The following is a 56,246-nucleotide window of genomic DNA, read 5'->3' as shown; positions in this document are numbered from 1 at the left end:
GGCCAGCCAGATGTCCAGGCGTGACTTGTACGAGCCCGGCTGCGGCGGACGCGTCAGATGCCAGGTTTGCAATGTGCCGAGCTTGGTATCGATCTCTTCCTGCCCCACCACCGTGAAGCGGTAGATCGCCGCGTCGCGGTCTTCGCCGACAAAAATATCGATGGCGCCAGTCAGCTGCTTCGCATCGCCGCGCGCGATCGCCGTCAGTTGCAGCGGGATGCTGGCCTTGTCCTGGGCGCCAGGTGGCAGCCCGTACATCGCTTCAGATGCCGAAAACGTGATCAGGCCCTTGCCCCAGTTGAAATGAGTAGCCGTCATGGCGCGGCCGCGCCGCTTTTCGGTCATCGTGATTGGCGCGAAGCCCGTCTCTGCCACCGCGCCCTTGCTCTCGAGGGCCACCAGATTGACGCGCGCGAACACGACGCGGATGCCGGCTTCGACCTGGATGCGGTAGCTGTCCGCGTTCAGTTGCCAGGCCAGCAGCGCCTCGCCCGACCATGTGGTGCCATCGGCGTCGGTGCGCGCGACATCGAGCATGATCTTCGCGGGCGGCGGCATGTCGACGACATAGCGGCGCGCTTCCGGTACTGCCGGCGGCGGCGGTGCAGCCGCTGCCGCCGGGGACGCTGGCGACACCTGCGGAGCCGGCGCGACGGGTGTGGGCTCGGCCACCGGCGCGGCCGGTGCAGCCGGTGCGGCGCCGGTACCATCCGCGGCAGGCGCCGCATCGGTGACCGGCGTGATGTCGCCGGGAAGGTCACGCACCGCGATCTCCACCGGCACCGGCGGCATGCGGGGCAATGGTGGCGGGCTGGCCTCGGGCACCGGCAGCGGTTCGGGCGCCGGCACCGGTGCGGTGGCCACGGGCAGCAGTTGCGCCACCAGCGTCATTGGCGCGCCAGCGGACGTGACCGCCCGCGGCAGGACCGGGCTGACATGCTGCAGCTCGGTCAGAACGATCCAGTGCAGCAGCACGACCAGCGCCACTGTCAGCAGCCGGCGGCGACGGGGAAGGAAAATCGGTGCGGATGACATGACGCTAGTGTAGCGTGGGCGCCGGCATGGACCGGCACGCGTGCCCAAGCCGATGCCAATGGGGCATGCGTCCGGATCAAGGCAACAGGATCGACAGCTCTTGCGCGCTCACGCGCAGGACCGGCAGGAATTCTTCTTCCATCTTGCGCCGCTACACCCGCGCCGCATGCGCCCCGATGTTCAGCGCGGCCAGCACATTGCCCGAGGCGCCGCGCACCGGCACCGCGATCGAGCGCAGGCCGACCTCCAGCTCTTCTTCGACCAGCACGTAACCGGCGTCGCGCACGTCCGCCAGGATGGTCCTGAGCCGCTCGGGATTGACCACCGTGCGCCCGGTCATGGCCTTGAGCGGCACGCGCGCCAGGTAGTCGTCCAGCTCTGGCGCCGGCAGGTGCGCCAGCAGCATGCGTCCCAGCGCCGTGCAGTACGCTGGCAGGCGGCTGCCGGTCGTGAGCGACACCGACATGATGCGCGAGGCCGCCGAGCGTCCCACATACAGTACTTCGTCGTCCTGCAGCACAGCGAGCGAGCAAGATTCGTTCAGGCTGCGGCTGACCTGGTTCAGGTAAGGATGGGCCGAGACCGTGAGCGGCGTCGACGACAGGTACGAGTAACCCAGCGACAGCACCTTCGGCTTGAGCGAGAACTGGTTGCCGTCCACACTGGCATAGCCCAGCGCGATCAGCGTGTGCAGGCAGCGCCGCACCGAGGCGCGCGGGATCGCCGTGCGGTGGCTGATCTGGGCAATCGTCAGGCTGCGGCGCTGGTCGCTGAAGGCCTGCAGCACCGCCAGGCCACGCGCCAGCGACAGCATGAAATTGGGGTCGCTGGCGGCAGTGTCGGGTGCGGCTGGCTCGGCTGGCTCGTGTGGCGTGTTCATGGTGCTCCTTGGCAATGAGGTAATAAACCGTTCGGCAATCGAACACATTCCATCGAGGCGGCTTGCGCCATGGGCCGGCACGCTCCTACACTCGATTCACCTGTTCAGTGATCAGACATTAGTGCGATTATCGAACAGCGTCAATGCGCGTCTTGCGCTGGAAAGGATCTGCACCATGATCGACAAGATTTCATCCTCGCTGGATGCGGCGGTGGCCGATATCCCGGATGGCGCGACCATCCTGATCGGGGGTTTCGGCACCGCCGGCATGCCGGGGGCCCTGATCGACGCGCTGATCGCACAAGGGGCACGCGACCTCGTCATCGTCAACAACAATGCCGGCAACGGCGACACCGGCCTGGCGGCACTGCTCAAGGCGCGCCGCGTGCGCAAGATCATCTGCTCGTTCCCGCGCCAGGCCGACTCGCACGTGTTCGACGCGCTGTACCGGGCCGGCGAGATCGAGCTCGAACTGACACCACAGGGTAATCTGGCCGAGCGCATCCGCGCCGCCGGCGCCGGCATCGGCGGTTTCTTTTCGCCCACCGGCTACGGCACCGATCTCGCAGCCGGCAAGGAAACGCGCCTCATCGACGGGCGCCATTATGTGTTCGAGTCACCGATCCACGCCGACTTTGCGCTGATCAAGGCCTTCCACGGCGACCGCTGGGGCAACCTGGTGTACCGCAAGACCTCGCGCAACTTCGGTCCGATCATGGCGATGGCTGCGCGCTGCACGATTGCCCAGGTCACCCGCGTGGTCGAACTGGGCGAACTCGATCCGGAAGCCATCGTCACGCCCGGCATCTTCGTCCAGCGTGTCGTACTGGGAGAACCCGCATGCAACGTTTGAGCCGTGACCAGATCGCCGCGCGCGTCGCGCGTGACATTCCCGAAGGTGCTTACGTGAACCTGGGGATCGGCCTGCCGACGCTGGTGGGTGCGCACCTGCCCCCGGGCCGCGAGATCTTCCTGCACAGCGAGAACGGCCTGCTCGGCATGGGCCCGCCACCCGCCCCCGGCGACGAAGACGAAGACCTGATCAATGCCGGCAAGCAGCCGGTGACACTGCTGGCCGGCGGCAGTTACTTTCACCACGCCGATTCGTTCGCGATGATGCGCGGCGGGCACCTCGACATCTGCGTACTCGGCGCATTCCAGGTGTCCGTCCGCGGCGACCTGGCCAACTGGCATACCGGGGCGCCGGACGCGATTCCGGCCGTCGGCGGCGCGATGGACCTGGCCATCGGCGCCAAGCGCGTGTTCGTGATGATGGAACACCAGACGCGTGACGGTGCCAGCAAGATCGTCGAGCGCTGCACCTATCCGCTCACCAGCCTGGCGTGCGTGAGCCGCATCTACACCGACCTGGCCGTGCTCGATGTAACGCCCGACGGCCTGGCAGTGCGTGACATCGTCGATGGCCTGTCGTTCGCCGAACTCGAACGCCTGACCGGGCTGACCTTGACGGATGCGACACAGGCGCGCGCCGACGGCCTCCCGCCAATCACCCAACGCGTCTGACCACAAAGGAGAAGCCCGCCCTACCCTGGTTCGTCAAGCAGCCGGCCCCGACGCCAGGCGCTTTCCTATAAAAATACAAGGAGACAATATGCATCGACAAGACGTGACCCTGGTCACCGGCGGCAGCGCCGGCATTGGCCGGGCCATCTGCGAAACGCTGATCGCAGAAGGCCGCACGGTCGTCAATCTCGACTACCGCCAACCCGACTGGCGGCATGACCAGCTCGTGTCGTTCCAGGCCGACCTGACGCAGCCGGTTGAAACCCGCGCCATCGCGCAGCAGATCGCCGCTGCCTACAGCGTAACGGCGCTGGTCAACAATGCGGGCGCCACCCGCCCCGGCACCATCGACACGGCCACGATGGACGATCTCGACCATGTCGTGAACCTGCATCTGAAGGCCACCATCCTGCTTGTGCAGGCCTTCCTGCCCGCGCTGCGCGCATCGGGACACGGCCGCATCGTCAACATCGCCTCGCGCGCTGCGCTGGGCAAGGCCGAGCGCATCGTGTACGCCGCCACCAAGGCCGGCCTGATTGGCCTGACGCGCACGCTGGCGCTCGAACTGGGCGGCGACGGCATCACCGTCAATGCCGTGGCGCCGGGGCCGATCGCGACCGAGCTTTTCCACAACAGCAATCCCGAAGGCGCGCCAGAGACCCGGCGCATCATCGACAGCATCGTGGTGGGCCGCCTGGGAACGCCGGCCGACGTGGCGCGCGCCGCCGCCTTTTTCCTGTCGCCCGACAACGGGTTCGTCACCGGCCAGGTGCTGTACGTGTGTGGCGGCACCACGCTGGGCGTGGCTCCGGTCTGATTCGATCTGCAACAAGGCCAGGCTGCCGTCCACGCGCGTGCCCGGTCCATTTCGCCGCATCCGTTGTCCTTATTGGAGACACATCATGTCACGTACCTTCCTGTCGACCCGCCGTACCTTCACCCTCGCCGCCGCGTCGGCCCTCGGCCTGCTGGCCCTGACGCCGCTGGCGGCGCAGGCGCAAGCCTTCCCCACCAAGGCCATCACGATCATCGTCCCGTTCTCGGCCGGCGGCACGACCGACATCCTGGCGCGTGTTCTGGGGCAATTCATGAGCAAGGACCTTGGCCAGCCGGTCATCATCGACAACCGCGCTGGCGCGGGCGGCAATATCGGCACCCAGCTCGTGGCGCGCGCCGCGCCCGACGGCCACACCATCCTCATGGGCACGGTCGGCACCCACGCCATCAACCAGAGCCTGTATCCAAAACTGGCGTTCGACCCGATCAAGGACTTCGCCCCGCTCACGCGCGTGGCGCTGGTGCCGAACCTGCTGGTAGCCAATCCGGCGCAGCCGTTCAAGACTGTCAAGGAACTGATCGCCTATGCCAAGGCCAATCCCGGCAAGGTCACGTTCGGCTCGTCGGGCAGCGGCACGTCGATTCACCTGTCCGGCGAATTGTTCAATCAGATGGCCGGGGTCGACATCCAGCACGTGGCCTACAAGGGCAGCGCGCCTGCCGTCAATGATTTGCTGGGCAACCATATCGCGATCATGTTCGACAATATGCCGTCGGCCATCAGCCACGTGAAGGCCGGCAAGCTGCGTCCGCTGGCAGTCACCACGCCGCAACGTTCGCCGGCGCTGCCCGACGTGCCGACGATCGCCGAAGCCGGCGTGCCTGGCTACGAAGCGACATCGTGGTTCGGCCTGCTGGCGCCGGCCGGCACGCCCGCGCCGGTCGTGGCAAAGCTGAATACCGCGATCCTCAAGGCGCTGGCTGATCCGGACGTCAAGAAAAAACTGCTGGAGCAAGGCGCCGAGCCAGCCGGCGAGACGCCGGCGCAGTTCGCCGCCTTCATCGCCAGCGAGACGGTCAAGTGGGGCAAGATCGTCAAGCAGTCCGGCGCGACAGCGCAGTAAGATGCCGCGGTGCGCGGGGCGTGGTCTGCCCCGCCGTTATCTGCTACGCTAGCCCCACCAACTCAGGAGACGCCACATGCTCAAGCCGCCCATGCCAGGAATGACCGACACCCTCGAATTCGTCAAGAACCTGTGGGGCGGCATGCATATCCCCGGCACCATGCCGGGCACCATGCCGGGCATGCCGCCGCTGCCCGGCGCGGGCATGTCGGTGGAAGACCTCGACAAGAAGATCGCCGACCTGAAGGCGGTCGAGGCCTGGCTCACGCTCAATCAGAACATGCTGCACGGTACGATCCAGGCCCTTGAAATCCAGCGCGGCACGCTGGCCACGCTCAAGGCGATGGGCGACAGCATGGCCCAGGCCATGGGCCAGACGAAGGTCGGCGAATCGTCGGTCGCGCCGTTCGCGCAGTTCTTCGCACAGATGGCGCAAACGGCCACGCCGCCTGCTGCGGCCCACACGCCGGCCACGCCGTCGCCACCGCCACCGCCCCCACCACCGCCCGCAGCGCCCGACAGCGCGCAGGCCGCACCTGATGCCGCGAGCGCCGCCATGCCGGCCGCCGTGGCGTGGTGGAACCTGTTGCAGGACCAGTTCCGCCACGCCGTGGCCAGCACCATGCCGGCCGAGGGCGCGGCCGCCGCCGATGCCGCCGACCCGGCCGCCACCGCGCCCGAGACGCCATCGGACGAACCCGCCGCGCGTACCCGACGCAACAGCCGCAGCAAGACCGACAAGACCTGACCCCAGCCGCTGCGGTGCTGCCAGGGTGGCCCGACGCCTCCCATTGACGGTGCTGGTAGCGCACGTGCATAAACCGTGCTGAACTGATCTGGCGGCCGCCCTTCGCGGCCCCGCCTGTCGTCCAGCCGGAGCGCGCCATGCTACCCAGTGACCTGTCCCACCTGAGCCCATCGCAGGTCGACGACCTGCGCCGCAAGCTGGCCGCCGCCGGCTGCCATCCGCCCCCCAATGCCGGCACCATCAGCGAACTGCACGATGCGTTCGCGCTGCTGCGCCGCCGTCATGGACTGGTCCCGGCCGGCACCATCGATGCCGACACCCTGCGCTGCCTGGACATCGACGCCGGCCTGCTGTTTGGCGAAGTGCTGCGCGACGAACTCGATCTGCTGCGTCCCGCCAGCAGCGAGGCACTCGACGCTGGCGGGACGCCCGACCGTACACGCCTGTGCGCGCGCGCTCACGACGGCATGCTCGCCGGCCTGGCCCTGTCCGGCGGCGGCGTGCGCAGCGCCACGTTCGGCCTGGGCGCCCTGCAGGCGCTGGCGCGCCACCGCTTGCTGGGCCAGCTCGATTACCTGTCCACCGTGTCCGGCGGCGGCTTCGTCGGCGGCTGGCTGGCGCGCTGCCTGCACGCGCATGGCAACGACATCCACGAGGTCGAAGCCCTGCTGGCGCCGCCGGCCGGCAGGGGCGAAGCGCCCGAGCTGCGTTTCCTGCGCCAGTACAGCAACTACCTCTCGCCGCAGGGCGGCATGTTCAGCGCCGACACCTGGACCCTGCTCGGCATCTACGTGCGCAACACGGGCCTGAACCTGACCATGCTGGTGACCTGGCTGTGCGCCCTGCTGCTGTTGCCGCGCTTTGCCGTCTGGGGCGTGCACAGGGTCGTGGCGCCGGGCGGGCCATGGGCGCGCCTGGGTGACGCCGCCTGGATCGCGGGCGTGCTGCTGTTCCTGTGCGCCGTCTTCTGCATTGCGCTGTCGATTTCCAGCGAGCCAGCGAGCTCGCGCGGCCGGCGCCGCTTTCCACTGTCGCAGGGCGCCGTCCTGTGGTGCATCAACCTGCCGCTGCTGCTGGCGGGCTTTCTCGGCAGTCTCGCGCTGTGGCGCCACGGCGGTGCGACGCCGGCGACGCTGCTGCCGCCGCAACTGGCCGGGCGGCCGTACTGGCTGCTCGCGCCGGGCGTGGTCTACTTCATCGTCTGGGCCTGCGGCTGGTACCTGGCGCACGACCGGGCCAGCCCCTACCGGCGCGCCGGCTATACCGTCTGCGGCGCCGGCGCCCTGGCGGTGCTGCTGGTCATGCTCGACGCCGCGCGCACGTTTGCACCGGCGATGCTGGCGTGGCTGCCGGACGGCGGCGCGCAGCTGTCATGGTGGTTGTGCGGCGGCGTGGCGCTGCTGCTGCTCGGTGCGTTCTGGCTGAGCATGTACACGCGCCTGCGGGCCCACCCGCCGCTGCGCGAGCTGACGCGCGCGGTGCTGGGCGAAGGCCTGTCGCACTTCGCCTGCGCGATGGGCGCGCTCACGCTGGGTACCGTGCTGCTGCTGTGCGCGCTGGCGCTGCTACCGGCGCCAGGCGCGCATCCGCTGGTCAACAACGCGATCGCGCTGGCCACCTTCGGCATGCCGTCGATGATGGCGCTGTTTGCCATCACGATGAACCTGATGATCGGCCTGATCGGCCGCCAGTACAGCGATGCGAGCCGAGAATGGTGGAGCCGCCAGGGCGCCTGGAGCGCCATCTTCGCGCTCGGCTGGCTGGCCGCCTATGGCGTGTGTTTCTTCCTTGCGCCGCTGCTGCAGTGGGCCTGGCTCACCTATGCGCCGTGGTCCAACCTGGCCACGCTCTTTGGCTGGCTGGCGATGACCGCCTTCGGCCTGAAGGCCGGGAGCGGCGGCGCCACGGGCGCCCGGGCCGCGCGCGACCCCAAGCTCGAACTGGTGGCGCGGGTGGCGCCGTATGTGTTTACCGTCGGGATCTTCGCGCTGCTCGGCAGCCTGGTGCAGCTGACGGTGGCGCGCCCGCACCTGGACTGCCCGGGCGCGACGCTCGCGTGCGTGTTCCAGGCGCACGCGAGCGCCACGCTGGCGACCCAAGGCAGCACGCTGCTGGTGGCCTTTGCCGGCTTTCTCGGGGCCGCGCTGGTGCTCGGCTGGCGCGTCGACATCAACAAGTTTTCGCTGTACATGCTGTACCGGAACCGCGTCGTGCGCGCCTGGTTCGGCGCCGCCCACCGCGCGCGCCGGCCGCACCCGTTTACCGGGTTCGATCCCAACGACGACATGCTGCTCGCCGAGCTGAAAAACGCACGCCCGTACCCGATCATCAACACGGCGCTGAACCTGGTGGATGGCGAAGAACTGGCATGGCAGACGCGCCGTACCGCGGCCTTTGCGTTCACGCCGCGCTGGTGCGGCTATGAGCAAGCGGGCCCCGGCGGCGCCGGTTGCTATCGCCCCACTGCCGCCTACGCCGCGCATGCCGGCGTCGGCCTGGACGACGACGCCGGCGTGCGCCTCGGGATGGCGGTGGCGCTGTCGGGCGCTGCGGCCAGTCCGCACATCGGCGCGCATTGGTCGGCGCCGCTGAATTTTTTGATGACGATGTTCAATGTGCGCCTGGGGCGCTGGTGCCCGAACCCGGCGCGCCCGAGCTGGACCAGTTCATCGCCGCCCATTGGCCTGTTCAGCCTGTTGGCCGAGCTGTTTGGCCAGCTCGATGCCGATGCCGGCTACGTGCACCTGAGCGATGGCGGCCACTTCGACAACCTGGGCATCTACGAACTGGTGCGGCGCCGCTGCCGCCTGGTGATCGCGGTGGACGTGGGCAGCGACCGCGAACACGCCTTCGAAGACCTGGGCAACGCGATCCGGCGCTGCGCCACCGACCTGCACGTGCGGATCGACCTGGATGTGTCGCGCCTTGCCATCGCGCCGGAGACCGGTTTGTGCAGCGCCAGCTGCGCCGCCGGCAGCATCCGCTACAGCCAGACCGACCGCGCTGCCGACGATGGCGTCATCCTGTATTTCAAGCCGGCCATCGTCGGCACCGAAAACGCCGACCTGCTCAACTACCGCAAGCAGCATCCCGACTATCCGCACGAGAGCCTGGCCGACGGCTGGTTCGACGAGGCGCGCTTCGAGAGCTACCGCGCGCTGGGCGAACACGTGCTCGGGGGCGCGCTGGCCGATGCGGTGCAGGCAACAGCGCAGGCCGATGGCCGTTGCGATCTTGAAAAGCTGTGCGCGGCGCTGCTGCGCAAGCACGGGCCGGCGCGTCCCGGCGTGTGAGCGCGCTACGAGAAGCGGTTGCTGTGCGTCGGCCTGGGTACCGGCGCGGATTCGGGTGGCGCTGCTTCGGCTGGCGTGTCGGCCGCTTCTTCCTTCTGCTCGGTCGCATCCACTGGCGAAGGCATCGCCGCCGGATCGGCTTTCGGCTGCAAGCCGCGCAACTGCTCCATCAACTGCGCGAAGCGCTGCTGCCCCGGCTGCAGCTTGTCGACATGTTCGAGCACCATGCGTGCCTCGACGTCGAGTTCCTCGTCATAGCCTTCCTGCTGCATGTGCGAGATCGAAATCTGCACGGCGTTGAACAGTACCCGCACATTGTCCGGCACCCGTTCGCGCGCCATGCGCATCCACTTGACGGCGTCGGGCAGCTTGCCGCTCTTCCACAGCACGACACCCTGGTTCATCAGGTCCACCGCTTCCTTGCGCGCGGCGCGGATGATGGCTGCGCCCTCTTCGCTCAGGCGCGCCTTGTCGAAGATGGCCTGAATCTCGTCCTGCAGCAGACTGTTGTCATGGTTGTTGCGCACCACGTGGGCCAGCACTTCGCCCGGCGTTTCCTTCACGCCCACTGCAAACAGCAGGGTCGCCATCTCGATGCAGATCGCCGTACCGGGGCGCTTGGGGTCAAGCTCCAGCATCGCCTCGAGCTCATCGCCGGCGCGGCGCGCGTTGCGGTAGTCGCCGCTTTCGTGATGGATCAGGCCTTCGGTGATCTTGGCGCGCAGCGCCATGTCGTCGTAGTCGCCGCCGAAGTCGCGCTGGGCCAGTTGCAGCAGTTGCAGCGCATCCTTGGTATTGTTTTTCAGGCCGCACACGCGCGCCAGGCCAAGGTAGGCGTCGGGCGTCTTGCGGATCGAGTATTCGCCGATCACCAGGCACTTGCGAAACGCCTTTTCGGCCAGCGCGACGTTGCCCAGCTTGAGCGCGGCCTGGCCCAGGTTGCGCTGGCGCGGCACCGAGTTGGGCGAGAGCTTGGCCCCGCGTTCCAGGATCGCAGCAGCTTCGTCGTGCTGCCCCAGGCCCTGGTAGGCCTGCGCCAGCTGGTCGTAGGCGTCGATGTAGTGGCGGTTCTCGGCGATCACGGTCTGGAACATCTGGCGCGCCTGCTCGAAATCGCCATCCGCCAGGCGAATCTTGCCCAGGCCCGCACGGGCCCAGTGGTATTCGCGCTGGCCCAGCACCTGTTCGTAGACGGCGCGCGCCAGCGCCGGCTGGCCGCTGCGCTCGAGCATGCGCGCCTTCATGCGCAGCAGCTCGATCACGTGCGTGCGGTTGGCGGCGATCTGCTCGTCACACAGGGTCGCGGCGCGCAGGTAATCCTTTTCCATGAAAGCCTGGTCAATCAGCCGGAAAATCTGCTTGCGACGCCATACGCGGTTCAGGCGCGAGAGCAGCACGCCTTCGGTGATCGGCTTGACCAGGTAGGCGTCGGGCTGGTGCTCGGCGGCACCCATCACCGATTCGACGCTCTTTTCGGCCGACACCATCACGAACACGCTCGATGGCAGCAGCAACTGGCGGATGCGCGCTTCTTCCAGCACCTGCTGGCCGTTCTTGCCTTCGCCCAGGTTGTAATCGCACAGCACGACGTCGTAGCGCGTCTTGGTCAACAGGCTCATGGCTTCGCCGCCGCTCGAGGCCTGGTCGATATTGCGCGCGCCCAGGCTGCGCAGGCTTTCGCGCAGCAATTGGCGGATCCCGGCGAAGTCGTCGACGATCAGGTAATGCTTGCCGGCCCAGTCGATCTGTTCGAGGACCTTGGGCAGCGCGGGCGCCGCCGACGTGGGCGTGGGCGTAGGTACGATGGACGCGGTGGCAGCGGTGGGCACGATCATGGCAGCGTCAGGATGAAGCAGCCGCCGCCCAGCTGGCCGCCATTTTCGAGCCGCACGGCGCCATGGCGCCCGCGATGGTGGTGCATGCGCGCCACCTCGCTCGAAAAGTACAGGCCCAGGCCCGCGCTGTTGGTGGCGAAATTGACACCGATGTCGCCGCTCTCGGGCGTGCCTGCTGCCAGCAAGGCCGGCGGAAAACCCGCGCCATTGTCTTCGACGCGGATCTCGAATTGACCATCGACCTCGCGCGCGGCCAGCAGGATGCGGTCGCGCGTGTAGTGCAGTGCGTTGTTGACCGCATGCGAGACGACGCCGACGATCAGGTCTTCGTCGACGTGGGCAATCAGGTCGGGATCGACATCCAGTTCGAGCCGGATGCCGCGCGATTCGAGCAGCACGCGCGAGAGCGCCACCACCTGCTCGACGACTTGCCCGGCTTCGAGCGGCTGCGCATCGAACGGGTAGCCGGGCTTGCCGACCTGCTTGTAGAGCGCGAGGAGTTGCATCAGGTTGTCGTTCAGGCGGCGCGTCTGGTACAGCATCTGCCCCATCTGGCCATACGCTTTCTCGGTCTCGGGCGTGGCGCCGTCGAGCAGCCGCTCGAGCGTGCCGGACAGCACGCTGATCGAGTTCTTCATGTCGTGCGCGGTCACTGCGAGAAACAGGAACAGCTCGGGCGAATGTGGTGCATCTTCCATCGCGGACAAGCCTCCTTCGGCGGTTGATAATTGCTAGCGGTAAATTATACCGGCTCGACCCGCACAGTCTGGACGCGATTGCCCGGGATGAGCGCACATTTGCGGTAACGCAACAACTACAGCTCGCTCCCGCTGCTGGCCGGCTGCCGGGCGCCGCGCCGCGCGCGCAATACGAAGCGGGCCGGATCGAGCGCATCGACGAGCGTCATTTCCAGCGGCAACGGCTCGCCTTCCAGCTGGGCCGCCAACAACTCGGCCGCCAACGGTGCCCAGATCAGGCCACGCGACGCATAACCCAAGAGGCCGTACAGCGCCGCATGACGCGGCACGTCGCGCAGACGCTCGGTACTGCCGGCGGCGGCGACGTCGGGCAGGCGGCCCACGAGCGGCAGGCGGTCCGGCGCCACGCAGCGAAAGCCCACGCGCCCCGCCAGTGGCGCATCGGCGGCCGCAAGCGGATCGGACACCAGCGCGCGCAGGCGCGTCACGTTTTCCAGCTGGCTGCTGGCGCGCAGCGCGGGATCGGCATCCAGGTCATAGGTCGCGCCGGCGCACAGCACGCCCTGCGCGGACGGCGTCAGGTAGGCTTCACGGCACAGCACCAGCGGCACCTGCGGGGCCGCGCCCGGCGGCAGGTGCGTGACCTGACCACGCAAGGCCTGCAGCGGCAGATCCGCGGTGAGCGCCATGCGGCGTGCGCCGGCGCCGCTGGCCAGGACCGCCGTCGGCGCCGTGGCCAGCACCGCGCCATCGGGCGAGCGCGCCAGCCAGGTGTCTCCTTCCCGCTCCAGCGTCACGTCACCCGCGCCGAAACACCGCGTCAGGCGCGCACCGCACGACGCCAGCAGCGCCTCGCACACGCTGCCCGGGCGCGCCCAGCCGCCTTGCGGGAACAACCAGCCGCCATCCGGGGCCGGCAAGCCAAGCAATGCCTCGGCATCAAGCGACTCGAGCCAGCGCGCGAAGTCCGGCGGCACGGCGCCGTCGCGCGCGATGGCGCGCGAGACCGCTGCGTGATCGGCATCCCGCGCCAGTTGCAGCACGCCGCAGGCGGCGCCGTCAAAGGCCTGGCCGACGCCGCCCAGCTGATCCCACAAGCGCAATGCGTACAGGTAGGCGGCGCGCGTGAGGCGGGTGGGCACGTTATCGTCGCGCGAAAGCAGCGGCATGAAGATCCCGGCCAGGTTGCCCGACGCTTCCAGCGCCACATCGAGGTGCCGCTCGATCAGCGTGACCTGCCAGCCGCGCGCGCAAAGGCGCGCTGCCAGCGCGCAACCGGCCAGACCCGCCCCCAACACCAGCGCGTGCCGGGCGGGTTCCGGCGTGACGGGCAGGCGCGGTTTGCGGCTGGCGAAGACCGCATCGTGATCGCTCTCGAACACGAAGCCTTGCGCCGCCAGGGCTGTTCTCTGCTCGTCATCCAGGCCGCGTGCGTTCAGGCGCGCGCCAAGGGCCGTCAAGCGCGCCAGTGGCCGGGCAAAGGCGCTGCCGACGGCGTCGTGCAGCCGAATACAATCCAGGTGGGCATTGAGTTCAGCCAGCGCGCTTTCGAGCGGCGCCGCCAGCAAATCCAGGGTGACGCCAACCTCGGGCTGCGGGATGCGGTGAAAGCCCGGCTGCAGATCCGGCGCCAGCGCCACGATGTGCAAGTGCTGCGGACGCTGCGGATCGGCGCGCCAGGCTGCGATCAGCGCGGCAACGCGCGCGCCATCGCCATGGTCGCTGTCGAAGACGGTGTAGCGCGTGCGGCCGCGCCAGTGGTCCTCTACCGGCATGTCAGCGCCGCGTGCGACAGATGCAGTCGCGGTCATGGTCGTCCACCATGCCGATGCCCTGCATATAGGCATAGACGATGGTCGAGCCGACGAACTTGAAACCGCGCTTGCCCAGGTCTTTCGACAGCCGGTCGGACAGGTCGGTGCGCGCCGGGCGGGCGCCGGACGGCCAGTCGTTGACGATCGGCGCGCCGTCGACAAAACCCCACAGGTAGGCGTCGAGCGTCAGGCCCTGCTCACGCATGGCCAGGTAGGCGCGCGCATTGGTGATCGCTGCCGCCACCTTGAGGCGGTTGCGCACGATGCCGGGATTGGCCAGCAGCTCGGCCTTCTTGGCATCGTCGTAGGCTGCAATCTTGTGCGCATCCCAGCCATCGAAGGCGGCGCGGTACGTGTCGCGCTTGTTCAGGATGGTCTCCCACGACAGGCCGGCCTGCGCGCCTTCGAGATTGAGCATCTCGAACAGCGTGGTTTCATCGTGGCACGGCACGCCCCACTCGTTGTCGTGGTAGGCGATATAGCGCGGGTTGGCCATATTGGCCCACGAGCAGCGGGTGATGGTCATCGTTTGGCGCCGCGCGGCGGCGTCTCGCGCAGGCAGGCCAGCACCTCATCGACGCGGCCGGCGGCGACCAGCTGCGCAGGCGTGCTGTCGCCAAGCCCGGGCTGGGGCGTGGTCATCCAGCTGTCGGCGGCGTCAACGCTGCCGAGCACCTGGCGTACCTCGTGCATGACTGCATAATGCGTCTGCGCCTTGCGCGAATGGTCCTGGAAGCGGGCCTGCAAGGCGGTGATGCTGTCGGGAGAAAGACGTTCGGGATCGGTCATGGTGGTGGTCTCGGTGGCGTTGGGCGCATCATACCTTGCCACGGCGCGCGCCTGCCGGCCAGTGCGCCTCGATCACCTTGGCCAGCGCCGCCACGCCGCGCCGGATATCAGCCGGCGGCACTGCCGAAAAACCCAGCAGCAGTCCCGGCGCCACCGCGCAGTCCGGCGTGGCGGCGGGGTTCGCGTAATACCCGAGCGGGCGCAGTTCGATGCCGGCATCAAGGGCCGCCTGCGCCACCCGGGCCTCGAGCGGCATGCGGCCACGCTCGTCAGGCCGGAAGTGCGTGCACAAGTCCAGCCCGGCATCGGCCGGACCACAGTGCAAGCGTTCGCCAAGCAGGTCGGCCAGCGCCGCCATCAGCGCCGCGCGTCGCTCGGCATACGCGTCGCGCGTGCGCCGGATGTGGCGCATGAAGTGCCCTTCGCCGATGAAGTCGGCCAGCACCGCCTGCGGCAGGATCGCGCCCTGGCGGTCGATCAGCGCTTTCGCGCGCGCCAGCGGTTCGGCCAGCGCCGGCGGCGCAACCACGTAGCCGAGCCGCAGCGCCGGGAACAGCACCTTCGAGAACGTACCCACGTAAATGACGCAGCCGGCGCGGTCGAGGCTTTGCAGCGATGCCAGCGGCGGGCCGGTGTAGCGGTACTCGCTGTCGTAATCGTCTTCGATGACCCAGGCGCGGTTGGCCGTGGCCCAGCGCAGCAGTTCGAGCCGGCGCGCGAGGCTCATCGTCACGCCCAGCGGCAGCTGGTGCGACGGGGTGGCAAACACCATGCGCGCGTCCGGATAATGCAGCGCGCCATAGGCCACATCCATCCCTTCGTCGGTCACCGGCACCGTGCACAGGCGCGCCCCGGCCACCTGCATCGGCGCGCTGGCGCCTTGGTAGCCGGGTGACTCGAGCCAGACACCATCGCCCGGCGCCAGCAGCAGTTGCGACAGCAGGTACAAGGCCTGCTGCGAACCGGACGTGATCACGATCTGCGCCGGCTCGCACACCACGCCGCGCGAGGCGCGCAGGTAAGCGCAAAGCAGTTCGCGCAGTGGTGCGTAGCCGTTGGCCATGCCATAGCCAAGGTAAGGATCGGCACGATGCGCGCGCCGTAACTGGCGCGCTTCGAGCTTGCGCCACAGGTCGAACGGAAACAGGTCCAGACCCGGCATGCTGGGACGGAAAGCGCGCGGCGCACCATCATCCAGCGGCGTTCGGCCCATGGCAGTGGCCATGGCCACGCCGCGCGGCGGCAGTGCCCGCAGCAGGCCCGCCGTCTGGCGCGGACGGCGCGCCAGCGGCAGGGCGGCGTCGACAAACGTGCCCTGCCCCACGCCGCCACGTAAGTAACCCTCTGCAGTCAATTGGTCATAGGCCGCCAGCACCGTCTGGCGCGACACGCCCAGCACGGCGCACAGCGTGCGCGTGGCCGGCAGGCGTGCGCCGGGCACCAGCGCACCTTGCAGAATGGCGTGCTTGAGCCGTGCGTACAACTGGCGAAACAGCGGGATCTCGCTACGCCGTTCGAGCGGCGTGGCGGCGATCAGGTCATGAACATGCATGCTGGGCAATCTCAAATTGGTACGCCCATCTTTACCGTAATTGGCTATTTTGGAAAGCCAATTTATAGCTCACGATGCAGGCTCACTCTGGAGACATATTGCATGTATTGCCCTGCCAGCTTTGCCCAGCCTGACAGCACCAGCCTGCACGACCTGATCGCCGCCTACCCATTGGGCCTGCTGGTGACGCACAGCGACGGCGTGCCGGATGCCGATCACCTGCCATTCGATGCGTACGCCAGCGAGGGGGTGTTGCGCACACATGTCGCGCGTCGCAATCCCCTCTGGCGGCGCGACGGGCAGCAGGTGCTGGTCGTGTTTCGGGGTCCATCGGCGTATGTCACGCCGGATCGCGTGGAAAAAGACGAGACGGGTGGCCGCGTGGTGCCCACCTGGACCTACAACGTGGTGCATGTGCACGGCCGGCTGCGCACGATCGACGAGCCGGCCTGGCTGCTGGCGCAGGTAACGCGCCTGACCGACCGCATGGAAGGCACGCACCCCGCGCCATGGGCGGTGAGCGATGCACCACCGGCGTACATCGAGGCGATGCTGAACGCCATCGTCGGCCTCGAGATCGTGATCGAGCGGATCGAAGGAAAGTGGAAAACCGAGCCGCCGCCACGGGTGCGATCCACCCCTGGAGCCAGCCCGGTCAATGCCGGCTCTTAGTGGCTCGCGCCGGTAGCACCTGAGGCGCCGGCGCTGCCCATCTTGCCGCCAGCAAGCTGCCCGGCGTGCTGCAAGTGCGCCTGCACGAGCGGGATCGTCTTGTCGACCTGACCCTTGGCGTCGGCATCCCTGGCGGCTTGCGAGGCTTTTTGCAGCTTGGCCAGCCTCGACGGCTGGCGCCTGTCAACGAAATTGCAGCGTCGCCGTCAGATCGCCCGGCGGACGGGCGCCGCGCCCTTTGAACGCGGCGTTGCGCACGGCCAGGCCTTCCAGCAGCGGCAAACCGTGCAGGCGCGTGATGAAGCGCAGCACCGAGGTCGTGTCATAGAAATTGTGGTCGACCGCGCCGCGCTTGGCGTGCGGCGACACCACGATCGCCGGGATGCGCGAGCCCGGGCCCCAGCGGTCGCCCTTGGGCGGGGCCACGTGGTCCCACCAGCCGCCGTTCTCGTCGAAGGTAATTACCACCACCATGTCTTTCCACTGAGGTGACTTTTTCAGGTGCTCGATGACGTTGGCGACATGAGCGTCACCCGACTCGATGTCGGAGTACCCGGCATGCAGGTTCAGGTTGCCTTGCGGCTTGTAGAACGCGACCGCCGGCAGCTTGCCGGCAATCACGTCGGCAATGAAACGGTTCGAGATCGGGCTGTCGCCCAGGCCGCCGTCGCGCAGGTGGTCGGCGCGCGCCTTGGTTCCCGGGGCGAACTGCCTGAAGTAATTGAGTGGCTGATGATGGTATTGGAAGTTCGGCTTCTGGCCGGCGCCGCGGCCATCGAGCGCCACTTGCTGGCCGCCGCCATACCAGGCCCAGCCTACGCCCCGCCGTGACAGCAGGTCACCGATCGTGTCGTGGGTTTGCGGCGGCAGCACGCTGGCGTCGTGCGGATCGGCGTGCAGCGGGTCGCCATCGATGGCCGGGCGCACCCAGCTCGGCTGGTATGGCGGCGCCATCGTGTTGACGGCGTAACCGTCCGGCGTCATCGCGCCATTGCGCACGACCTTTGGCGGGCCATCGAGCGCCGAGGCCGGCGAATCGGGTTCCAGGGCCAGGCGCACGCCTAGCGGGCCATCGGCCAGCACCGCGATCTTCGTCCTGGCCGCCGTGTGCGCAGCATCGAAGTATTCCGGCACCCGGCCGCTGATCAGGAACTGGTGGTTCAGGTACGAGCCGCCAAGTGCGGCCATGAAGAAGTTGTCGCACAACGTGAATTCGCGCGCGATCTGCCACAGGCCGAGGTTCTTCGACGTCTCGCCGTAATAGCCCATCACCATGCCACCGGCATCGGACCAGGCGGCAAAGCCGTCGTTGCGCCCGCCATTGATCTGCATCTGGTTGTGATAGAACTGGTGCACCAGGTCGCGCGTGACGATCGCTTCCGGCAGTGGCTTGCCGTCGCCGTCGGTCAGCTTGAACGGCGCGTTCGGTAGCAGGGCCAATTGCTTTTCATCGATCAGGTAATCCTTGCCGCCGATATTCTGGCGGCCCGGCACCATGCCGCCCCAAATTTTGGGCAAGGTCGGCAGGACCGAACCGTCGCGGTCGCGCTGCTGCAGGCGCGCTGCAGGCACGGCCGCCAGAGGCTCGGCCAGGCCGGGAAAATCGGCAAACAGGTTGTTGAAGCTGCGGTTTTCCAGGTAGATCACGACCACGTTCTTGACGTGGGCGCGTAGCTTGGCGTCGAGCGAACTGCTGGCCGGCGCCCTGGCGGCGGCGGGCGCTGCGCTTGCCACACCGGGTAGCGTGCCGGCGCCGGCCACCACGCCAGCAGCAGCAGCGGCCTGGAAGATGCGCCTGCGCGCCGGATTGCCTGGCTGGGTGGACGCGTCCGGTCCGGGATCTTGCTCGTGCACGTGCTGCTCCTGTCGCTGGCGGTCATGGCGAACGCAAAGCAGGCATTATCCGTGCACTTTACGAAGGGGAACAAGCAGATGGGGATGAAAAGTTCCGACCGTCAAACGGTTGTCACATTTAAGCAGCACAATGCAAGTGCTCCTTGGGAAGGGAACGCGGCAGCGCAAGCTGCCCTACCGGCGCCGGCGGTCGGGAAATATACCGGCACCAATTTACTGAGATGTAAGCCAAGACACGGCCCCGACGCGGGCCGTGTCGTTTTTTATAGCAGCTCAACCGTAGAGCGGCACCAGGATGTCGTAGGCATTGTCGGGCCGCGCGCCATCGTCGACGGTCGGCGTGTAGCGGCGGTCATACCGCTCCAGGCGGATCCCCTCTTCATCGGCTTGCATGCCCAGTTGCTCCATCGCGGCCGTGCCGGTCGCGTGCGAGGCTTGCGCATGCAGCATCGGGCCGCGGTGCGTCATCAGGGCGTAGCGGCGCGCCGGCACGCGGATCCCGATCATGCCGGGCGGGAGCTGGTCCAGGTCAGCGACCTCGACGGCTACGCATTCGACCTGCTCACCATCGTCCCGGCGCAGCGTCACGCCATAGCGGACACCGTTGTGCTCGCCCAGCTCGCCTTCACGGGCGAGGAATGCTTTCCAGATCTCGGGCGACTCCGTTTCCGGCGCTGAAATTGGCGCAACTGCTGGTAGCCCGGCGAGCTTCATTTCAGGTAGTGTGATGGTCGAGATGTGCATGATGTGGACTTCAAAAGGGACGAGAAGATTATAGGCTTATCCCTTCGGCAATATTAGCAACGTCGCAATCGTGCGCTTCGATTCCCGGACAAAATGGAGACAACCGTTGACTACTTCACTTAAAGCCCTGCTGAAAGAGCTGGAAACCTTCGGCGCCAGTCACGATGCGGCCCACGAGAACCGTGCCAGCCGCATGCTCAACATCACCCACGATACCGGCGAGTTTCTGGCCGTTCTGGTGCGGGCGATGGGCGCACGCCGCATTCTCGAGATCGGTACCTCCAACGGCTACTCGACGCTGTGGCTGGCCGATGCAGCTGCTGCGCACGATGGTCTCGTCACGACGGTCGAACTGTCGTCCGCGAAGGTCGCCATGGCGCGCGCCAACGTCGGGCGCGTCGGGCTGGGTGAGCGGGTGCATCAGGTCGAAGGTGACGCAGGCGACCTCCTGGCCGGCAGCGCCGACGCGGCGTTCGACCTCGTCTTTCTGGATTCGGAGCGCACTGCCTACCTGGCCTGGCTGCCGCAGATCGCACGCGTGCTGCGCCCCGGCGGGCTGGTGGTGGTGGATAACGCCACCTCGCACGCGCAGGAACTGGCGCCGTTCATGCAGGCACTGCGCTGCGCGCCGGGCTGGAGCACCAGCCTGGTCGCGGTCGGCAAAGGCCAATTTCTCGCCACCAAACACTGATTCCGGCGCCTGTGCAGTTCAGGCCCCGTTTCTTGCAATCCATCGCAAGGTCGGGGCTGCGGGTGGATGTCGTGCCTAGAATGGACGTCATCAACTCACCGGAGAACATCATGAAACGCACCGTCATCGTCGCCCTTCTGTCGCTCGCATCCTTCTCGATCCAGGCCGCCGAACAGGTGCGCAGCGTGACGCCGTTCAAGACCATCGATTCACAAGGCCCGGTGAGCCTGGTGGTCGAGGTGGGCAAGGCGCACTCGGTGCGGGTCGAGGGCAACCAGAAATTCATCGACCGCGTGAAGACGGACGTCGTGAATGGTGAGTTGCGCCTGTCGTTCGCGGACAAGAACAGCAAGAACATTAATATCGACGATGGTGAACGGGTGGTCGTCACGATGCCCGAGCTCACCAGCTTCCGCGGCGAAGGTGCTGGCCTGATGATCCTGAATAATGTGCGCACCGAGCGCTTCGACGTGAACTACCGCGGCGCCGGCAGCCTGCAAATGAACGGCAAGGTCGGCCAGTTGCGCCTGAATGCAGAGGGCGTGGGCGAAGTCGACGCCAGGGCCCTGATCGCGCAGGATGCGGATGTGACCTTCCGCGGCATCGGCGACGTGAGCGTGCATGCCACCAACAAGCTCAACGCCAGCGTTCAGGGCCTGGGCAACCTCACGTATTACGGCAAGCCGACATCGGTGAGCAAGTCGGTCTCGGGCATCGGCAACGTCACCGCCGCCAAATAACCATCACGCATTGACGAGATCGATCAGCACCTGCGCATGACACGGTGTGCCTGGTCGGCACCAGCATGCCAGGTCATGGCCGCGCAGCGTCGCATGTGCCTGTTGCGCCACCTGCTGCCCCGCCGGATCGATCTGCAGCCACAGGCGATACGCCGCCACGGCTTCTTCGACCGTCGGCATCGCGATATAGCGCCCCGCCGGTGTGCCGGGCGCCAGCTCGGGCAGCACCGAAAATGGATTGCCCCACTTGCCAGGCCGCGCCACGGAGATCGTGTTGGGCGGCATGCGCCAGCCTTTCTTGCGGCTCAGTTGCACGCGTTGCGGCGTGGTGGTTGACGTCATGGTGATCCTCGTCGATGGCAGCACCGGCAATTCCGGCATCGACGATCATACCGTCGCCAGGCGCTCCTGCATCGACTGCGCACCTGCGTTGCCGCAGGTGGCGGACAGGAACTCCATCAGGCCCTGCAGGGTCTCCACGCGCGCGCGGTAGAAGATGAAACGGCCCTGCTGACGCGGCGCGACCAGGCCCGCGTGCGTGAGTTCCTTCAAATGGAATGACAGGGACGATGCCGGCATATCGAGGGTTGCTGCAATATGGCTTGCGGACTGGCCCTGAGGGCCGGCCTGCACCAGCAGCCGAAACGCGGCAAAGCGGGATTCCTGGGCAAGCGCGGAGAGTGCAACGATGGCGAGATTGGTTTGCATGCGGTCATTCAAAGTTCGATTCAACGGTCCCGGACGCTTACACCGCCGGGCCACCGTTCGAATACTGTCGAATGACTTTGACAGGGTGATGACATGGGTGCCTGCCGGCGCAAATCAGCCATGCCGGCAAGGCTGTCATCATGCCTGCTGGCGCTGCGCGTCGTCCATCAGCTCGTACCACATTGCATTGAGGACGGCGAAGGCCGCCGCGAGCGGCAGGCCGAGTAGCCAGGCGAAATACCACATGGTGAAGTCCTTTCTGATTGCGTGTTTCGATGGGTTTTTGGTCAAGTTAATAAGCGTGGCTCGTGCCGCCGCTGATATCGCCTGGTACCACCTTGCCCCACAAGACCTTGTAGACCCAGCTCGTGTAGAGCAGGATCAGGGGCAGGAAGATGAAGGTTGCAACGAGCATGATGAACAGCGTCAGGTGGCTCGACGACGCATCCCACACCGTCAGGCTGGCTTGCGGCTGGATCGACGATGGCAAGATGAACGGGAACATCGACGCCCCCACACTGAGCACGATGCCGGCGATCGACAGGCTCGACGTGAGCATGGCCACGCCCTCCCGGCGCCGCACCAGCGCCATCAGGGTCAGCAGCGCACCGGCGATGCCGGCTGCCGGTGCGAGCTGCGTCCATGGATGCGCGGCGTAATTGGCGAACCAGCTGCCCGCCACGCCCGCGTCGACAGTCTTGAACAGCGGATTGGATGGGCCGCTCGTCACCACTGCGCTCGTGATGCGATAGCCATCGACAAAGCCCCACAGCAGCACGCCGGCCACGGCGTACAGCACCACGGTGGCAATCGCGGCGCGCATGCCCCAGGTGCGTGCCCGGCTGGCCACCAGGCCGTCGGTCTTGAGCACCAGCCAGGCCGCGCCGTGCATCACGAGCATGGCGACCGACACCAGGCCGCACAGCACGGCAAACGGATTGAGCAGGGCAAAGAAGCCGCCCTCGTAAAAGATCTGCTGATCGGGCGCGAGACGGAACGGCACGCCCTGCAGCACGTTGCCCATCGCGACGCCGAAGATCAGCGCCGGCACGAAGCCGCCGACGAACAGGGCCCAGTCCCAGGTCGTGCGCCAGGCGATGCTGTCACGCTTGCTGCGGTATTTAAAGGCGACCGGGCGCAGGATCAGCGCCAGCAGCACGGCCGCCATCGCCAGATAAAAGCCCGAGAACGAGACCGCATACAGCTGCGGCCAGGCGGCGAAGATCGCGCCACCGCCCAGCACCAGCCAGACCTGGTTGCCTTCCCACACGGGGCCGACGGCATTGATGACAACCCGGCGTTCCAGGTCGGTGTTGGCGACAAACGGCAGCAAGGTGCCGGTGCCCAGATCAAAACCGTCGGTCACGGCAAAGCCCACCAGCAGGATGCCCAGCAACAGCCACCAGATGATGCGCAGCGTGTCGTAGTCGAGAAGTGTATGAAGAATCATGGTGTGTTACTCCGCAGTGATCATGGGCGCAGTGCGCATTGCCGGCGTGGTGCCGACCAGTGGGCTGTGGGTGCCCGGCGCGTGGGCAAGTTCGTCTTCCGGGCCCTTGCGGATGGCCTTGACCATCAGCTTCATTTCCACGACGAGCAAGATCGAATACAGCACGACAAAACCGATCAGGGTCGTCAGCACGGTCTGGATGCCAAGGTTCGACACCGCGACCGCGGTGGGCAGCACGCCCTCGATGGCCCACGGCTGGCGCCCGAGTTCGGCGACAATCCAGCCGGCTTCGGCGGCGATCCATGGCAGCGGGATCGACCAGACGGCCACCTTCAGCAGCCACGGATAGGCATCCAGGCGGCGGCGCGCCGACAGCCAGAAAAACACGGCCGTGAGCACGATGAAGAACATGCCCAGGCCGACCATGATGCGGAACGACCAGAACAGCGGCGCGACCTGCGGCACGGTATCCAGGGCGGCCTGCCTGATCTGCGCTTCGCTGGCCTGGCGCGGATCGTCCACGTAGCGCTTGAGCAGCAGCGCGTAACCCAGCACCGCGCTGTGTTCTTCAAAGCGCGCCTGCAGGGCCGGCGGCACCGCTGCCCGGCCACCGAGCGCACGAATCTCTTCGAGCGCGCCATAGGCCACGATGCCCTGGCGCACCCGCACCTCGGCCAGCTTGACCAGGTCATTGATGCCGGGGATCTCGTTCGACAGCGATCGCGTGCCGATCAGGCCCATCACCCACGGAATATGAATCGCATAGTGCGTCTCGCGCGCGCCCTGGTCGGGAAAGCCGAAGGCGGTAAACGCGGCCGGCGCCGGCTGCGTTTCCCACATGCCTTCGATCGCAGCAAGTTTCATGTGCTGGTGCTCGGTCGCCAGGTAACCGCTTTCGTCACCCAGCACCACCACCGACAGCGAGGCCGCCAGACCGAACGACGCGGCCACCGTCATCGAACGCTTGGCCAGCTCGACATGGCGGCCCTTGAGCAGGTACCAGGCTGCAATGCCGAGCACGAACATCGCCGCGATCACATAGCCGGCCGACACGGTGTGCACGAACTTGGCCTGCGCTACCGGATTGGCCAGCACCGCGCCGAAGTCCGTCACTTCCATGCGCATCGTCTGCGGGTTGAGCGTGGCGCCGATCGGGTTCTGCATCCAGCCATTGGCGATCAGGATCCACAGCGCCGAAAAGTTGGTGCCAAGGGCCACCAGCCACGTCACGACCAGGTGCTGCACCTTCGACAGGCGATCCCAGCCGAAGAAGAACAGGCCGACAAAGGTAGCCTCGAGAAAGAACGCCATCAGGCCCTCGATCGCCAGCGGCGCGCCGAACACGTCGCCCACGTAATGGCTGTAGTAGCTCCAGTTCATGCCGAACTGGAATTCCATCACGAGGCCCGTCGAGACGCCGATGGCAAAGTTGATTCCGAACAGCACGCCCCAGAACTTGGTCATCTGGCGCCAGATGGGGCGCCCCGTCATCACATACACGGTTTCCATGATGGCGATGAGCATCGACAACCCCAGTGTCAGGGGGACAAACAGAAAGTGGTACAGCGCCGTCAAGGCAAACTGCAGTCGGGAGAGCCCGACAACGTCGAGATCCATGGTGAATCCTTTCTTCTCAGATACGTCGGTGGTTGGTTATTTTTAGTGTTGGCGCAGCGCGCCCAGTGCCGCATCGAATGCCGGGGTGCCACGCCGCAGGTCGGCATCGATGTGCCCGTCTTTCATCACGAGCAGCCGGTCGGCCAGCGCGGCTTCACGCCGCAGATGCGTGGCCACCAGCAGCGTGCGGCCGCTGGCATGCAGCGCCAGGCGGGCCAGCACATCGGCTGCGGTAGCGCCGTCGAGTGCCTCGGTCGGCTCGTCGAGCAGCCAGAAATCGGCCCGGCGCAACAGCAGGCGCGCCAGCGCCAGGCGGCGCGACTGGCCGCCCGACAGGCCAAGACCGCCCTCGCCCAGCAAGGTGTCGAGGCCACAGGCAAAGCCGCGCACGTCCTGTTCCAGGCCGGCTGCATGCAGCGCAGCCCACAATTGCACATCGGTGGCGGCGGGGTCGGCCAGGCGCAGGTTGTCGCGCAGGCTGTCGCAAAACAGCTCGGTGCGCTGGGTCAGCCAGGTAGCGGGCTGCGCCCATATCTGGCCCGCTTGCGCAGCCAGTTCGCCGGCTGCCAGCGCCAGCAGTGTCGACTTGCCGACGCCGCTGCTGCCCACCACCGCAACCCGCTCGCCAATGGCGATGTGCAGATCGGTGGCATGCAAGGCAGCGCTGCTGCGGCCGGGATGGACCACGGTGGCGGCGTACAGCAGCAACGCAGTGCCGGCGGCAGCAGGCGCCGGCACCCCTGTGTCGGCCTGCTGGCGCAGGCGCGGTGCTACCCGGCGCATGGCCAGCCAGCTGCGGCCGGCCTCGATCGCGCCGCGCCGCAGCGCGGCAAACGGCTCCAGTGCGGCCAGCGCGATCAGCAGCGCCAGCGCCGCAGCGGGTGCGCCCAGCACTGCGGCCGATGCGCCCGCCGCAGCAGCACGCTCGCCCGGTGCTTGCCGCTGTGCCTGCGGCTGTACGTGTTGCACCTGCTGCTGCACTCGGGGCTGTATCTGATGCATCTGCTGCTCTGGGTGCAGCGCCACTTGCTGCGCCAGCGCCCCCACTGCCAGCAGGATGGCGGCGACGGTGACATGGCCACCGACCGCGTACATCCAGCCGGCGCCGGTTTCCAGCCGGTGCAGTGCGGCGTCCTGGTGCGCCAAGGTCATGTCGAGGCGCGCCAGTTGGGCGCACTGCGCCGGCAACCGGCCAGCCAGCGCCAGGTCGGTCTGGCCGGCGACCAGGTCGATCACCTTGGCGCGCAGCCGTTCCAGCGCCCGGACGCGGCGCAGCGCCACCGGCCGCGCCAGGCGCGCCACGCACAGGGTCACGCCCCAGCCGACCGCCAGCAACCAGCAGAACATCGCCGCGCCAAGGCGCCAGTCGAGATTCGCCAGCACCAGGCCGGCCAGCAGCGCTGCACCGCAGGCCGCGATGGCCGGCACGATCAGCCGCAGATAGATCGATTCGAGGGCATCGATGTCGCCCGTCAGGCGAAACAGCAGGCGCGACGGCCGGCGCAGCAGTGCGCGTGCAGCATGGGGCGTGGCCCAGCCACGAAACAGCCGCTCGCGCAGCCCAGCCAATACGCCAAGCGTGGCGTCGTGCGTCACCGTGCGCTCGGCGTAACGGCCGAAGGTGCGCCCCAAAGCCAGCAGGCGGATCGCCGCGCTCGGCACGAACACATTGAACATGACGGCGCTGCCGGCCAGGCCGGCCAGGGCCGCCGATGTGATGAACCAGCCCGAGGTGCCCAGCAGCGCCATCCCGGCCAGCACCACCAGCGTCGACAGAACCGCACCCAGCGCCAGGCGCCGCCCAGCGGTCCGGATGAACAGGGACAGCACCGGCGTCATGTCGTTGTCGCGCTTTGTTTCTTTGCCACGTCTCATGCTGCGCTCCGTTGGATCAGTGGTTCGCCAAGCCGCACAACGCGGCCCAGGCGCGCGGCCAGGGTCAGGTCATGGGTGGAGACAATCATGGTGCGGCCCTGCGCCAGGTGCAGCAGCGCCTCGATCACGCCGGCGGCGGTGTCGCGGTCGAGGTGGGCGGTGGGCTCGTCGACCAGCAACAGGCCCGCCTGCGGCGAGCACATCGCGCGGGCCAGCGCGAGGCGCACCAGCTCGCCGCCCGACAGGCCAAGGCCGCCCTCGCCCAGGCTCTCACCCGGCGAGGCATGCTCGATATGGCCAAGACCCGCGCGTCCCACGGCGCGGCTGACGGCATCGACCGTCACACCATCACGGTCGAGCGCCACATTGGCGCGCACCGAGCCGGCAAACACGTGCGGCTTCTGGCCGATCCAGACCATGCGCGCGCGCAGGCCGGCAGCCGACCCGGCGTCCAGCGGCACACCGCCGATGCGCACGGTGCCGCCGTCGCTCGGCGAGAGGCCGGCAATGATCGACAACAGCGTGGTCTTGCCGCTGCCGCTGGGGCCGACCAGCGCCACGTGCTCGCCGACGCGGACATACAGATCCTGCTGGTCGAACAGCGGCGCTTCGCCCGGGTGCGCAAAGCGCAGGCCCTCGATATCGACCGATGGCGCGCGGCCGATGCGCAGCGCATCGTCCTGCCCTTGCAGTGCGCCTGGCAGCGGCAAGCCGGCAGATTGCAGCTGGTCAAGCGCCTCGAGCGCCGCTACGCCGGCAGCCTTGTCGTGCCACACCGCCGCCAGTTCGCGCAGCGGTTCGAAAAACGCCGGCGCCAGCAGCAGCACGAACAGGCCTTCGGTCAGCGTCAGCTGGCTGCCCCAGCTGCCCGGCCCGATTTCACCAAGCAGATGGAAACCCACGTACACCGCCACCAGCGCCACGCCCAGCGCCGAGAACAATTCGAGCGCGGTCGACGACAAGAAAGCAATACGCAGTACCCGCATGGTGCTGGCGCGGACGGCTTCGCCCGACGCCCGTACCCGGTTGCCGGTGGCATCGACGGCGCCCAGCGCGCGCAGCGTCGACAGGCCACGCAGCCGGTCGAGCAGAAAGCCGCTCATGCCGCCGATGAGCTGCAGTTGCGCTTCGCTGGCAGCCTTCGCACGCCAGCCGATGACGGCCATGAACAGCGGAATGAGGGGCGCGGCCAGCACCAGGATCAGCGCGGCAAGCCACGAGAAGTAACAGACGACGAGCGCGATGACGGGCGGCGCCAGCAGCACCCGCAAGCGCGCTGGCCCGTAGCGCAGCAGCCATGGCAGCACCGCTTCGGCCTGTTCGGCCACGATGCTGGCGGCCTGGCCGGATGGCAGGCGCGCGCGGTCCAGCGGCGAGCGCGCTGCCAGGGCTTGCACGGCAGCCTGGCGCTTGGCCGCGAGCTGGCTGCGTGACACCGCAAACAAGCGCCGCGCGCCCCAGGCTTCGCTGCTGGCGCGCAGCACGCCAAGCACCAGGAAGCCCAGCGCCGGCAGCAGCATGTCGGCCATCCCGGCGCCCTGGGCGAGGCGCCCCACGGCATGCGCCAGCAGCGCCGCCTGCGGAATCCACAGCAGCGCCGCACCGCTCATCACCAGCGTGGCGCCACGCGCAGGGCCAGGGCCTGTAAGCAGTGCCGGGCGGCGGGATTGGCTGCGATGCATCGTGGTTCTCCAGACGTTGTTGCAAGAAAGCGGCAGACGTACGGGGGCCATGGCCATCAACGTCGGACGTGCCCCGGAATAAACTTTTTGTATTTTCTAGAACTTCAGAATTTTCGGAAGGTGAATGAATTATGCGCTGAAACTTTCGGTTTGTATGCAATGGGTGACCAAGTTAGTCGGGAATTACGAACCTATTAACAACATGGCGGCAAACACGCGCATGCGTGGTCCGTGTCCGGGTGACGTGGGATAATTCACCTTTCACAAGCATCGAAAAGTTCGCAACCATGACGCCACTTGTCCAAACGTTTGTCAGTCACTTCGGCGAGATGGGCAGCCGCTGGGGCATCAACCGCACGGTGGGGCAGATCTACGCCCTGCTCTTCGTTTCTGAAGAACAGCTGCATGCCGACGACATCGGCGAAAAACTCGGCATTTCGCGCTCGAACGTGAGCATCGGCCTGAAAGAATTGCAGTCGTGGGGCCTCGTGCGCCTGTCGCGCATTCCGGGCGACCGTCGCGAATACTTCACGTCACTGGGCGACGTGTGGGAAATCTTCCGCGTGGTCGCCGCCGAGCGGCGCCGGCGCGAAGTCGCACCGACGCTGTCGGTACTGCGCGAATCGCTGCTGGCCACCGCCAACCATCCCGAAGACAAGTTCGCGCAGGAGCGCATGCGCGAAATGCACGAACTGGTCGACCTGGCCAACAACTGGTTCGACGACCTGCAGCGCCTGTCGCCGGAATCGATGGCGCAGCTGATGAAGATGGGGTCCAAGGTCCAGAAGCTGCTCTCGGCCAAAGACCGTCTGTTCGCTGCGAAAGACGGCAAGGCGCCGAAGGAAACGCCCGAAGAATAAGGCGGTCGGCATAGCCGTGCTCGCCTCTTTCGGCCGAGCGGCTAGACTGGGCTTTTCCTTTTTCTGTTCCCAGTCCATGAATATCGTTTGCATCGCCTGGGGCTCGCTGCTCTGGAAACCCCAGGGTCTGAAGCTCGCCTCCGGATGGCATCCGGGCGGCCCCGCCATGCCCATCGAGTTTGCGCGCCAAAGCGACGACAGTCCCGAACTGGCACTCGTGCTGTGCGACAGCGCGCGCCTCATGCCCACCTACTGGGCCTACGTCGCCACCCGTGATCTGGACACCGCCCGCGCCATGCTGTGCGCGCGCGAAAAGATCAGGCCCGCGTTCCCCGAGTGGGTCGGCAGCGTCCCGGCGCAGGATGGCGCGGAGGATAATCCGCGCGTGGCCGCCTGGCTGCGCGCCAAGGGCATCGACGCGGCCATCTGGACCGCGATCCCGCCGAAATTCGATGGCGTGAGCGGCCGCGTGCCGACGGTCGACGAAGCCGTGGCATGGCTTGACAGTTGCAGCGGCGCGCAGCGCGACGCCGCCGAGGATTACATCCGCCGCACGCCAGCCCACATCGATACCCCGTACCGGCGCATCATCGCAGCGCGCCTGGGCTGGCACCCGCTGCGCGAGGCGCATGTGACGCAAATCCGCTGACCGGTGCGATGCGTTACCGCACCCAGGCCTGCGCATGCGCCAGCGTCACGCTTGATGTCGCGCGTCGCACGTAGAAATTGTTGACTGCGGGCTGTGACGGCGCTTGCCCTGTTGCCGTCACGGCGCCCTGCACATCCTTCACCCAAAGCGTGGCAGCACATAATTACGACACTAGCTGCCATGTCTGTACGAATTGCCATAACTTTTGGCCGATTTGCACGATCTGCAGGAAAAACAAGTCAATACTGCAGCTTCTGCGATATTTCCATATAGAAATTAATCACACTTTCTCACCACGATCATCATATTTGCTGACCTTGGCACTGCAAATTCATGCAGAGATGACAAAACAGCACACGATCCGCACACATCTAGTGGTAAGAATATCTTGAACTTCGCCAACAGTTTCTCCTGATCTATATTTTTCAGGTTAAATAGTGAAAAATCACTGAGCGAGACCCTGATGCCGACCCAATCCAACCTGCTGCCTGTCTACCGCCATGCCGACCGCTTGCTGATCATCGTCCTATGGGCGATGCTGGGCTTTTCTCTGGCCCTGACCTTCATGCACGACACCATGGTCTGGTCGCTGCTGGTCGGCCTGCCGATCGTGGCGATCGCAAGCGGCATCACGTTCCTGGCCAGCGGTACGCTCACGAGTCGGATGGTCAATGCCGCCGCGCTGATGGCCATGTGCGCGCTGCACATCCATCAAGGTAATGGCCGCGAAGAACTGCACTTCGGTATCTTCGTGTCGCTGGCAATCTTGCTCTGCTATCGCGACTGGCGCGTGATCCTGTTCGCAGCGGGCCTGACTGCCGTGCACCACTTCAGCTTCAACTACCTGCAAGAACTCGGCTATGGCGTCATTTGCCTCACCAAGCCAGGACTGGCGATCGTCTTCATCCACGCCGGTTACGTCATCGTCGAAACGATGGTGCTGTGCTACATCGCGCTGGTGCTGCAACGCGAAGCGCTGCGCTCGGCGGAGCTGCGCACCAGCGTGTCGATGCTGCAGGCCCAGCACGGGATCATCGACCTGCGCGCGCTGGCGCCCGTCACCAGCAGCAGCGGCCGCGCGCTGCGCGACGTGCTGCACACGCTGCAGACGGCGATTGGCCAGGTGCGCGACACGGTCGAGACCACGCGCGGCGCGGCCAGCGACATCGCCGAGGGCAGCGCGTTGCTGTTCGAGCATTCGCGGGAACAGACGGAGGCTTTTGGCCGCGCCGCCGCCGCCATCGACGAACTGGGTGACATCATCCGCGCCAATGCCGACCACGCCCGGCAAGCCAATGCGCTGGCGACGCAGGCATCGGGTATCGCTGCCGTTGGCGGGCGCCAGGTCAGCGCGGTCGTCGAGCGCATGGGCCTGATCGACACGTCATCGCGCCAGATCGCCGAGATCACCGCCGTCATCGATGGCATCGCGTTCCAGACCAATATCCTCGCCCTCAACGCTGCGGTGGAAGCCGCCCGTGCCGGCGAACAGGGGCGCGGTTTCGCGGTCGTCGCCGCCGAAGTGCGGCAACTGGCCCAGCGCTCGGGCGCCGCTGCCCGTGAAATCAAGGGCCTGATCGAGGAATCGGTGCGCCAGGTCAGCGCCGGCAGCAAGCTGGCCCAGGAAGCCGGACGCACGATGGACGACATCGTGCAAAGCGTGACGGACGTGACTGGCATGGTTGGCCGGATCAGCGCGGCCGGCGACGAACAAGCCGTGCGTGTGGCAGCGGTGTCGGATACCATCGGCGCCATGGACAGGTCCTTGCAACACAATACGCAGATGGTCAGCAAGACCGCTGCCGCGGCCGATTCACTGCAGCAGCGGGCCCATGGTCTGGCGCAGATCGTGCGCATCTTCCGGCTCGACACACCAGGCACGGCGCAGCTGGGGCAACCATGAACGCGCTGCGATAACGTCATGGCGTTCATGTCGAACCTGCCAGCGGCGCGTGGCGTCGCCCCCCGCGCCGTGGCGCTGTGCCTGCTGGCCTGGCTGCAGGGCGACGCGCGGGCCCAGGCAACGTGGAACGTGACCGGGTTTGGTACTGTCGCGGCCGTCCATGCCACGCAAGACCTGGGCGACTACACGGTCAACCCCAACTCGCCTGGTCAGGCGGGCTACTCCAAAGCGTGGGCCTTCGATGTGGACAGCCGCGCCGGTGCGCAGCTCAATGTCCGGTTCGACAAGCGCTGGTCGGCCGTGGTCCAGGCGACACAGGAAAAAAGCATCGAGAATTCGTACAAGACCTACCTCACCTGGGCCAATGTGAAGTTCCAGGCCACACCGGAGCTGTCGCTGCGCGCCGGACGGATTGCGCTGCCGCTGTTCCTGTCCGCGGACTATCGCAAGGTGGGCTACGCCCTGCCCTGGCTACGCGCACCGGTCGAACTGTACAGCCTGATGCCGATCACGAACAGCGACGGCGTCGACGCTTCGTACCGCTGGCATACCGGACAGATCAAGCACGAGACCACGGTCTTTCTAGGCCGCGCGACGGCACGCCTGAACACGGAACTTACCGGCAAGGCCCGCAACATCGTCGGCGTTACCGAGAGCGCGACCGCCGGCGCACTGACCATGCGCGTGACGGCCGCGCAGGCGCTATTGGTGGTGCCGGGTGCACAATCGCTGTTCGACGGCCTGCGTGCCTTCGGCCCGCCGGGCGAAGCGCTGGCAGCGCGCTATGACATCGCCAAGCGCCATGTGCGCGTGTTCAGCGCCGGCTTCAATTACGACCCGGGCGACTGGTTCGTCATTGGGGAAAGCGGTCGCATCAACACCGGCTCGATCCTGGGCGACCAGACCGCTTCGTATCTGTCAGCGGGCCGCCGCTTCGGCAATCTGGCGCCCTACGTCACCTATGCGCGCCTGGTCGCCAACCTCGCCGCGCAGACAGCCGGGCTGCCGCTCGACGGCTTGCCGCCCGAAGCGGCGGCGGTGGCGGGCGTTCTGAACGATGCCTTGAATGAACAGCTGCGCCAGATCGGTGTCCAGGACACGGCCAGCATCGGCGTGCGCTGGGATGTCGCACGGAGCATTGCAATCAAGGCGCAGCTCGACCGCGTCAAGCCGCGCGGCGGCTCCATCGGCACCCTGATCAATGTCCAGCCGGGTTTCCGTTCCGGTCAGGCGTTCAACGTCATCAGCCTCGGCATGGACGTCATTTTCTGACCATGATGAGCCGCTCGCTTTCCACACTATTGCTGTCTTTGTGCCTGGGTCCGGCACTTGCGCTGGCGAGCGCCGCTGCGCTGGCAGCCGAGCTGGCCGTGATCGTCTCGGCGCGCAGCACGGTCAGTATGCTCAGTGCCGACCAGGTTGCCGAGATCTTCCTGTTCCAGACCAATCGCTTCCCGAACGGCAATGAAGTCGTGCCCATCGACCAGGATCTCGGTTCGTCGCTGCGTGACGAGTTCTACAGCAAAGTCACGCACCGTACTCCGGCACTCGTGAAAGCCCACTGGGCCAGACTGATCTTTACTGGCCGCGGTCAGCCACCGGCCGAGGTCGATGGCAACGCCGCCATGCGCCGGATGATCGCCGAGAACCCGGGGATGATCGGCTATGTCGAGCGCACCGCACTGGACCCCAGCGTGCGCGCGGTGCTGATCGTACGCTGACGAGGCGCCAGCGCGGTCCGCCTGTCAGCGATTGTCGGGATCGGCCCGGCGTTCCGGCGGGTCGCCCTCTTCGAAGCCGGCAACAAACACCAGCAACACATCGTTCAGGATTTTTTCCTGGCCGGCTTCGAGCAGCGCATTGGCCACCCGCGACAATTCGACCGGATCGGCCTTGCCATAACTGCCGTCGATTGCTCTGCGCGCTACCTTGCCAAGTTCGAACGCCAACTCGGCGACCGCAGTATTTTCCGTCGTTCTCATATCACCCTTTTTTATAGCGAGCACCCGCCGCATGAACATCATCATCGGCGGCGGGCTTGGTTCGGCACATGATACCGGCGAACGGTCGTGGGGGTGCGCCCCGGTGCCGCCTCGCCTTTAATCGAACTTGCTGAAATCCGGCTTGCGCTTTTCGAAGAACGCGGTGAAGGCTTCCTTCGCTTCGGCGCCGCCCAGCATCGCGCTGAACTTTTCATTTTCAGCCGCGATGGTGTCCCGGACGAGCGCGGTGCGCGCGCGGCGCATCAGCGCCTTGGTCGTGCGGATCGAGGCTGGGGGAAGCTTGACCAGTTTTGCCGCCTGCGCCTGCGCGAACGCGAGCAACTCAGCCGCTGGCAGTACGCGCGCGACGATGCCCATTTCCAGCGCTTCCTGGGCCAGGAATGGCTCGCCCAGCATCAGCTTTTCGGCGGCGCGCGTGTAGCCGGCCGACTGCGCGACCAGCAGCGACGAGGCAAATTCAGGACACAGGCCCAGCTGCGAGAATGGCATCGAGAATTTGGCGTTGTCGGCCGCGTAGACCAGATCGCAATGCATCAGCAGCGTGGTGCCGATGCCGACGGCGGCGCCGGCAACGGCCGCGACCACTGGTTTGGTGCAGGCCTCCAGCGCCAGCATGAACTGGAATACCGGGCGCTCCGGCGTCATGGCGCCTGCGCCGGTATTGTTCAAAAAATCGTCCAGGTCGTTGCCGGCGGTGAAAATCTCGGGCTGACCCGTGATCAGGATGGCGCGGATCGTGGTGTCCTGATCGGCGGCGCGCAAGGCGTTGGCCATCGTCTGGTACATCGCGCCGGTGATCGCGTTCTTGCGTTCGAGGCGGTTGAAGGTGATCGTGAGGATGCCGTCGGCGGTCGTGGTGAGGATGCTCATGGTGGTTGTCTCCCGTCTGTTCGTGGGCTGGTTGGACGCGTGGGCGGGAAACCCGCCCACCCTACCGTTGATGTAGGGTGGGCGGGTCTCCCGCCCACGCGGTGATCGCTGGCGGTCGCACATCGCGCCGCCCTGCTCGTCTTAGACGCGTTCGATGATGCCCGCAGCGCCCATGCCGGCGCCGACGCACATCGTCACCATGCCGTACTTCAGGTTATTGCGACGCAGCGCGTGCACGACGGTCGCGGCGCGGATCGCGCCGGTCGCGCCCAGCGGGTGGCCCAGGGCGATCGCGCCGCCCAGCGGGTTGACCTTGCTGGTGTCCAGGCCCAGGTCGCGGATCACGGCCAGCGCCTGCGCGGCGAAGGCTTCGTTCAGCTCGATCCAGTCCAGCTGGTCCTGCGTGATGCCAGCAGCGGCCAGCGCTGCAGGAATCGCGAACTTCGGACCGATGCCCATGATTTCCGGCGGCACGCCGCGCACGGCGAACGACGAGAACTTGGCCAGCGGCGTCAGGTTGTGCTCGCGCAGGATTTTTTCGCTGACGACGATCAGGGCGCCGGCGCCATCCGACATCTGCGACGACGTGGCGGCCGTGACCGAACCCTTGGCCGCAAACACGGGCTTTAACTTACCCATGCTTTCCATGCTGGCGTCGGCGCGCGGACCTTCGTCGGTGTCAACTAGGCGGGTCTTGACGTCGATCTGGCCGGTGGCCAGGTTCGGCGTGCGGGTGATGACCTCGACCGGCGTGATCTCGTCCTTGAAGTAGCCGGCCTGCTGCGCGGCGATGGCGCGGCGGTGCGATTCCAGGCCGAAGGCATCCTGGTCTTCGCGCGAAATCTTCCACTGGTTGGCGACGTTCTCGGCCGTCAGACCCATGCCGTAGGCCAGGCCGACGTTTTCATCCTTGAACGTGTCCATATTGATCGACGGGTGATGGCCCATCATCGGGACCATCGACATCGATTCGACGCCGCCGGCGATCATCACGTCGGCTTCGCCAACACGGATGCGGTCGGCGGCCATCGCCAGTGCGGTGATGCCCGAGGCGCAGTAACGGTTGACCGTCACGCCGCCCACGGTGTTCGGCAGGCCGGCCAGCACCACCGAGTTACGGGCGATGTTGAAGCCCTGCTCGGCTTCCGGGAACGAGCAGCCGATGATCGCATCGATGATCAGCGCAGGGTCCAGGTTCGGCACGGCCGCCATGGCGCCGCGGATCGCGTGCACCAGGAGGTCGTCCGGGCGGGTCTTGTTGAACATGCCGCGCGGCGCCTTGCCGATCGGGGTGCGGGTCGCTGCGACGATGTATGCGTCTTGAAGTTGTTTGCTCATGTCAGTGTCCTGTTCTGTCGACGCTTAGTTGCGCACTGGCTTGCCGGTCTGCATCATGCCCATGATGCGTTCCTGCGTTTTCGGATTGTTGAGCAAGGCCACGAACGCCTTGCGCTCCAGGTCGAGGATCCACTGCTCGGAAACGACGCTGCCCTGGTCGATGTCGCCGCCGGTGACGATCTCGGCGATGGTGTCGCCCAGCTGGTAGTCGTAGGCCGAGATGAAGCCGCCGTCGCGCATATTGACCATCTGGCCGCGGATCGTGCCCCAGCCGTAACGGCCGGTGACCGGGAAGGTGCGGCGCACCGGGGCGCGGTAGCCGGCGTCAAACATGGCGCGCGCCGTGGTTTTCGCCACGTGCAGCAGTTCGTAGGCGTTGAAGACAATGATGTCGTCTTCTTTCAGGTAACCCATTGCCTTGGCTTCCAGCGCCGACTTCGACACTTGCGCGGTGGCCGCGTTCATGAAGCCGTTCTTCAGGAATTGCAAGATGTCGTTGCCCTTGGCTTCGGTTGCCGCGCGCAGCGCTGCTTCCTTCAGGCCGCCGCCGGCAGGCACCAGGCCCACGCCCACTTCGACCAGGCCGATGTACGACTCGATCGACGCGACACGCTTGCTGGCATGCAGCGCCAGCTCGCAGCCGCCGCCCAGTGCCAGGCCTGCCACTGCTGCGACGACCGGCACGTTCGAGTACTTGAGCGCCATGAAGGTGTCCTGCAGCTCGCGCACGATCGGCTCCATCGCCTTCGCGCCGCCGGCCATGAAGGCTGGCAGGGCCGATTGCAGGTCGGCGCCGGCCGAGAACGCGCCGCCTTCGGCTGCGTCGGTGTTCCAGATCACGATGCCCTTGAAGCCGGTTTCGGCTTCTTTCAGCGCGCGCTGCAGGCCCTTGATGACGCCATCGCCGATGACGTGCATCTTGGTCTTGAGCGAGACGACCAGGACTTCGTCGTCCGAGTGCCACAGGCGCACGGATTCGTCTTCGAACACGGTGGTGCCCGCGGTTTTAGGGTCGGCGCCGCCGAGGCCAACGACCGGTGCGCGGAACTGCTGGCGCTGGTACACCGGCAGATCGGACAGTGGCGCATACGCGTTGCGCGCCACCGAGTACGAACCTTCAGGGGTATGCACGCCCTTCTCGGCGACCGAACCCTCGAACACCCAGGCTGGCAGCGGTGCAGTGGACAATGCCTTGCCGGCGTCGATGTCTTCCTTGACCCACTGCGCAATCTGCGTCCAGCCGGCGCCCTGCCACGTTTCGAACGGGCCGACGCTCCAGCCGAAGCCCCAGCGCATCGCGAAGTCGATGTCGCGCGCGTTGTCGGCGATCGATTCGAGGTGGAACGCGATGTAGTGGAAGGCGTCGCGGAAGATCGCCCACAGGAACTGCGCCTGCGGATTGGTCGACTCGCGCATGGCCTTGAATTTCTTGACCGGGTCTTTTTCTTTCAGGATGCGCGCGACGATGTCGGCGGCCTTGGCGCCGCCGGCGACGTACTCACCCGTGGCGAAGTCCAGGCGCTTGATTTCCTTGCCGACCTTCTTGTAGAAGCCGGCGCCGGATTTCTGGCCCAGCGAACCTTGTTCGATCAGCTTGGCCAGGATGTCCGGGGTCTTGTAGACGCTGAAGAACGGATCGTCCTTCAGATTATCTTGCATGGTCTTGATCACATGGCCCATCGTATCCAGACCGACCACGTCCGCGGTGCGGAAGGTGCCGGACTTGGCGCGACCCAGCTTGGCGCCGGTCAGGTCATCGACCACGTCGACCGACAGGCCGAATTTCTCGGCTTCGACGATCGTGGCCAGCATGCCGAAGATGCCGACACGGTTGGCGATGAAGTTCGGGGTGTCTTTCGCGCGCACGACGCCCTTGCCCAGCGTCGAGGTCAGGAAGGTCTCGAGCTGGTCCAGGATGTCAGGACGGGTGCCTTCGGTCGGGATCAGCTCGACCAGGTGCATGTAGCGCGGCGGGTTGAAGAAGTGCACGCCGCAAAAGCGTGCCTTGAGCTCCGAGTCAAAGCCTTCGGCCAGCTTGTTGATCGACAGGCCCGACGTGTTCGACGCAAAGATCGCGTTCGGCGCGATGTGCGGCGCGACCTTGGCGTACAGGTCGTGTTTCCAGTCCATGCGCTCGGCGATGGCTTCGATGATCAGGTCGCAGCCAGCCAGCACGTCGAGGTTGTCCTCGTAGTTGGCCACTTCGATCAGGGCCGCATCATCCTTGTTGCCCAGCGGGGCTGGCGAGAGCTTTTTCAGGTTCTCGATGGCGCGCAGGACGATGCCGTTCTTTGGCCCCTCTTTTGCAGGCAGGTCGAACAGCACGACTGGCACCTTGGCGTTCACGCAGTGGGCGGCGATTTGCGCGCCCATCACGCCGGCGCCCAGCACGGCGACTTTCTTGACGATGAAATTGGACATGTAAGATTTCCTTGTTGGGTTGGGCGTGAGTGCTTAGAACAGGTCGGCGTCCAGCGCCGTCAGGTTCGCGGCGCCCGAACGTGCCTGGCGGATCAGCATCGCGGTCTCTGGATACAGGCGCGCGAAGTAGAAGCGGATCGTCGCCAGCTTGGATTCATAGAAGCGGTCGCCCGAATCGAGCTTGGCCAGTGCGATCTTGGCTTGCTGCGCGAACAGGTAGCTGTAGACCAGGTGACCGGCCACGCGCAGGTAAGGCACGGCAGCCGCGCCCACTTCGTCCGGATTCTGGAACGCCTTCATGCCGATTTCCATCGTCAGCTTGGTGAGTTTGTCGCCCAGCTCGCCCAGCGGCGTGACGAATTCGGACATGTTCTCGTCCAGGCCATTGTCTTCGACAAACGTCTTGATCTTCTCGCCGAACTTGCGCAGCTTGGCGCCGTTGTCCATCAGGATCTTGCGGCCCAACAGGTCCAGCGACTGGATAGTGTTCGTGCCTTCGTAGATCATGTTGATGCGCGCGTCGCGCACGTACTGCTCCATGCCCCATTCGGCGATGTAGCCGTGGCCGCCGTAGACCTGCATCGCTTCGGACGTCGCGATCCAGCCGTTGTCGGTGATGAAGGCCTTGATGATCGGCGTGAGGAGGGCCACTTCGTCAGCCGCTTCCTTGCGCACGTCTTCATCCGTGTGGTTCAGTTCGCGGTCGATCTGCAGCGCGACGTACGACGAGAACGCGCGGCCGCCTTCGGCGAAGGCTTTTGCGGTCAAGAGCATGCGACGCACGTCCGGGTGCACGATGATCGGGTCGGCTGGCTTGTCCGGTGCTTTCACGCCCGACAGGCTGCGCATCTGGATGCGGTCTTTGGCATACGCCAGTGCGTTCTGGTACGCCACTTCGGTCAGGCCAAGCGACTGCATGCCGACGCCCAGGCGGGCGGCGTTCATGAACACGAACATCCCCTGCAGGCCCTTGTGCGGCTGGCCGATCAGCGTGGCGCGTGCGTTGTCCAGGTTCATCTGGCAGGTCGAGTTGCCGTGAATGCCCATCTTTTCTTCGATGGCGCCGCAGGCGATGCCGTTGCGCTCGCCGATCGAGCCGTCTTCGTTCGGCATGAACTTCGGCACCAGGAACAGCGAGATGCCTTTCGAGCCTTCCGGTGCATCCGGCAGGCGTGCCAGCACCAGGTGGACGATGTTGTCCGAGATATCGTGTTCGCCAGCGGAGATGAAGATCTTCGAGCCGGTGATCAGGTAGGTGCCGTCGCCCTGCGGTTCGGCTTTCGAACGCAACAGGCCCAGATCGGTGCCGCAGTGCGCTTCGGTCAGGCACATGGTGCCGGTCCATTCACCCGAGACAAGCTTTGGCAGGTACAGGCGCTTCTGCTCGTCGGTGCCGTGTTCGAGCAGGCACTCGTAGGCGCCGTGCGACAGGCCCGGGTACATCGACCAGGCCTGGTTCGACGAATTGAGCATCTCGTAGAACGAGTTGTTCAGCGTGATCGGCAAGCCCTGACCGCCATATTCGGGATCGCACGCCAGCGCTGCCCAGCCGCCTTCGACGTACTGCTTGTAGGCCTGCTTGAAGCCCTTTGGCGTGGTCACGCTCTTGTCTGCAACATTGAAGGTGCAGCCTTCGCGGTCGCCCGAGTGGTTCAGCGGGAACAGCACTTCCTGGGTGAATTTTGCACCCTCTTCGAGTACCTGGTTGATGATGTCGGTATCGATTTCCTGGTATTTCGGGAGATTCTTGAATTCTTCGGTGACATTGAGGAACTCGTGCAGAACGAACTGCATATCCCGGATTGGCGCGACGTACTGACCCATGGTTTTCTCCTGAAGAGTGTGACGATTGTTGGACGTGACAAGCGGCCTTATGCCGCCTGGTGGTCTTGCGATTGTTGGGAATTACGGTAGTTCTCGATCAGGCGTTCAAAGCCTGCGCGGGCCCTTTCGACGGCGCCCGGATTGCGCAGGAAACGCGCATCGTGGTGCAGCGCCAGGATCAGGCCGTGCATTTCGAACACCAGTTGCTCGGCATCGAAACCGGTGCGCAGATGCCTCAGTTCGATCGCCTGCCGGACGCTGCGCAGCAAGGCGCCCTGCCACGCGCGGACCATCGACACCAGCTCTTCGCGGATCGGGCCTTCGCGATCGTCGTACTCGACGGCGCCACTGATGTAGATGCAGCCGGACGCGATCTCGACCGACACCCGCTTGACCCAGCGGGCGTACATCGTCACCAGGCGCGGCAGACCGCGGGTCTCCTTGATGCTCGGGTAAAAGACCTCTTGCTCGAAACGGTGGTGATATAGCTTGACCACCTCGAGCTGCAGGTCTTCGCGCGAACCGAAGTGGGCGAACACGCCGGACTTGCTCATGCTCATCCGGTCAGCCAGCAGGCCGATCGTCAAGCCTTCGAGGCCGTTGCGGCTGGCGAGTTCGAGCGCGACGTCGAGAATTGCCGCCCGCGTCTGCTCACCCTTGCGCATGAATTTTGCTGAAGTACTGATAGCTTCCCCTGGTCTCGAAAAAATCCGAACGCTCGTACTATTATCTATCGGGCCTGGAATGTCAAACGGGAACTTAGAGGTGCGGTTCTATTGATGAAAAACAACCCGCGACACCCGGAGAAAGCGCCTTTTGCTGACGGCCCGGCTTGGCAGCGAGCGGCAGAAAATTGTTGTTTCATCTGCTAAAGGTACAGCATTTTCGGGGTGTCCGGTGGGTGATTTACCAGCACGGCGCACCCGTTTGCGGCTGGGCTGTTACCATTAATAATCCGGCAACATCCAACGCGCAGACGAAAGGTCCACAGCATGAATGGCAACGATCAGAGCGAACACGTCGTCGAACCGGACACCTGGGGCAACGCCAGCCGGCACGGATTCGATGCAGCATTTCCTGGTGCTGATCGGCCACGCCAGCGCCCGGCTGAACAGCGGCGCGACGGCGGACAACGCGATTGCGGACCTGGTCAGTCGCGGGCTGGACCGGGACACTGCGCGGGTCGTCGTCGACAAGGCAGCCGATGTCGTCGCGTCGAACCGGGCGCTCGAGAGCGCGCCACCGGCGCAGCATGTACGCGCCCGATCCGGCAAGAGCATCAGGGTGTTTGCCATCGTGCTGGTGGTCGTCGCCCTGGTCGTCGCCCTGCTGGTCATGCGATAAGGCCTGCTGGGCCTAGTCGCCCGCACGCTCCATGGCACGGCGATCGCGCTTGGTCGGCCGCCCCTTGATTTCCAGGCTCGGCTCCGGATACAGGCGCCGCGCCACTTTGTCGTTCTCGCGCTTGGCGATGCTCTCGTCGGTTTCGAAATACAGCGTGCGCGCCACCGGGGCCCCGCCACGCGCGCCCGAGATGGCGGCGACGATGATTTCCCAGCGGTCCGAGCCGTTATCGATCAGCACCTTATCGTTGATCTTGACCGTGCGCGCCGGCTTGACCGGCTCGCCATCGATCCGCACCCGGCCCCGTTCGACCGCATCCTGTGCCAGCGAGCGGGTCTTGAAAAAGCGCGCTGCCCACAACCATTTGTCCAGCCGGACGTTCTCTTTGTCTTTGTCTTTGTCCATCGTTATCCTTGATTACGCATACCCGATGGCGCACACGCGCATCACCAGTTTGTAGCCGACATACGCGCAGCCATTGACCGCGCGGCGCACCCAGCCGATGTGGGCAAATTCGTGCGCACACACTTCGACCCCGTCCGCGATGCCACGTTCGATGTGCGCGCGCATCGACGCGGCGAAGACCGGATCGTCCACCACCACATTGGCCTCCTGGTTCACGAACAGCGACAGGCCGTCGCAGTTGCTCGAGCCGACCGTGGCCCAGTGGTCGTCCACCACCGCTACTTTGGCATGCAACTGCGTCCTGCGGTACTCGACCACGCGGATGCCATCGGCCAGCAGTTTCGGATAGAACGATTGCGCCACCGCGTCCTGGATCGCGAACTCGCCGACCCCAATGAGCAGTGTGACGGCGACGCCGCGCTGCGCCGCATGCGCGAGCGCCTGGCGAAACTTGCGGCCCGGTGCAAAATATGGCGTGGCCAGCAGCACGCTGTGACGCGCGTGGCCCAGCGCCTGCAGGTAGGCGCGCTGGATCGTGGTGCGGTTGCGCAGGTTGTCGCGCACGACAAACGCGGCGCGCGCAGGACTGACGCACGATGGCGGCGGCTGCCTGCGCATTTCGCGGAACAGTTCCAGGCGCTTGCGCAGCCGCAGGCGGCCCGTGCGGGTCCATTGGCCTTGCGCTTCGTAGTGGATTTGCGCGACGAGCGGGCCACGCAGCCGCACCGTGAAATCCCAGCGCGGCGCCGGCAGGCGATGGCCGTCAGCGTGGTCGCACAGCCAGTCGTCGTTGACATTGATGCCGCCAACAAACGCGACCTCGCGGTCGATCACGGTGATCTTGCGGTGCGAGCGGGCAATCCCGCGCTTGCACAGCGGATTGAACACGCGGTACTGGGCGCCGGCCTCGGTCAGCACCAGGCCCAGCCGGGACGTGACGCGGTGACCGGTGCCGAACCAGTCGACCAGCACACGCACTTTCACGCCACGCCTGGCGGCACGGGCCAGCGCGTCGCGCACGGCGTCGCTTGTTTCGTCTTCGGCAAAAATATAGGTTTCGAACAGCACCTCGTGCTGCGCAGCGTCGAGCGCGGCAATCAGTGCCGGGAAGAACGCGACGCCGCTCTCGAGCAGCGTGATGTCGTTATGGTCGACGAAGGTGACGCTGCGCATGGCCTCAGGCCAGCTCGAGTTCCGCCACGATCGGTGCGTGGTCGGACAGCTTGGCCCACAACGGACCGTGCATCACTTGCGCCGCATTGACCTTGAAGCCGCGCACGTAGATGCGGTCCAGGCGGAACCATGGCAGCATCGCCGGGAACGTGCGCGCCGGCGCCAGGCGCGGCTTGCGCCCGGCCCAGCCGCGCACCATGTCGCCCATCGGCGAGCGCGGGCCCAGCTCGTCGAACACTTCGGTCACGCCCAGGCCGGTGCGCAGCTTGTCGCTCAGGGTATTGCGCCAGTCGTTGAAGTCGCCAGCGATGATGACCGGCTCGCCGTTCGGCGCCGATGCATTGACAGCGTCGATCAGCGACTGCGTCTGGCGTCCACGCCCGCCTTCGAACAGGCCCAGGTGCACGACATAACAATGGACCGGACACTCGGGCGTACCCAGCACGCAGTGCAGGATGCCGCGCTGCTCGTAGGCATGGTCAGAGACATCGTGGTTGTGCGAGTTTTCGATGGGGTAGGTACTGAGCAGCGCATTGCCGTGGTGACCATGGTCGTAGACCGCGTTCATGCCATAGGCCGTGTGGTGCAGGTCGGAGGCAAAATAATCGTACTGTGCCGTTTCAGGCCAGTGCCGATGACCACGGTCTTCCTTGCCGAAGCGTGCCTGGTGCCGGTCGTGCCGGCCCTGGACTTCTTGCAGGAAAACGACGTTGGCGTCGAATTCAGCGATCGCTTTCTTCAGTGCGATCACGCGGGGCGTGCTGCGCAGCGAGGAAACGCCCTTGTGAATGTTGTAGGTAGCCACACGAATTTTCATGGGAACATTCTACCCGGATCGGACTGCCGTTCTCGTGAAACGGGCCCAATCGTGCGCTTATCAAGGCGCCGGCGCGTTTGGCAGGTTGCCAGCTTTCGCACTCTTGTTAGAAACCAACAGTAACAAACTACCTTCAGGCGATTATGTGCGCCTGGTCGTACACCGCTTCGTGGCCCGAAACAATCATGCGGCGCGGGCGATGTGCCACCGCCTCATCTTTTTGCGCACGTGGCGCCATTGGGCCACACAGGCGCAGGCCATCCATCAGATCGATATAGATGCAATCGTCGCCGAGTGTGATTGCTTTTACTTTCTTGTCGCTATTCAGTTTGAAGTTATCCATTTTTCTCTCAGAATCATCCACGTAAAAGTTGCAGATCAAAATTCACCTTGGGTGAGCTGTTGACCTTAGTCTACTGAATTCACACTGTCAACCGTGGGATATACGGTGAAAAATGGTGGGAACATGAATTAAATTCGCCCCCCGACCATGTAACGCTATGTCACACAATGTATCTTCATAGGAGAGCGCTCACTTTTTTACACGTATATGAGGGGCACCGAACAGAGCGAAAATAAAAAAAGCACTTACGTACTTTTGCTGTAAATCGACATTTTATCGCTGAAAATTAGCAATTAACAATGATGATTTACTGCAATTTCGCTTCTTTTAAGAAATTTTGTTTTCTTTTGGAAATCAGCGCGTGCGCTGGCGTGGCAGTTGCAGGATCGCTTCGGCGTTCGACGCCGAGAAGCAGCGGTCGGCCGCGTCGAGGTAGGGCAGCCAGGCATGCGCAATATGCTCGCGTGGACTGAGGATGATGGGTATGTCGCGTGGCACGCAGACAGAAAACACATGCTCGGTATTCTGCGTCACGCCGGGAGCGTAGCGGTGGCGCCAGACAGGATAAATTTCGTAGACGTTGGACAACTGCCAGTCACACAGGACAATCTGTTCGCCGTCGACACGGATGCCGGTTTCTTCGAACAGTTCGCGTGCGGCTGTCTCGAGCAGCGGCTCGTCGGGGAAGTCGAGCGAACCGGTGACCGACTGCCAGAAACCCGGCTGACCGGCGCGTTCGATTACCAGCACGTCCAGCTCGGAAGTGTGGATGACGACCAGCACCGATTCGGGGATCTTGTAGGTTTGCATGCGTAGGGGTAGCGGGAGAGCGGGGTCGGCAGCCAGGCCACCTCCCCCGCCGGTCATTACGCGACCTTCGGTTCGTTACGCAGGCGAATGTGCAGCTCTTTCAATTGCTTCTCGTCGACTTCGGACGGCGCATTGGTCAGCAAGCACTGCGCGCGCTGCGTTTTCGGGAACGCGATCACGTCACGGATGGATTCGGAGCCCGTCATCAGCGTGATCAGGCGATCCAGGCCGAACGCCAGGCCACCATGCGGCGGCGCGCCGTACTGCAGCGCATCGAGCAGGAAGCCGAACTTGAGCTGCGCTTCTTCGGCATCGATCTTCAGCGCGCGGAATACCTTGCTCTGAACTTCTTCGCGGTGGATACGGATCGAACCGCCGCCCAGTTCCCAACCGTTCAGGACCATGTCGTAGGCCTTGGCAATGCAGGCGCCCGGATTGGTCTCGAGCATGTCTTCGTGGCCGTCTTTCGGGGCCGTGAACGGGTGGTGGGTCGCGGTCCAGCGATCGCCGTCTTCGTCGTGCTCGAACATCGGGAAGTCGATCACCCACAGCGGCGACCAGACGTCGTCGAACAGGCCGGCCTTCTTGCCGAATTCGGAGTGGCCGATCTTCACGCGCAGCGCGCCCAGGGCGTCGTTGACGACCTTGGCCTTGTCGGCGCCGAAGAAGATCAGGTCGCCGTCTTGCGCGCCCGTCAGTTCCAGGATTTGCACCAGCACTTCGTCGGACAGGTTCTTGACGATCGGCGACTGCAGGCCGTCACGGCCTTTCGCCTTCTCGTTGACCTTGATGTAGGCCAGGCCACGCGCGCCGTAGATCGCGACGAACTGGGTGTAGGCATCGATCTCGGAACGTGGCATCGAACCGCCCTGCGGCACGCGCATGCCGACCACGCGGCCGTTCGGCAGGTTGGCGGCGCTGTTGAACACCTTGAACTCGACCGTCTTCATCAGCTCGGTCAGTTCGGTGAATTCGAGCTTGACGCGCATGTCGGGCTTGTCGGAGCCGTACATGGCCATCGCGGTGGCGAAGTCCATCACCGGGAACGGGTTCGGCAGTTCGATGCCGGTCGTGTTCTTGAACACGACGCGCATCATTTCTTCGAACATGTCGCGGATCTCTTGTTCGGTCAGGAACGAGGTTTCGCAGTCGATCTGGGTGAATTCAGGCTGGCGGTCGGCGCGCAGATCTTCGTCGCGGAAGCACTTGGTGATCTGGTAGTAGCGGTCGAAGTTTGCGACCATCAGCAGTTGCTTGAACAGCTGTGGCGACTGCGGCAGTGCGAAGAAGTTGCCCGCGTTGACACGCGACGGCACCAGGTAGTCGCGCGCGCCTTCCGGGGTCGACTTGGTCAGCATCGGGGTTTCGATGTCGATGAAGCCCAGGTTGTCGAGGTACTTGCGCACTTCCATCGACACCTTGTAGCGCAGCTTGAGGTTGTGCTGCATCTGGCCGCGGCGCAGGTCGAGCACGCGGTGTGTCAGGCGGGTGGTTTCCGACAGGTTGTCGTCGTCCAGCTGGAACGGCACTGGCACCGAGGCGTTGAGCACTTCGACTTCGGTCGCGGTCACTTCGATCTTGCCCGAAGCCAGGTTGGCGTTGACGGTGCCGGCCAGACGGTTGGTCACGGTGCCGACGATGCGCAGGCAATACTCATTACGCACGTGCTCGGCAGCCTTGAAGACGGCGGCGTTGTCCGGATGGCAGACCACCTGCACCAGGCCTTCGCGATCGCGCAGGTCGATGAAGATCACCCCGCCGTGGTCGCGGCGGCGGTGCACCCAGCCGCACAGGCTGACGGTTTGGCCCAGCAGTTCGTCGGTGACGAGGCCGCAGTAATTGGTACGCATGGTGGACATAGTTTTCGTTCCAGGTTGATTGATTTGTCGGCGCCGCCGTCACGGGCGGCCCAGATTCTGTGATGCGTTACTTGGTTACCGCAGTCGTGGCGGCACCGAGCGGGACATGGTTGGGTGCGACCACGCCCATCGAGACGATGTACTTGAGCGCCGCGTCGACTGTCATGTCGAGCTCTTTCACGCGGCTGCGTTCCATCATCAGGAAAAAGCCCGAGGTCGGGTTTGGCGTCGTGGGCACGTACACGCTCACGAAGTCGCCCACCAGGTGGTTGGTCACGTCGCCGCCCGGCACGCCGGTCAGAAACGCGATCGTATACGAGTCGGCGTGCGGATACGGGATCAGCACCGCCTGGCGAAAGGCATTGCCGGACGACGAGAACAGCGTGTCGGACACCTGCTTGACGCTGCCGTAGAGCGAGCTGACGACGGGCACGCGCTTGAGCAGGCGCTCGCCCACGCGCACGATGTACTTGCCGACCAGGTTGTTGGTCAGCAGGCCCGTGACGAACACGATGGCCAGCGTCAGCACCGCGCCGATGCCCGGTACGTCCATGCCGATGAACTGGCGCGGCTGCCAGGCGGCCGGCACGAACATCAGCGACTGGTCGAGCGTGCTGATGATCAGGCTCAGGACCCAGGCCGTGATGGCCAGGGGCACCAGCACCAGCAGGCCGGTGATGAAATATTTACGCATCGGATATCCCGTTATTCTTGTTGGCGCGGCGCAGGGACGCGCCGGGCTCAGGTGCTGCTCTTGTCGCTGCCGCCGCTGCTGTTGCCACCACTGCTGCTGCCACTGGTGCTGCTGCCCGTGCCAGGCGCGGCAGGCGCTGGCGTGGTGGATGCGGCTGCGGCGGCCGGCGCGGCCGGTGCGCCCGCGTCAGCGCCGCCCGCGCCCGCCGCCGTGCCGGTGGCAGGCGGCGTGCCGCCACGGAAATCGGTCACATACCAGCCCGAGCCCTTGAGCTGGAAACCGGCCGCAGTCACCTGCTTCTTGAACGATGGCTTGGCGCAGGACGGGCAGACGGTCAGGACCGGGTCCGATATCTTTTGCAGTACATCTTTGGAAAAACCGCATTCTTCGCAGCGATAGGCATAAATCGGCATTCTGGTGCTCCGCAAAAATCTTCAAAACCCTGAATTATAAAGCTTTTGCCGCAGCATTTACGTCATTGCGGCGGCCCGCGCGCAAGACAGCGCCACGATCGACAAACGGCAGCGTCTTCGTGTTGTTTTTCACCACGTTAGCAGGCGATATGTTTGCTCGTGCGCAGCATCGGTGATTTAATACGCATTCTTTATCGGATGTTGGTCGCAGGAAAGTTCTGCCACTGCGAGAACACAAGAAACAGAAGGCTGCGAGATGCTGGTATCAGCGCAGCCCATAAAAGAACACAGCTTATCAAGCCCGCTCACGCGGGCTTTTTTCTTGGCGCAGTCAACGTTAAATAGAGACCAACTTTGAACTGATGCGCAGTACGGCGGTCCAACTCCTGTCCTCAGCAGCAGGAGTCGATCATGAAAGCGCCGCGCTTCAAGAACTGGTTCGCAACACTGCCTTCGCTGAACGGGCCGCAGCGCCGGCAAGTGCTTGATGCCCTGCACCCTGCCGCCGGACTCGACCAGGTAGTAGCGCTCATCGCCGAGATCCGGGCACCGGGGCGCTGCTGCCCCAGATGCGGCAACGGGCGCTGCTACCGCCACGGTTTTGCCAATGACCTGCAGCGCTACCGATGTTGCGCCTGCGGACGCACCTTCAACGACCTGAGCGGCACGCCACTGGCGCGGCTCAGGCTCAAGACCAAATGGCTCGCGTATTCGCAGGTGCTGCTTGACTCACTGCCCGTGCGCAAAGCGGCAGATCGCATCGGCGTGCACCGCAACACCGCCTTCCGATGGCGCCACCGCTTTCTGCACTGGGTCAAGCTCGACCGGCCCGCAGCCCTCAATGGCATTGTCGAGGCTGACGAAACATTCCTGCTCGAATCGCAAAAAGGCTCACGTACGCTCGATCGGCCAGCGCGTCGCCGCGGCGGCCATGCAAGCAAACGGGGCATCTCCGGGGAACTGGACTGCATCCTGGTGGCGCGCGACCGCGATGGCCGCACCATCGATGCCGTCACAGGCCGCGGCGCGCTCACGGCAGCGCAACTCGAGCGCGATTTGCTGCCCAGGCTTGCTCCGCAAACGCTGCTGGTCAGCGACAGCAACATCGCCTACCGGGCATTTGCACGCAAGCACGGGATCGCCTATGCAGCGGTCAACTTGCGTGCCGGCGTGCGGGTCAGGCATCTGGGCAACCGCGCCATCCACGTGCAGAACGTGAACGCCTATCACCAGTGCTTCAAGGCCTGGCTGCTGGGCTTTCGCGGGGTGGCGTCACGCTACCTGCCCAATTACCTGGGCTGGCGCTGGGCGCTGGATGGGGAGAGAATCAGTACGCCAGAGCAATTGCTTCGCATCGCAGTCAGAGTCATCTACAGATAACGCTGACTGCGCCTTTTTCTTGGCGCAGTCAACGTTAAATAGAGACCAACTTTGAACTGATGCGCAGTACGGCGGTCCAACTCCTGTCCTCAGCAGCAGGAGTCGATCATGAAAGCGCCGCGCTTCAAGAACTGGTTCGCAAAAGTGCCTTCGCTGAACGGGCCGCAGCGCCGGCAAGTGCTTGATGCCCTGCACCCTGCAGCCGGGCTCGACCAGGTAGTAGCGCTCATCGCCGAGATCCGGGCGCCGGGGCGCTGCTGCCCCAGATGCGGCAACGGGCGCTGCTACCGCCACGGTTTTGCCAATGACCTGCAGCGCTACCGATGTTGCGCCTGCGGACGCACCTTCAACGACCTGAGCGGCACGCCACTGGCGCGGCTCAGGCTCAAGACCAAATGGCTCGCGTATTCGCAGGTGCTGCTTGACTCACTGCCCGTGCGCAAAGCGGCAGATCGCATCGGCGTGCACCGCAACACCGCCTTCCGATGGCGCCACCGCTTTCTGCACTGGGTCAAGCTCGACCGGCCCGCAGCCCTCAATGGCATTGTCGAGGCTGACGAAACATTCCTGCTCGAATCGCAAAAAGGCTCACGTACAATCGATCGGCCAGCGCGTCGCCGCGGCGGCCATGCAAGCAAACGGGGCATCTCCGGGGAACTGGACTGCATCCTGGTGGCGCGCGACCGCGATGGCCGCACCATCGATGCCGTCACAGGCCGCGGCGCGCTCACGGCAGCGCAACTCGAGCGCGATTTGCTGCCCAAGCTTGCTCCGCAAACGCTACTGGTCAGCGACAGCAATATCGCCTACCGGGCATTTGCACGCAAGCACGGGATCGCCTATGCAGCGGTCAACCTGCGTGCCGGCGTGCGGGTCAGGCATCTGGGCAACCGCGCCATCCACGTGCAGAACGTGAACGCCTATCACCAGCGCTTCAAGGCCTGGCTGCTGGGCTTTCGCAGGGTGGCGTCACGTTACCTGTCCAATTACCTGGGCTGGCGCTGGGCGCTGGATGGGGAGAGAATCAGTACGCCAGAGCAATTGCTTCGCACCGCAGTCAGAGTCATCTACAGATAACGCTGACTGCGCCTTTTCTTGGGCGCGCGGTCAGAGGAAGTACAGCGCACCCAGCGCGGCGCAAGCGCCCAGCGCCAGGAAGGTCAGGAACGTGAGCATGCGATTGGTGCGGCGCTGCTCAACGACCAGCATCGCCATCATCTCGCTGTTCGCGATCTGCGGATGGTGCCCTTTCGACTCGCGCTCCAGCGCCTGGTGCACGAGGCGCGGCAGTTGCGGGAAGATCTGGGCATAGCGCGGCGCTTCGGCCTTCAGGCGCTCGACCAGCCCTTGCCAGCCCACCTGCTCGGCCATCCAGCGTTCGAGGTAGGGCTTGGCCGTCTTCCACAAGTCCAGGTCAGGATCGAGCTGGCGGCCCAGGCCTTCGATATTGAGCAGCGTTTTTTGCAGCAGCACCAGCTGCGGCTGCACTTGGACATTGAAGCGGCGCGAAGTCTGGAACAGGCGCAGCAGGATCTGGCCGAACGAAATGTCCTTCAGAGGGCGATCGAAGATCGGCTCGCAGCAGGCGCGCACGGCCGACTCGAGTTCATCGACACGCGTGCTCGGTGGCGCCCAGCCCGATTCGATGTGGGCCTCGGCCACGCGCTTGTAGTCGCGCTGGAAGAAGGCCAGGAAGTTCTGCGACAGGTAATCCTTGTCGAAGTCGGTCAGCGTGCCGACAATGCCGAAGTCGAGCGCAATGTAGCGGCCCAGCGTTTCCGGCGCGATCGAGACCAGGATATTCCCGGGGTGCATGTCGGCGTGAAAGAAGCCGTCGCGGAACACTTGGGTGAAGAAAATCTCCACGCCATCGCGCGACAGCTTTTTCAGGTCGACGCCGGCGGCGGCCAGGCGATCGATCTGCGACACCGGCAAGCCGTGCATGCGCTCCATGACGATCACGCTGCTCGAGCAATAGTCCCAGTACATCTCGGGCACCATCAACAGCGTCGAATCGGCAAAGTTGCGGCGCAGCTGGCTGGCGTTGGCGGCCTCGCGCATCAGGTCGAGCTCGTCGTGCAGGTATTTGTCGAATTCGGCAACGACTTCGCGCGGCTTCAGGCGGCGCGCTTCGCTCCACACCGCTTCGATCAGGTTCGCCGCCATGCGCATCAACGCCATGTCCTCGTCGATCAGCTTCTTCATGCCCGGCCGCAGCACCTTGACCGCGACTTCCTTGCCGTTCTTGAGCGTGGCGAAGTGGACCTGGGCGATCGACGCCGAAGCGATCGGCTCACGCTCGAAATGGGCGAACAGCTGGTCGGGATGGGTGCCGAGCGAGCGCGTGATCTGCGCCACCGCCAGGTCGGAGCCGAATGGGGGCACCCGATCCTGCAGCATGGCCAGTTCATCGGCGATATCGGGCGGCACCAGGTCGCGCCGGGTCGACAGCACCTGGCCGAACTTCACGAAGATCGGGCCCAGCTCTTCCAGCGCCTGGCGCAGGCGCACGGCGCGCGGCGACGTGATCGTGCGCCAAAAAAAGAACGTGTTCATCAGGCGCGCGGTGCGCGGGGCGTTCAGGCTGGTGACGACGATTTCGTCCAGCCCGTACCTGGTGAAGACGGTGAGAATGCGCAGCAGGCGCAGGAATTTCAATATCATCGACGATCCGGATTCTGGTCTGCGCTTGATGCAATAGTGGAAGAAGGTTTGCCAGCGCTGCGCTGAGCCAGCGCTTGTTCGAGGCGCGCAATGCGCTTGGCGCTGCGCTCGACATCGTCGCGCAGGCGCACGACATCGGCGGCAAAGGCGTCGCGCTGGGCGGGCCGCACCAGCACCGGCCGCTCGTCGGCCAGGAATTCAGCGATATTCTCGGCCAGGCGGCGCCCTGCTTCGCCCAGGCCACTGACGGTACGGCGCGCACCCTGGTGCAGGCGGTAGGCCGCCACCGGCCCCACCACACGCTCGAGGTCGTATTCGGCGTCCCAGCGCAGGCCGTTGGCCAGTTGCGAAATCACGTTGGCAAATTCGGCATCGCCCTCGATCTTCACGTACGACAGCGCGCGCGTACGGTCTTGCGCGATCAGCGGCAGGTCGGCCGGCTTGATGCGGATGGTGACGTTGGCCGGACCTGCGTCCTGGCTCGCCTCGAACAGGCCGTCAGGTGCAACCAGCACGCGCAGCTGGGCCACGCCGGCATCGACACATGCCTGTTTGCCGACATGGCGCGCGAGCGCGGTCCGGGCCCAGGCTTCCTGGGCCAGCAGGTGATTGATCGCGGCAACGGCCGGCACGCCCAGCGCATGCTGGGGCACGATGGACGATACGCTCGACAGGGACGGAAGATTCGGAAACATGGCAGGACTACCCTCAAAAAACAAAACCGCCCGGAGTGATTCGGGCGGTTTTGATCTTACCAGTTCGCCGGGCACACACCCGGTGTTACGGAATCGGCAAACAAAATAATTCCGGTTCGCTTAGATCGCAGTCAGTTCGGCTGCTGAATGCCAGCCAGCACCCAACCACCCGCGCCCGACAGCGGCTTGGACATGTTCCAGACCTCGACGAATGGCTCTGGCAATGCGTCTTTTGCGCTGCGGATCATGGCATTGAACTGCACGCTGGCCAGGTAGTCGGTGGCCGTCTGCTCGATACCCAGCAACTGCGCGTCGACGTTGACGACGTCGGTGAAGTCGGCGACCGCGCCGCGTTCCTGGATCTGAAGCTTGAGTTCAGCGAACACTTCCGGCGACGTGAATTCGCGCAGGTCGTTGGCGTCGCCACGATCCCAGGCTGCCTGCATGCGAATGAACGACGACTTCGCGTGACGCAGGAAGCTCTCGCTGTCGAAGTCGCCCGGCACGCCCCATTGCTGGTGCGCTGCCGGTGCGGCAGCATTACCGAAACCCGATGCATTCAGGCCGCCCCGGTCTTTCTCGAGCGCGACGCCACCCTGGAATGCGGTCGGCTGCGGACGCAGGCCAGAGCCGATCTCGGGCGTGCCAGCTGCGCCGGCCGCCTGTGGCTTGAAGCCACCGAAACCGGCTGCAGATGGATTGGCCGGCGTGTCCTTGCGGCGGAACATGCGCACCAGGAACAGGATGACGAGGCCGAACAGCGCGAACATCAGGATGCCCGCGATGATGCTGGCCATCGCGCCGCCAATGCCCAGGTGTGACAGCAGCATGCCCAATCCAAGACCCAGCAGTGCACCGCCAAGGATATTGCGCATCATGCTTGGTTTCTTGGCGGCAGCAGCAGCGCCCGCAGCGCCAGCACCGGCGGCGGCTGGCGTGGCCTGGTTCGGGGTCTGGCGTTGCATGTTCTGTGCAGGCGCCGGCGCCGGGGCCGGCATCTGGCGCACGGCCTGCGACTGACGGCCGACCGAGCGCTTGCCACCCATCGGGCGTGCGAAGGCCTCGGCCACCATCGAGAATGCGGTGACTGCGAGGAGCGTCGTGACCAGGAATTTTTTCATTGTCTCCGTCCTTTGTTGAAACTGCGGTGAAAACTACAGCTTGATACCGGTGTGCAAAGCGGCCACACCTGCCGTCAGGTTGAAATACTGGACCCGCTCCAGTCCCGCGTCTTGCAGCATGCCCTTCAGGGTGTCCTGGTCGGGATGCATGCGGATCGATTCGGCCAGGTAGCGATAACTTTCGGCGTCGCCCGCGATCCTCTGGCCCAGCCACGGCAGCACCGAGAACGAATACACGTCATACGGCTTTTGCAGTGGCGCGATCACTTTCGAGAATTCAAGCACCAGCAACTTGCCGCCCGGCTTGAGCACGCGGTGCATTTCGGCCAGTGCCTGATCCTTGTGCGTCATGTTGCGCAGGCCGAAGGCCACGCTGACCCGGTCAAAGTAATTGTCGGGGAACGGCAGCTTTTCGGCATTGCACAACATGGTTGGGGTGACAAGCCCTTTATTCAAGAGACGATCACGGCCAACGCGCAGCATCGACTCGTTGATGTCGGTGAGCCAGACTTCGCCCGTCTTGCCTGCCTGCTTCGCGAAGGCCTTGGCCAGATCGCCCGTGCCGCCGGCGATATCGAGCACCTTGAAGCCGGGTCGTACGCCCGCCTGTGCGATCGTGAACAGTTTCCAGGCGCGGTGCAGGCCGGCCGACATCAGATCGTTCATGACATCGTACTTCGCGGCGACCGAGTGGAAGACCTTGGCGACTTCCTGGACTTTCTGGTCCTCGGCGACGGTCTTGTAGCCGAAGTGGGTGGTGTTTGTCATAGTGGCACGCAGGTTGGGGGTTGCCACATTATACAAGGACCCGGCAGGAGGGCCGCGCTGCTGAGGTGGCCGACCGCGACGGGCCACGGGGCGGGCGCAGGTAGCGCTGACTACGCGTCATCCACCTGCCTGGATTCAACTTTTCACACTTGTTGGTTACCCACAACGCATCTGCGCAACAACGCGCAATTAAGAGAAAATCATCATGCGTACCTCTTCTCCAAGCCGCGCGGCACGACTAAGATCATCAGCAAGAGACAAGATCTATTTTCAGATGGTTATGCGAAAAATCAAACACTTGGTTCAATTTCGCATTTTTACTTAGATATTTATCAATATTTGTGCGCCATGCTTGCCGCATTTTTGGTTTAATTGACACAGTTTTTCAGCCGGCAAACGCCGGACGTTGCCCCCACCGACGTTGATGGCTCCCGTGGTGTGTCGGGATGCATCGCCGCGTAGTGGGTGCCCACCAGTCTTGATGAGGTTACCGGTGCCTGTAAAACGACTGATCTGCGTTACGCGTGAGGGCAGTGCGCACGCCCGTGCCTGCCATGGCGCCCTGCCCGGCTGGGACGTCTGCGTGGTCGAGCATCTGGCTGCGGCGCGCAAGGTCTTGTCCCAGCAACACTACGGCGTGGGCCTGCTGCTCGACAGCAGTGACAGTGCCGACGATGCCGAACTCGAACGCTTCCTGCACCAGCATCACCACATGCGCTGGGTCGGCGTCTTCGACGCGTGCCGGCTCGTCGAGCCGGCCCTGCGCGAACTGATCGCGGCGCATCTGGTCGACTTTCATACGCTGCCAGTCGACACGCTGCGGCTGGAGCACTCGCTGGGGCACGCCCACGGCATGGCGACGATGGCCACGCGTGCGGCGCCGTCCGAGAGCGCGCTGCGCGTGAGTCACATCGACGGCACGTCCGCCGCGATCGCCCGCCTGCGTTCGCACATCGACAAGATCGCCGCTGTCGATGCACCGGTCCTGATCTGCGGGGAAAGTGGCAGCGGCAAGGAGTTGGCGGCGCAGGAAATCCATCTGCGTTCGCCGCGCGCCACTGGCCCGTTCATCGCCATCAATTGCGCGGCCATGGCGCCGACGCTGATCCACTCGGAACTGTTCGGCCACGAACGGGGCGCCTTCACCGGCGCCATGCGCGACAAGCAGGGCCTGCTCGAAGCGGCGTCGGGCGGCAGTATTTTCCTCGACGAGATCGGCGACCTGCCGCTGGACCTCCAGGCAAGCTTGCTGCGTTTCCTGCAAGAGCGCGTGATCTACCGCGTCGGCGGCACCCGCACGATCGCGGTCGATGCACGCGTGATCACCGCCACCCACGTCGACTTGCCCCAGGCCGTGGCCGAAGGGCGCTTCCGCGAAGACCTGTACTACCGCCTCAGCGTGTTTCCGATCCGCGTTCCGGCGCTGCGTGAACGCAAGGAAGACTTGCCGCTGCTGACCGATCTCATCTTCAACAAGTTCGCCAGTGAACGCAGTGCGCAGCTCAAGGGCGTGAGCCGCGAAGCCTTGCAAGCGATGGCGCGCTACGACTGGCCCGGCAATGTACGCGAGCTGATCAATCGCGTGCGCCGCGCAATGGTCCTGGCCGAACATCGCCTGGTGATGCCGGAAGACCTCGACCTGCCGTGTGTCGGTCCCATCTGCCCGAACGGCGCTGGCCTGGGCACGTCGCGCCTGAGCGCCGAACGCGTGGCCATCGGCGAAAGCCTGGCCCGCAGCGGCAACAACATCAGCCGGGCAGCGCGCGAACTGGGTGTATCGCGCATGACGC

General features: G+C 65.2%; 52 protein-coding genes and 1 pseudogene (2 of these 53 only partly in view). 18 read left to right on the top strand and 35 right to left on the bottom strand.

Translation table 11 applies throughout. The features are described 5' to 3' along the window. Positions 1 to 1,035: the 5' portion of a DUF3108 domain-containing protein gene (locus tag RCH14_RS13285; RefSeq protein WP_343026571.1), read on the bottom strand. 105 nt of this gene lie to the left of the window's left edge; only the first 1,035 of its 1,140 coding nucleotides appear in the window; the start codon lies at positions 1,033 to 1,035; the stop codon falls past the left edge of the window. Between the two features lie 76 nt (positions 1,036 to 1,111). Next, positions 1,112 to 1,915, bottom strand: a pseudogene (locus RCH14_RS13280) (IclR family transcriptional regulator C-terminal domain-containing protein). A gap of 175 nt (positions 1,916 to 2,090) precedes the next feature. On the opposite strand from RCH14_RS13280, the gene RCH14_RS13275 reads away from it, so the two are divergent. From RCH14_RS13275 to RCH14_RS13250, 6 genes are all read left to right on the top strand, one after another. Beyond that, complete coding sequence (locus RCH14_RS13275; RefSeq protein WP_343026570.1) at positions 2,091 to 2,768, top strand: 3-oxoacid CoA-transferase subunit A; 678 nt, start codon at positions 2,091 to 2,093, stop codon at positions 2,766 to 2,768. Further along, positions 2,756 to 3,439 (top strand): 3-oxoacid CoA-transferase subunit B, encoded by a 684-nt coding sequence (locus tag RCH14_RS13270; protein WP_343026569.1) that lies wholly within the window; start codon positions 2,756 to 2,758, stop codon positions 3,437 to 3,439. Before RCH14_RS13275 ends, RCH14_RS13270 begins: the two co-directional genes overlap by 13 nt. A gap of 88 nt (positions 3,440 to 3,527) precedes the next feature. After that, a complete protein-coding gene (locus RCH14_RS13265) occupies positions 3,528 to 4,256 on the top strand; it encodes an SDR family oxidoreductase (protein WP_343026568.1) in 729 nt (242 codons plus the stop codon). Between the two features lie 85 nt (positions 4,257 to 4,341). Continuing rightward, complete coding sequence (locus RCH14_RS13260; RefSeq protein WP_343026567.1) at positions 4,342 to 5,340, top strand: tripartite tricarboxylate transporter substrate binding protein; 999 nt, start codon at positions 4,342 to 4,344, stop codon at positions 5,338 to 5,340. A gap of 76 nt (positions 5,341 to 5,416) precedes the next feature. Continuing rightward, positions 5,417 to 6,088 (top strand): PhaM family polyhydroxyalkanoate granule multifunctional regulatory protein, encoded by a 672-nt coding sequence (locus tag RCH14_RS13255; RefSeq protein WP_343026566.1) that lies wholly within the window; start codon positions 5,417 to 5,419, stop codon positions 6,086 to 6,088. 137 nt (positions 6,089 to 6,225) lie between these two features. Next, positions 6,226 to 9,381, top strand: coding sequence for a patatin-like phospholipase family protein (locus RCH14_RS13250; RefSeq protein ID WP_343026565.1), 3,156 nt, complete (start codon positions 6,226 to 6,228; stop codon positions 9,379 to 9,381). A 5-nt stretch (positions 9,382 to 9,386) separates the two neighbouring features. On the opposite strand, the gene RCH14_RS13245 is transcribed toward RCH14_RS13250, so the two are convergent. The 6 genes from RCH14_RS13245 to RCH14_RS13220 form a co-directional block, all read right to left on the bottom strand. After that, positions 9,387 to 11,216 carry a tetratricopeptide repeat protein gene (locus RCH14_RS13245; RefSeq protein ID WP_343026564.1) on the bottom strand — a complete coding sequence of 610 codons (1,830 nt, stop codon included), beginning with the start codon at positions 11,214 to 11,216 and terminating at the stop codon, positions 9,387 to 9,389. Next, entirely contained in the window at positions 11,213 to 11,914 is a 702-nt protein-coding gene (locus tag RCH14_RS13240) for a HAMP domain-containing sensor histidine kinase (RefSeq protein WP_343026563.1), read from the bottom strand. The genes RCH14_RS13245 and RCH14_RS13240 overlap by 4 nt, the downstream gene beginning before the upstream one ends. A 116-nt stretch (positions 11,915 to 12,030) precedes the next feature. Further along, positions 12,031 to 13,725, bottom strand: a complete 1,695-nt coding sequence (mnmC, locus tag RCH14_RS13235) for an FAD-dependent 5-carboxymethylaminomethyl-2-thiouridine(34) oxidoreductase MnmC (RefSeq protein ID WP_343026562.1) — start codon at positions 13,723 to 13,725, stop codon at positions 12,031 to 12,033. Further along, complete coding sequence (locus RCH14_RS13230; RefSeq protein ID WP_343026561.1) at positions 13,691 to 14,254, bottom strand: DNA-3-methyladenine glycosylase I; 564 nt, start codon at positions 14,252 to 14,254, stop codon at positions 13,691 to 13,693. Before RCH14_RS13230 ends, mnmC begins: the two co-directional genes overlap by 35 nt. Then, positions 14,251 to 14,559: an antitoxin Xre/MbcA/ParS toxin-binding domain-containing protein gene (locus RCH14_RS13225; RefSeq protein ID WP_343026560.1), complete on the bottom strand. Its 309-nt coding sequence runs from the start codon at positions 14,557 to 14,559 to the stop codon at positions 14,251 to 14,253. The genes RCH14_RS13230 and RCH14_RS13225 overlap by 4 nt, the downstream gene beginning before the upstream one ends. Then, positions 14,546 to 16,069, bottom strand: a complete 1,524-nt coding sequence (locus RCH14_RS13220) for a PLP-dependent aminotransferase family protein (protein WP_343026559.1) — start codon at positions 16,067 to 16,069, stop codon at positions 14,546 to 14,548. The genes RCH14_RS13225 and RCH14_RS13220 overlap by 14 nt, the downstream gene beginning before the upstream one ends. Before the next feature lie 102 nt (positions 16,070 to 16,171). Between RCH14_RS13220 and RCH14_RS13215 the strand changes: the two genes are divergently transcribed. Beyond that, positions 16,172 to 16,741 (top strand): FMN-binding negative transcriptional regulator, encoded by a 570-nt coding sequence (locus RCH14_RS13215; protein WP_343026558.1) that lies wholly within the window; start codon positions 16,172 to 16,174, stop codon positions 16,739 to 16,741. 183 nt (positions 16,742 to 16,924) lie between these two features. Here the strand turns inward: RCH14_RS13215 and RCH14_RS13210 are convergent, their stop codons facing one another. Together RCH14_RS13210 and RCH14_RS13205 are read right to left on the bottom strand one after the other, a co-directional pair. After that, a complete protein-coding gene (locus tag RCH14_RS13210) occupies positions 16,925 to 18,595 on the bottom strand; it encodes an acid phosphatase (protein WP_343026557.1) in 1,671 nt (556 codons plus the stop codon). Positions 18,596 to 18,868: 273 nt separating this feature from the next. Further along, positions 18,869 to 19,339 carry a GyrI-like domain-containing protein gene (locus tag RCH14_RS13205; protein ID WP_343026556.1) on the bottom strand — a complete coding sequence of 157 codons (471 nt, stop codon included), beginning with the start codon at positions 19,337 to 19,339 and terminating at the stop codon, positions 18,869 to 18,871. A gap of 106 nt (positions 19,340 to 19,445) precedes the next feature. Between RCH14_RS13205 and RCH14_RS13200 the strand changes: the two genes are divergently transcribed. Then, positions 19,446 to 20,030, top strand: a complete 585-nt coding sequence (locus tag RCH14_RS13200; RefSeq protein ID WP_343026555.1) for an O-methyltransferase — start codon at positions 19,446 to 19,448, stop codon at positions 20,028 to 20,030. Positions 20,031 to 20,140: 110 nt separating this feature from the next. Next, positions 20,141 to 20,770 (top strand): head GIN domain-containing protein, encoded by a 630-nt coding sequence (locus RCH14_RS13195; RefSeq protein WP_343026554.1) that lies wholly within the window; start codon positions 20,141 to 20,143, stop codon positions 20,768 to 20,770. 3 nt (positions 20,771 to 20,773) lie between these two features. On the opposite strand, the gene RCH14_RS13190 is transcribed toward RCH14_RS13195, so the two are convergent. The 7 genes from RCH14_RS13190 to cydD all read right to left on the bottom strand — a co-directional run bounded on the left by RCH14_RS13190 (position 20,774) and on the right by cydD (position 28,102). Further along, on the bottom strand, positions 20,774 to 21,112 hold the full coding sequence (locus RCH14_RS13190) for a DUF4326 domain-containing protein (protein WP_343026553.1): 339 nt from the start codon (positions 21,110 to 21,112) through the stop codon (positions 20,774 to 20,776). A 45-nt stretch (positions 21,113 to 21,157) separates the two neighbouring features. Then, on the bottom strand, positions 21,158 to 21,478 hold the full coding sequence (locus RCH14_RS13185) for a helix-turn-helix transcriptional regulator (RefSeq protein ID WP_183554016.1): 321 nt from the start codon (positions 21,476 to 21,478) through the stop codon (positions 21,158 to 21,160). 138 nt (positions 21,479 to 21,616) lie between these two features. Then, a complete protein-coding gene (gene cydX, locus RCH14_RS13180) occupies positions 21,617 to 21,724 on the bottom strand; it encodes a cytochrome bd-I oxidase subunit CydX (protein ID WP_183554018.1) in 108 nt (35 codons plus the stop codon). 46 nt (positions 21,725 to 21,770) lie between these two features. Then, positions 21,771 to 22,928 carry a cytochrome d ubiquinol oxidase subunit II gene (gene cydB / locus RCH14_RS13175; RefSeq protein WP_343026552.1) on the bottom strand — a complete coding sequence of 386 codons (1,158 nt, stop codon included), beginning with the start codon at positions 22,926 to 22,928 and terminating at the stop codon, positions 21,771 to 21,773. A 6-nt stretch (positions 22,929 to 22,934) separates the two neighbouring features. Continuing rightward, positions 22,935 to 24,545, bottom strand: coding sequence for a cytochrome ubiquinol oxidase subunit I (locus RCH14_RS13170; protein ID WP_343026551.1), 1,611 nt, complete (start codon positions 24,543 to 24,545; stop codon positions 22,935 to 22,937). Between the two features lie 42 nt (positions 24,546 to 24,587). Further along, positions 24,588 to 26,420, bottom strand: a complete 1,833-nt coding sequence (locus RCH14_RS13165; protein ID WP_343026550.1) for an ATP-binding cassette domain-containing protein — start codon at positions 26,418 to 26,420, stop codon at positions 24,588 to 24,590. Further along, positions 26,417 to 28,102, bottom strand: coding sequence for a thiol reductant ABC exporter subunit CydD (gene cydD / locus RCH14_RS13160; RefSeq protein WP_343026549.1), 1,686 nt, complete (start codon positions 28,100 to 28,102; stop codon positions 26,417 to 26,419). Before cydD ends, RCH14_RS13165 begins: the two co-directional genes overlap by 4 nt. Before the next feature lie 287 nt (positions 28,103 to 28,389). Here cydD and RCH14_RS13155 point away from each other — a divergent pair, with 287 nt between their 5' ends. From RCH14_RS13155 to RCH14_RS13135, 5 genes are all read left to right on the top strand, one after another. Continuing rightward, complete coding sequence (locus RCH14_RS13155) at positions 28,390 to 28,962, top strand: GbsR/MarR family transcriptional regulator (RefSeq protein WP_343026548.1); 573 nt, start codon at positions 28,390 to 28,392, stop codon at positions 28,960 to 28,962. Between the two features lie 76 nt (positions 28,963 to 29,038). Beyond that, positions 29,039 to 29,611 carry a hypothetical protein gene (locus tag RCH14_RS13150; RefSeq protein WP_343026547.1) on the top strand — a complete coding sequence of 191 codons (573 nt, stop codon included), beginning with the start codon at positions 29,039 to 29,041 and terminating at the stop codon, positions 29,609 to 29,611. Positions 29,612 to 30,074: 463 nt separating this feature from the next. After that, the gene (locus RCH14_RS13145) at positions 30,075 to 31,514 is read left to right on the top strand and encodes a methyl-accepting chemotaxis protein (RefSeq protein WP_343026546.1); all 1,440 of its coding nucleotides are present in this window, start codon (positions 30,075 to 30,077) and stop codon (positions 31,512 to 31,514) included. Positions 31,515 to 31,532: 18 nt separating this feature from the next. Beyond that, positions 31,533 to 32,786, top strand: a complete 1,254-nt coding sequence (locus RCH14_RS13140; protein ID WP_343026545.1) for a hypothetical protein — start codon at positions 31,533 to 31,535, stop codon at positions 32,784 to 32,786. A 2-nt stretch (positions 32,787 to 32,788) separates the two neighbouring features. Beyond that, positions 32,789 to 33,235 carry a phosphate ABC transporter substrate-binding protein gene (locus RCH14_RS13135; protein WP_343026544.1) on the top strand — a complete coding sequence of 149 codons (447 nt, stop codon included), beginning with the start codon at positions 32,789 to 32,791 and terminating at the stop codon, positions 33,233 to 33,235. A gap of 24 nt (positions 33,236 to 33,259) precedes the next feature. Here RCH14_RS13135 and RCH14_RS13130 read toward each other — a convergent pair whose 3' ends face one another. From RCH14_RS13130 to RCH14_RS13105, 6 genes are all read right to left on the bottom strand, one after another. Further along, positions 33,260 to 33,541, bottom strand: coding sequence for a hypothetical protein (locus RCH14_RS13130; protein ID WP_343026543.1), 282 nt, complete (start codon positions 33,539 to 33,541; stop codon positions 33,260 to 33,262). A 72-nt stretch (positions 33,542 to 33,613) separates the two neighbouring features. Further along, entirely contained in the window at positions 33,614 to 34,387 is a 774-nt protein-coding gene (locus RCH14_RS13125) for an enoyl-CoA hydratase (RefSeq protein WP_343026542.1), read from the bottom strand. Between the two features lie 141 nt (positions 34,388 to 34,528). Continuing rightward, positions 34,529 to 35,725 (bottom strand): acetyl-CoA C-acyltransferase, encoded by a 1,197-nt coding sequence (locus RCH14_RS13120; protein WP_343026541.1) that lies wholly within the window; start codon positions 35,723 to 35,725, stop codon positions 34,529 to 34,531. 24 nt (positions 35,726 to 35,749) lie between these two features. After that, a complete protein-coding gene (locus RCH14_RS13115) occupies positions 35,750 to 38,146 on the bottom strand; it encodes a 3-hydroxyacyl-CoA dehydrogenase/enoyl-CoA hydratase family protein (RefSeq protein WP_343026540.1) in 2,397 nt (798 codons plus the stop codon). Between the two features lie 33 nt (positions 38,147 to 38,179). After that, positions 38,180 to 39,970: an acyl-CoA dehydrogenase C-terminal domain-containing protein gene (locus tag RCH14_RS13110; RefSeq protein WP_343026539.1), complete on the bottom strand. Its 1,791-nt coding sequence runs from the start codon at positions 39,968 to 39,970 to the stop codon at positions 38,180 to 38,182. 47 nt (positions 39,971 to 40,017) lie between these two features. Then, positions 40,018 to 40,635 (bottom strand): TetR/AcrR family transcriptional regulator, encoded by a 618-nt coding sequence (locus RCH14_RS13105; RefSeq protein WP_343026538.1) that lies wholly within the window; start codon positions 40,633 to 40,635, stop codon positions 40,018 to 40,020. Between the two features lie 331 nt (positions 40,636 to 40,966). Between RCH14_RS13105 and RCH14_RS13100 the strand changes: the two genes are divergently transcribed. Beyond that, entirely contained in the window at positions 40,967 to 41,314 is a 348-nt protein-coding gene (locus tag RCH14_RS13100) for a hypothetical protein (protein WP_343026537.1), read from the top strand. 12 nt (positions 41,315 to 41,326) lie between these two features. Here the strand turns inward: RCH14_RS13100 and RCH14_RS13095 are convergent, their stop codons facing one another. From RCH14_RS13095 to RCH14_RS13060, 8 genes are all read right to left on the bottom strand, one after another. Continuing rightward, the gene (locus RCH14_RS13095) at positions 41,327 to 41,719 is read right to left on the bottom strand and encodes an RNA-binding S4 domain-containing protein (protein WP_343026536.1); all 393 of its coding nucleotides are present in this window, start codon (positions 41,717 to 41,719) and stop codon (positions 41,327 to 41,329) included. Between the two features lie 12 nt (positions 41,720 to 41,731). Then, a complete protein-coding gene (gene clsB / locus RCH14_RS13090; RefSeq protein WP_343026535.1) occupies positions 41,732 to 42,892 on the bottom strand; it encodes a cardiolipin synthase ClsB in 1,161 nt (386 codons plus the stop codon). A gap of 4 nt (positions 42,893 to 42,896) precedes the next feature. Beyond that, the gene (locus RCH14_RS13085) at positions 42,897 to 43,709 is read right to left on the bottom strand and encodes an endonuclease/exonuclease/phosphatase family protein (protein ID WP_343026534.1); all 813 of its coding nucleotides are present in this window, start codon (positions 43,707 to 43,709) and stop codon (positions 42,897 to 42,899) included. 133 nt (positions 43,710 to 43,842) lie between these two features. After that, a complete protein-coding gene (locus RCH14_RS13080) occupies positions 43,843 to 44,052 on the bottom strand; it encodes a hypothetical protein (RefSeq protein ID WP_343026533.1) in 210 nt (69 codons plus the stop codon). A gap of 354 nt (positions 44,053 to 44,406) precedes the next feature. Further along, entirely contained in the window at positions 44,407 to 44,862 is a 456-nt protein-coding gene (gene nudB / locus RCH14_RS13075; RefSeq protein WP_343026532.1) for a dihydroneopterin triphosphate diphosphatase, read from the bottom strand. A gap of 56 nt (positions 44,863 to 44,918) precedes the next feature. After that, positions 44,919 to 46,721, bottom strand: a complete 1,803-nt coding sequence (aspS, locus tag RCH14_RS13070; RefSeq protein ID WP_343026531.1) for an aspartate--tRNA ligase — start codon at positions 46,719 to 46,721, stop codon at positions 44,919 to 44,921. Positions 46,722 to 46,788: 67 nt separating this feature from the next. Further along, entirely contained in the window at positions 46,789 to 47,415 is a 627-nt protein-coding gene (locus tag RCH14_RS13065; protein ID WP_343026530.1) for a DUF502 domain-containing protein, read from the bottom strand. Between the two features lie 47 nt (positions 47,416 to 47,462). Then, positions 47,463 to 47,828 carry an FmdB family zinc ribbon protein gene (locus RCH14_RS13060; protein ID WP_343026529.1) on the bottom strand — a complete coding sequence of 122 codons (366 nt, stop codon included), beginning with the start codon at positions 47,826 to 47,828 and terminating at the stop codon, positions 47,463 to 47,465. Between the two features lie 411 nt (positions 47,829 to 48,239). Between RCH14_RS13060 and RCH14_RS13055 the strand changes: the two genes are divergently transcribed. Continuing rightward, positions 48,240 to 49,208 carry an IS1595 family transposase gene (locus RCH14_RS13055; protein ID WP_343026528.1) on the top strand — a complete coding sequence of 323 codons (969 nt, stop codon included), beginning with the start codon at positions 48,240 to 48,242 and terminating at the stop codon, positions 49,206 to 49,208. A gap of 108 nt (positions 49,209 to 49,316) precedes the next feature. Next, positions 49,317 to 50,285 (top strand): IS1595 family transposase, encoded by a 969-nt coding sequence (locus RCH14_RS13050; protein WP_343026527.1) that lies wholly within the window; start codon positions 49,317 to 49,319, stop codon positions 50,283 to 50,285. 30 nt (positions 50,286 to 50,315) lie between these two features. Here RCH14_RS13050 and ubiB read toward each other — a convergent pair whose 3' ends face one another. From ubiB to ubiE, 4 genes are all read right to left on the bottom strand, one after another. Then, the gene (ubiB, locus tag RCH14_RS13045) at positions 50,316 to 51,872 is read right to left on the bottom strand and encodes a ubiquinone biosynthesis regulatory protein kinase UbiB (RefSeq protein ID WP_343026526.1); all 1,557 of its coding nucleotides are present in this window, start codon (positions 51,870 to 51,872) and stop codon (positions 50,316 to 50,318) included. Continuing rightward, positions 51,869 to 52,567, bottom strand: a complete 699-nt coding sequence (locus RCH14_RS13040; protein ID WP_343026525.1) for an SCP2 sterol-binding domain-containing protein — start codon at positions 52,565 to 52,567, stop codon at positions 51,869 to 51,871. Before RCH14_RS13040 ends, ubiB begins: the two co-directional genes overlap by 4 nt. Positions 52,568 to 52,698: 131 nt before the next feature. Continuing rightward, positions 52,699 to 53,688 (bottom strand): Tim44-like domain-containing protein, encoded by a 990-nt coding sequence (locus RCH14_RS13035; RefSeq protein WP_343026524.1) that lies wholly within the window; start codon positions 53,686 to 53,688, stop codon positions 52,699 to 52,701. 33 nt (positions 53,689 to 53,721) lie between these two features. Continuing rightward, complete coding sequence (gene ubiE / locus RCH14_RS13030) at positions 53,722 to 54,456, bottom strand: bifunctional demethylmenaquinone methyltransferase/2-methoxy-6-polyprenyl-1,4-benzoquinol methylase UbiE (protein WP_343026523.1); 735 nt, start codon at positions 54,454 to 54,456, stop codon at positions 53,722 to 53,724. A 493-nt stretch (positions 54,457 to 54,949) separates the two neighbouring features. Here ubiE and RCH14_RS13025 point away from each other — a divergent pair, with 493 nt between their 5' ends. Further along, a protein-coding gene (locus RCH14_RS13025; protein WP_343026522.1) for a sigma-54 dependent transcriptional regulator crosses the window boundary here: on the top strand, positions 54,950 to 56,246 show its 5' portion. Its footprint extends 38 nt past the window's final position; only the first 1,297 of its 1,335 coding nucleotides appear in the window; its start codon is at positions 54,950 to 54,952; the stop codon falls past the right edge of the window.

Origin of the sequence: Massilia sp. MP_M2 (assembly GCF_039123635.1) — a bacterium.
GTDB lineage: Bacteria > Pseudomonadota > Gammaproteobacteria > Burkholderiales > Burkholderiaceae_D > Telluria.
Note: the sequence above shows the minus strand (reverse complement) of the source record. Positions and strands in the feature narration are given on the sequence as shown.

Excerpts from the sequence above, each read along its gene's own strand:
- RCH14_RS13275 (WP_343026570.1), top strand. The coding sequence starts at position 2,091 with ATGATCGACAAGATTTCATCCTCGCTGGATGCGGCGGTGGCCGATATC.
- RCH14_RS13270 (WP_343026569.1), top strand. The coding sequence starts at position 2,756 with ATGCAACGTTTGAGCCGTGACCAGATCGCCGCGCGCGTCGCGCGTGAC.
- RCH14_RS13265 (WP_343026568.1), top strand. The coding sequence starts at position 3,528 with ATGCATCGACAAGACGTGACCCTGGTCACCGGCGGCAGCGCCGGCATT.
- RCH14_RS13260 (WP_343026567.1), top strand. The coding sequence starts at position 4,342 with ATGTCACGTACCTTCCTGTCGACCCGCCGTACCTTCACCCTCGCCGCC.
- RCH14_RS13255 (WP_343026566.1), top strand. The coding sequence starts at position 5,417 with ATGCTCAAGCCGCCCATGCCAGGAATGACCGACACCCTCGAATTCGTC.
- RCH14_RS13250 (WP_343026565.1), top strand. The coding sequence starts at position 6,226 with ATGCTACCCAGTGACCTGTCCCACCTGAGCCCATCGCAGGTCGACGAC.
- RCH14_RS13245 (WP_343026564.1), bottom strand. The coding sequence starts at position 11,216 with ATGATCGTGCCCACCGCTGCCACCGCGTCCATCGTACCTACGCCCACG.
- RCH14_RS13240 (WP_343026563.1), bottom strand. The coding sequence starts at position 11,914 with ATGGAAGATGCACCACATTCGCCCGAGCTGTTCCTGTTTCTCGCAGTG.
- mnmC (WP_343026562.1), bottom strand. The coding sequence starts at position 13,725 with ATGACCGCGACTGCATCTGTCGCACGCGGCGCTGACATGCCGGTAGAG.
- RCH14_RS13230 (WP_343026561.1), bottom strand. The coding sequence starts at position 14,254 with ATGACCATCACCCGCTGCTCGTGGGCCAATATGGCCAACCCGCGCTAT.
- RCH14_RS13220 (WP_343026559.1), bottom strand. The coding sequence starts at position 16,069 with ATGCATGTTCATGACCTGATCGCCGCCACGCCGCTCGAACGGCGTAGC.
- RCH14_RS13215 (WP_343026558.1), top strand. The coding sequence starts at position 16,172 with ATGTATTGCCCTGCCAGCTTTGCCCAGCCTGACAGCACCAGCCTGCAC.
- RCH14_RS13205 (WP_343026556.1), bottom strand. The coding sequence starts at position 19,339 with ATGCACATCTCGACCATCACACTACCTGAAATGAAGCTCGCCGGGCTA.
- RCH14_RS13195 (WP_343026554.1), top strand. The coding sequence starts at position 20,141 with ATGAAACGCACCGTCATCGTCGCCCTTCTGTCGCTCGCATCCTTCTCG.
- RCH14_RS13190 (WP_343026553.1), bottom strand. The coding sequence starts at position 21,112 with ATGACGTCAACCACCACGCCGCAACGCGTGCAACTGAGCCGCAAGAAA.
- RCH14_RS13185 (WP_183554016.1), bottom strand. The coding sequence starts at position 21,478 with ATGCAAACCAATCTCGCCATCGTTGCACTCTCCGCGCTTGCCCAGGAA.
- cydX (WP_183554018.1), bottom strand. The coding sequence starts at position 21,724 with ATGTGGTATTTCGCCTGGCTACTCGGCCTGCCGCTCGCGGCGGCCTTC.
- cydB (WP_343026552.1), bottom strand. The coding sequence starts at position 22,928 with ATGATTCTTCATACACTTCTCGACTACGACACGCTGCGCATCATCTGG.
- RCH14_RS13170 (WP_343026551.1), bottom strand. The coding sequence starts at position 24,545 with ATGGATCTCGACGTTGTCGGGCTCTCCCGACTGCAGTTTGCCTTGACG.
- RCH14_RS13165 (WP_343026550.1), bottom strand. The coding sequence starts at position 26,420 with ATGAGACGTGGCAAAGAAACAAAGCGCGACAACGACATGACGCCGGTG.
- cydD (WP_343026549.1), bottom strand. The coding sequence starts at position 28,102 with ATGCATCGCAGCCAATCCCGCCGCCCGGCACTGCTTACAGGCCCTGGC.
- RCH14_RS13155 (WP_343026548.1), top strand. The coding sequence starts at position 28,390 with ATGACGCCACTTGTCCAAACGTTTGTCAGTCACTTCGGCGAGATGGGC.
- RCH14_RS13150 (WP_343026547.1), top strand. The coding sequence starts at position 29,039 with ATGAATATCGTTTGCATCGCCTGGGGCTCGCTGCTCTGGAAACCCCAG.
- RCH14_RS13145 (WP_343026546.1), top strand. The coding sequence starts at position 30,075 with ATGCCGACCCAATCCAACCTGCTGCCTGTCTACCGCCATGCCGACCGC.
- RCH14_RS13140 (WP_343026545.1), top strand. The coding sequence starts at position 31,533 with ATGGCGTTCATGTCGAACCTGCCAGCGGCGCGTGGCGTCGCCCCCCGC.
- RCH14_RS13135 (WP_343026544.1), top strand. The coding sequence starts at position 32,789 with ATGATGAGCCGCTCGCTTTCCACACTATTGCTGTCTTTGTGCCTGGGT.
- RCH14_RS13130 (WP_343026543.1), bottom strand. The coding sequence starts at position 33,541 with ATGATGATGTTCATGCGGCGGGTGCTCGCTATAAAAAAGGGTGATATG.
- RCH14_RS13125 (WP_343026542.1), bottom strand. The coding sequence starts at position 34,387 with ATGAGCATCCTCACCACGACCGCCGACGGCATCCTCACGATCACCTTC.
- RCH14_RS13120 (WP_343026541.1), bottom strand. The coding sequence starts at position 35,725 with ATGAGCAAACAACTTCAAGACGCATACATCGTCGCAGCGACCCGCACC.
- RCH14_RS13115 (WP_343026540.1), bottom strand. The coding sequence starts at position 38,146 with ATGTCCAATTTCATCGTCAAGAAAGTCGCCGTGCTGGGCGCCGGCGTG.
- RCH14_RS13110 (WP_343026539.1), bottom strand. The coding sequence starts at position 39,970 with ATGGGTCAGTACGTCGCGCCAATCCGGGATATGCAGTTCGTTCTGCAC.
- RCH14_RS13105 (WP_343026538.1), bottom strand. The coding sequence starts at position 40,635 with ATGCGCAAGGGTGAGCAGACGCGGGCGGCAATTCTCGACGTCGCGCTC.
- RCH14_RS13100 (WP_343026537.1), top strand. The coding sequence starts at position 40,967 with ATGGCAACGATCAGAGCGAACACGTCGTCGAACCGGACACCTGGGGCA.
- RCH14_RS13095 (WP_343026536.1), bottom strand. The coding sequence starts at position 41,719 with ATGGACAAAGACAAAGACAAAGAGAACGTCCGGCTGGACAAATGGTTG.
- clsB (WP_343026535.1), bottom strand. The coding sequence starts at position 42,892 with ATGCGCAGCGTCACCTTCGTCGACCATAACGACATCACGCTGCTCGAG.
- RCH14_RS13085 (WP_343026534.1), bottom strand. The coding sequence starts at position 43,709 with ATGAAAATTCGTGTGGCTACCTACAACATTCACAAGGGCGTTTCCTCG.
- RCH14_RS13080 (WP_343026533.1), bottom strand. The coding sequence starts at position 44,052 with ATGGATAACTTCAAACTGAATAGCGACAAGAAAGTAAAAGCAATCACA.
- nudB (WP_343026532.1), bottom strand. The coding sequence starts at position 44,862 with ATGCAAACCTACAAGATCCCCGAATCGGTGCTGGTCGTCATCCACACT.
- aspS (WP_343026531.1), bottom strand. The coding sequence starts at position 46,721 with ATGTCCACCATGCGTACCAATTACTGCGGCCTCGTCACCGACGAACTG.
- RCH14_RS13065 (WP_343026530.1), bottom strand. The coding sequence starts at position 47,415 with ATGCGTAAATATTTCATCACCGGCCTGCTGGTGCTGGTGCCCCTGGCC.
- RCH14_RS13060 (WP_343026529.1), bottom strand. The coding sequence starts at position 47,828 with ATGCCGATTTATGCCTATCGCTGCGAAGAATGCGGTTTTTCCAAAGAT.
- RCH14_RS13055 (WP_343026528.1), top strand. The coding sequence starts at position 48,240 with ATGAAAGCGCCGCGCTTCAAGAACTGGTTCGCAACACTGCCTTCGCTG.
- RCH14_RS13050 (WP_343026527.1), top strand. The coding sequence starts at position 49,317 with ATGAAAGCGCCGCGCTTCAAGAACTGGTTCGCAAAAGTGCCTTCGCTG.
- ubiB (WP_343026526.1), bottom strand. The coding sequence starts at position 51,872 with ATGATATTGAAATTCCTGCGCCTGCTGCGCATTCTCACCGTCTTCACC.
- RCH14_RS13040 (WP_343026525.1), bottom strand. The coding sequence starts at position 52,567 with ATGTTTCCGAATCTTCCGTCCCTGTCGAGCGTATCGTCCATCGTGCCC.
- RCH14_RS13035 (WP_343026524.1), bottom strand. The coding sequence starts at position 53,688 with ATGAAAAAATTCCTGGTCACGACGCTCCTCGCAGTCACCGCATTCTCG.
- ubiE (WP_343026523.1), bottom strand. The coding sequence starts at position 54,456 with ATGACAAACACCACCCACTTCGGCTACAAGACCGTCGCCGAGGACCAG.